54 protein-coding genes (2 of these 54 running past the window's edge) are annotated in these 57,671 nt (G+C 42.1%); 33 read left to right on the top strand and 21 right to left on the bottom strand.

Features of this window, described 5'->3' with window-relative positions; genetic code table 11:
• Both F955_RS09765 and F955_RS09770 read right to left on the bottom strand, forming a co-directional pair.
• Positions 1–676, bottom strand: the 5' portion of a protein-coding gene (locus F955_RS09765; protein WP_004893979.1) for a sensor domain-containing diguanylate cyclase. The gene continues 776 nt to the left of window position 1, outside the view; only the first 676 of its 1,452 coding nucleotides appear in the window; it begins with the start codon at positions 674–676; the stop codon falls past the left edge of the window.
• A gap of 186 nt (positions 677–862) precedes the next feature.
• Positions 863–1,651 carry an A1S_2505 family phage non-structural protein gene (locus F955_RS09770; protein ID WP_004893982.1) on the bottom strand — a complete coding sequence of 263 codons (789 nt, stop codon included), beginning with the start codon at positions 1,649–1,651 and terminating at the stop codon, positions 863–865.
• A gap of 384 nt (positions 1,652–2,035) precedes the next feature.
• On the opposite strand from F955_RS09770, the gene uvrB reads away from it, so the two are divergent.
• From uvrB to F955_RS09800, 7 genes are all read left to right on the top strand, one after another.
• Positions 2,036–4,057, top strand: coding sequence for an excinuclease ABC subunit UvrB (gene uvrB / locus F955_RS09775; RefSeq protein ID WP_004893985.1), 2,022 nt, complete (start codon positions 2,036–2,038; stop codon positions 4,055–4,057).
• Positions 4,058–4,209: 152 nt separating this feature from the next.
• Complete coding sequence (locus F955_RS09780; protein WP_004893989.1) at positions 4,210–4,797, top strand: lipocalin family protein; 588 nt, start codon at positions 4,210–4,212, stop codon at positions 4,795–4,797.
• Between the two features lie 157 nt (positions 4,798–4,954).
• Complete coding sequence (gene rarD, locus F955_RS09785) at positions 4,955–5,893, top strand: EamA family transporter RarD (protein WP_004893992.1); 939 nt, start codon at positions 4,955–4,957, stop codon at positions 5,891–5,893.
• 81 nt (positions 5,894–5,974) lie between these two features.
• Complete coding sequence (locus tag F955_RS16865; RefSeq protein WP_004893993.1) at positions 5,975–7,411, top strand: hypothetical protein; 1,437 nt, start codon at positions 5,975–5,977, stop codon at positions 7,409–7,411.
• Complete coding sequence (locus F955_RS16870) at positions 7,405–7,563, top strand: hypothetical protein (protein ID WP_004893995.1); 159 nt, start codon at positions 7,405–7,407, stop codon at positions 7,561–7,563. The genes F955_RS16865 and F955_RS16870 overlap by 7 nt, the downstream gene beginning before the upstream one ends.
• Before the next feature lie 444 nt (positions 7,564–8,007).
• On the top strand, positions 8,008–9,465 hold the full coding sequence (locus tag F955_RS09795) for a glyceraldehyde-3-phosphate dehydrogenase (protein WP_004893999.1): 1,458 nt from the start codon (positions 8,008–8,010) through the stop codon (positions 9,463–9,465).
• A gap of 185 nt (positions 9,466–9,650) precedes the next feature.
• A complete protein-coding gene (locus F955_RS09800; RefSeq protein ID WP_004894002.1) occupies positions 9,651–10,025 on the top strand; it encodes a winged helix-turn-helix transcriptional regulator in 375 nt (124 codons plus the stop codon).
• A 500-nt stretch (positions 10,026–10,525) separates the two neighbouring features.
• Here F955_RS09800 and F955_RS09805 read toward each other — a convergent pair whose 3' ends face one another.
• A complete protein-coding gene (locus tag F955_RS09805) occupies positions 10,526–11,728 on the bottom strand; it encodes an MFS transporter (RefSeq protein ID WP_004894007.1) in 1,203 nt (400 codons plus the stop codon).
• 273 nt (positions 11,729–12,001) lie between these two features.
• On the opposite strand from F955_RS09805, the gene cgtA reads away from it, so the two are divergent.
• Positions 12,002–13,207: an Obg family GTPase CgtA gene (gene cgtA, locus F955_RS09810; RefSeq protein WP_004894010.1), complete on the top strand. Its 1,206-nt coding sequence runs from the start codon at positions 12,002–12,004 to the stop codon at positions 13,205–13,207.
• Positions 13,208–13,234: 27 nt separating this feature from the next.
• Complete coding sequence (gene proB / locus F955_RS09815; protein WP_004894012.1) at positions 13,235–14,368, top strand: glutamate 5-kinase; 1,134 nt, start codon at positions 13,235–13,237, stop codon at positions 14,366–14,368.
• 61 nt (positions 14,369–14,429) lie between these two features.
• Here proB and F955_RS09820 read toward each other — a convergent pair whose 3' ends face one another.
• Positions 14,430–15,026: a phosphatase PAP2 family protein gene (locus F955_RS09820; protein WP_004894014.1), complete on the bottom strand. Its 597-nt coding sequence runs from the start codon at positions 15,024–15,026 to the stop codon at positions 14,430–14,432.
• A 164-nt stretch (positions 15,027–15,190) separates the two neighbouring features.
• Entirely contained in the window at positions 15,191–15,895 is a 705-nt protein-coding gene (locus F955_RS09825; protein ID WP_004894017.1) for an SIMPL domain-containing protein, read from the bottom strand.
• A 475-nt stretch (positions 15,896–16,370) separates the two neighbouring features.
• Here F955_RS09825 and F955_RS09830 point away from each other — a divergent pair, with 475 nt between their 5' ends.
• The 10 genes from F955_RS09830 to F955_RS09875 all read left to right on the top strand — a co-directional run bounded on the left by F955_RS09830 (position 16,371) and on the right by F955_RS09875 (position 27,138).
• Positions 16,371–17,744, top strand: coding sequence for a diaminobutyrate--2-oxoglutarate transaminase (locus F955_RS09830; RefSeq protein WP_004894020.1), 1,374 nt, complete (start codon positions 16,371–16,373; stop codon positions 17,742–17,744).
• A 3-nt stretch (positions 17,745–17,747) separates the two neighbouring features.
• On the top strand, positions 17,748–19,280 hold the full coding sequence (locus F955_RS09835; RefSeq protein WP_004894021.1) for a pyridoxal phosphate-dependent decarboxylase family protein: 1,533 nt from the start codon (positions 17,748–17,750) through the stop codon (positions 19,278–19,280).
• 382 nt (positions 19,281–19,662) lie between these two features.
• Positions 19,663–20,691, top strand: a complete 1,029-nt coding sequence (locus F955_RS09840; RefSeq protein ID WP_004894027.1) for a substrate-binding domain-containing protein — start codon at positions 19,663–19,665, stop codon at positions 20,689–20,691.
• A 99-nt stretch (positions 20,692–20,790) separates the two neighbouring features.
• Positions 20,791–22,170, top strand: a complete 1,380-nt coding sequence (gene pstC, locus F955_RS09845; RefSeq protein ID WP_004894029.1) for a phosphate ABC transporter permease subunit PstC — start codon at positions 20,791–20,793, stop codon at positions 22,168–22,170.
• Positions 22,170–23,561 (top strand): phosphate ABC transporter permease PstA, encoded by a 1,392-nt coding sequence (gene pstA, locus F955_RS09850; protein WP_004894031.1) that lies wholly within the window; start codon positions 22,170–22,172, stop codon positions 23,559–23,561. Before pstC ends, pstA begins: the two co-directional genes overlap by 1 nt.
• A gap of 10 nt (positions 23,562–23,571) precedes the next feature.
• Positions 23,572–24,486: a phosphate ABC transporter ATP-binding protein PstB gene (gene pstB, locus F955_RS09855; RefSeq protein WP_004810494.1), complete on the top strand. Its 915-nt coding sequence runs from the start codon at positions 23,572–23,574 to the stop codon at positions 24,484–24,486.
• Positions 24,487–24,580: 94 nt separating this feature from the next.
• Positions 24,581–25,294: a hypothetical protein gene (locus tag F955_RS09860; protein WP_004894033.1), complete on the top strand. Its 714-nt coding sequence runs from the start codon at positions 24,581–24,583 to the stop codon at positions 25,292–25,294.
• A gap of 47 nt (positions 25,295–25,341) precedes the next feature.
• The gene (gene sohB / locus F955_RS09865) at positions 25,342–26,304 is read left to right on the top strand and encodes a protease SohB (RefSeq protein WP_004894036.1); all 963 of its coding nucleotides are present in this window, start codon (positions 25,342–25,344) and stop codon (positions 26,302–26,304) included.
• A 108-nt stretch (positions 26,305–26,412) separates the two neighbouring features.
• The gene (locus tag F955_RS09870) at positions 26,413–26,874 is read left to right on the top strand and encodes a hypothetical protein (RefSeq protein ID WP_004894039.1); all 462 of its coding nucleotides are present in this window, start codon (positions 26,413–26,415) and stop codon (positions 26,872–26,874) included.
• Positions 26,875–26,901: 27 nt separating this feature from the next.
• Positions 26,902–27,138, top strand: coding sequence for a hypothetical protein (locus F955_RS09875; RefSeq protein WP_004894041.1), 237 nt, complete (start codon positions 26,902–26,904; stop codon positions 27,136–27,138).
• A 64-nt stretch (positions 27,139–27,202) separates the two neighbouring features.
• Here F955_RS09875 and F955_RS09880 read toward each other — a convergent pair whose 3' ends face one another.
• The 5 genes from F955_RS09880 to F955_RS09900 all read right to left on the bottom strand — a co-directional run bounded on the left by F955_RS09880 (position 27,203) and on the right by F955_RS09900 (position 31,748).
• Positions 27,203–27,844, bottom strand: coding sequence for a DUF2238 domain-containing protein (locus tag F955_RS09880; RefSeq protein WP_004894044.1), 642 nt, complete (start codon positions 27,842–27,844; stop codon positions 27,203–27,205).
• Between the two features lie 90 nt (positions 27,845–27,934).
• On the bottom strand, positions 27,935–29,323 hold the full coding sequence (gene purB, locus F955_RS09885; RefSeq protein ID WP_004894046.1) for an adenylosuccinate lyase: 1,389 nt from the start codon (positions 29,321–29,323) through the stop codon (positions 27,935–27,937).
• Between the two features lie 56 nt (positions 29,324–29,379).
• Positions 29,380–30,111 carry a high frequency lysogenization protein HflD gene (gene hflD / locus F955_RS09890; protein ID WP_004894049.1) on the bottom strand — a complete coding sequence of 244 codons (732 nt, stop codon included), beginning with the start codon at positions 30,109–30,111 and terminating at the stop codon, positions 29,380–29,382.
• A 13-nt stretch (positions 30,112–30,124) separates the two neighbouring features.
• Entirely contained in the window at positions 30,125–31,258 is a 1,134-nt protein-coding gene (gene mnmA / locus F955_RS09895) for a tRNA 2-thiouridine(34) synthase MnmA (RefSeq protein ID WP_004894053.1), read from the bottom strand.
• 4 nt (positions 31,259–31,262) lie between these two features.
• Positions 31,263–31,748, bottom strand: coding sequence for an NUDIX hydrolase (locus tag F955_RS09900; protein ID WP_004894054.1), 486 nt, complete (start codon positions 31,746–31,748; stop codon positions 31,263–31,265).
• Positions 31,749–31,936: 188 nt separating this feature from the next.
• Here F955_RS09900 and F955_RS09905 point away from each other — a divergent pair, with 188 nt between their 5' ends.
• Positions 31,937–32,683, top strand: a complete 747-nt coding sequence (locus F955_RS09905) for an IS5 family transposase (RefSeq protein ID WP_026056797.1) — start codon at positions 31,937–31,939, stop codon at positions 32,681–32,683.
• Positions 32,684–32,887: 204 nt separating this feature from the next.
• Here F955_RS09905 and F955_RS09910 read toward each other — a convergent pair whose 3' ends face one another.
• Positions 32,888–33,064, bottom strand: coding sequence for a hypothetical protein (locus F955_RS09910; RefSeq protein WP_017401386.1), 177 nt, complete (start codon positions 33,062–33,064; stop codon positions 32,888–32,890).
• A 121-nt stretch (positions 33,065–33,185) separates the two neighbouring features.
• On the opposite strand from F955_RS09910, the gene F955_RS09915 reads away from it, so the two are divergent.
• The 3 genes from F955_RS09915 to F955_RS09925 all read left to right on the top strand — a co-directional run bounded on the left by F955_RS09915 (position 33,186) and on the right by F955_RS09925 (position 34,941).
• Positions 33,186–33,662, top strand: coding sequence for a heme-binding protein (locus F955_RS09915; RefSeq protein ID WP_004894059.1), 477 nt, complete (start codon positions 33,186–33,188; stop codon positions 33,660–33,662).
• A 30-nt stretch (positions 33,663–33,692) separates the two neighbouring features.
• Positions 33,693–34,091: a hydroxyisourate hydrolase gene (uraH, locus tag F955_RS09920; protein WP_004894061.1), complete on the top strand. Its 399-nt coding sequence runs from the start codon at positions 33,693–33,695 to the stop codon at positions 34,089–34,091.
• Between the two features lie 334 nt (positions 34,092–34,425).
• A complete protein-coding gene (locus F955_RS09925; RefSeq protein WP_004894063.1) occupies positions 34,426–34,941 on the top strand; it encodes a DUF1543 domain-containing protein in 516 nt (171 codons plus the stop codon).
• 141 nt (positions 34,942–35,082) lie between these two features.
• Here the strand turns inward: F955_RS09925 and F955_RS09930 are convergent, their stop codons facing one another.
• The 5 genes from F955_RS09930 to F955_RS09950 all read right to left on the bottom strand — a co-directional run bounded on the left by F955_RS09930 (position 35,083) and on the right by F955_RS09950 (position 38,774).
• Complete coding sequence (locus F955_RS09930; protein WP_004894068.1) at positions 35,083–35,862, bottom strand: DUF4262 domain-containing protein; 780 nt, start codon at positions 35,860–35,862, stop codon at positions 35,083–35,085.
• Between the two features lie 77 nt (positions 35,863–35,939).
• Entirely contained in the window at positions 35,940–36,470 is a 531-nt protein-coding gene (locus F955_RS09935; RefSeq protein WP_004894070.1) for a gamma carbonic anhydrase family protein, read from the bottom strand.
• 111 nt (positions 36,471–36,581) lie between these two features.
• A complete protein-coding gene (gene dacC / locus F955_RS09940; RefSeq protein ID WP_004810469.1) occupies positions 36,582–37,730 on the bottom strand; it encodes a D-alanyl-D-alanine carboxypeptidase PBP5/6 in 1,149 nt (382 codons plus the stop codon).
• A 127-nt stretch (positions 37,731–37,857) separates the two neighbouring features.
• Positions 37,858–38,241, bottom strand: a complete 384-nt coding sequence (locus tag F955_RS09945; protein WP_004810468.1) for an MCR_0457 family protein — start codon at positions 38,239–38,241, stop codon at positions 37,858–37,860.
• Between the two features lie 158 nt (positions 38,242–38,399).
• Positions 38,400–38,774 (bottom strand): MCR_0457 family protein, encoded by a 375-nt coding sequence (locus F955_RS09950; protein ID WP_004894072.1) that lies wholly within the window; start codon positions 38,772–38,774, stop codon positions 38,400–38,402.
• 109 nt (positions 38,775–38,883) lie between these two features.
• Here F955_RS09950 and surE point away from each other — a divergent pair, with 109 nt between their 5' ends.
• The 3 genes from surE (at position 38,884) to F955_RS09965 (ending at position 41,621) form a co-directional block, all read left to right on the top strand.
• The gene (gene surE / locus F955_RS09955; protein ID WP_008306600.1) at positions 38,884–39,660 is read left to right on the top strand and encodes a 5'/3'-nucleotidase SurE; all 777 of its coding nucleotides are present in this window, start codon (positions 38,884–38,886) and stop codon (positions 39,658–39,660) included.
• Between the two features lie 108 nt (positions 39,661–39,768).
• Entirely contained in the window at positions 39,769–40,599 is an 831-nt protein-coding gene (locus F955_RS09960; RefSeq protein ID WP_004894076.1) for a peptidoglycan DD-metalloendopeptidase family protein, read from the top strand.
• Positions 40,600–40,691: 92 nt separating this feature from the next.
• On the top strand, positions 40,692–41,621 hold the full coding sequence (locus F955_RS09965) for a LysR family transcriptional regulator (protein ID WP_004894078.1): 930 nt from the start codon (positions 40,692–40,694) through the stop codon (positions 41,619–41,621).
• A 60-nt stretch (positions 41,622–41,681) separates the two neighbouring features.
• Here the strand turns inward: F955_RS09965 and F955_RS09970 are convergent, their stop codons facing one another.
• Positions 41,682–42,893, bottom strand: a complete 1,212-nt coding sequence (locus tag F955_RS09970) for an aspartate aminotransferase family protein (protein ID WP_004894080.1) — start codon at positions 42,891–42,893, stop codon at positions 41,682–41,684.
• 198 nt (positions 42,894–43,091) lie between these two features.
• Here F955_RS09970 and grxD point away from each other — a divergent pair, with 198 nt between their 5' ends.
• Positions 43,092–43,433, top strand: coding sequence for a Grx4 family monothiol glutaredoxin (grxD, locus tag F955_RS09975; protein WP_004810457.1), 342 nt, complete (start codon positions 43,092–43,094; stop codon positions 43,431–43,433).
• Between the two features lie 93 nt (positions 43,434–43,526).
• On the opposite strand, the gene F955_RS09980 is transcribed toward grxD, so the two are convergent.
• Positions 43,527–46,199 (bottom strand): Lon protease family protein, encoded by a 2,673-nt coding sequence (locus F955_RS09980; protein WP_004894082.1) that lies wholly within the window; start codon positions 46,197–46,199, stop codon positions 43,527–43,529.
• A gap of 195 nt (positions 46,200–46,394) precedes the next feature.
• Between F955_RS09980 and F955_RS09985 the strand changes: the two genes are divergently transcribed.
• The 4 genes from F955_RS09985 to rpmE all read left to right on the top strand — a co-directional run bounded on the left by F955_RS09985 (position 46,395) and on the right by rpmE (position 50,513).
• Positions 46,395–48,557: an AmpG family muropeptide MFS transporter gene (locus F955_RS09985; protein WP_026056718.1), complete on the top strand. Its 2,163-nt coding sequence runs from the start codon at positions 46,395–46,397 to the stop codon at positions 48,555–48,557.
• Between the two features lies 1 nt (position 48,558).
• On the top strand, positions 48,559–48,960 hold the full coding sequence (gene gloA, locus F955_RS09990) for a lactoylglutathione lyase (RefSeq protein ID WP_004894086.1): 402 nt from the start codon (positions 48,559–48,561) through the stop codon (positions 48,958–48,960).
• A gap of 147 nt (positions 48,961–49,107) precedes the next feature.
• Positions 49,108–50,088 carry a bile acid:sodium symporter family protein gene (locus tag F955_RS09995; protein ID WP_004894088.1) on the top strand — a complete coding sequence of 327 codons (981 nt, stop codon included), beginning with the start codon at positions 49,108–49,110 and terminating at the stop codon, positions 50,086–50,088.
• A 200-nt stretch (positions 50,089–50,288) separates the two neighbouring features.
• Positions 50,289–50,513: a 50S ribosomal protein L31 gene (rpmE, locus tag F955_RS10000; RefSeq protein ID WP_004782616.1), complete on the top strand. Its 225-nt coding sequence runs from the start codon at positions 50,289–50,291 to the stop codon at positions 50,511–50,513.
• Between the two features lie 86 nt (positions 50,514–50,599).
• Here the strand turns inward: rpmE and F955_RS10005 are convergent, their stop codons facing one another.
• Genes F955_RS10005 through epmB form a run of 3 tightly spaced genes read right to left on the bottom strand, consistent with a single transcriptional unit; the run spans position 50,600 to position 55,545 of the window.
• Positions 50,600–52,789, bottom strand: a complete 2,190-nt coding sequence (locus tag F955_RS10005) for an EAL domain-containing protein (RefSeq protein WP_004894091.1) — start codon at positions 52,787–52,789, stop codon at positions 50,600–50,602.
• The gene (locus F955_RS10010; protein ID WP_004894094.1) at positions 52,771–54,516 is read right to left on the bottom strand and encodes a hypothetical protein; all 1,746 of its coding nucleotides are present in this window, start codon (positions 54,514–54,516) and stop codon (positions 52,771–52,773) included. Before F955_RS10010 ends, F955_RS10005 begins: the two co-directional genes overlap by 19 nt.
• Positions 54,517–54,528: 12 nt before the next feature.
• Positions 54,529–55,545 carry an EF-P beta-lysylation protein EpmB gene (gene epmB / locus F955_RS10015; RefSeq protein WP_004894097.1) on the bottom strand — a complete coding sequence of 339 codons (1,017 nt, stop codon included), beginning with the start codon at positions 55,543–55,545 and terminating at the stop codon, positions 54,529–54,531.
• A 378-nt stretch (positions 55,546–55,923) separates the two neighbouring features.
• On the opposite strand from epmB, the gene efp reads away from it, so the two are divergent.
• On the top strand, positions 55,924–56,493 hold the full coding sequence (gene efp / locus F955_RS10020) for an elongation factor P (RefSeq protein WP_004810438.1): 570 nt from the start codon (positions 55,924–55,926) through the stop codon (positions 56,491–56,493).
• A 170-nt stretch (positions 56,494–56,663) separates the two neighbouring features.
• Positions 56,664–57,671 carry the beginning of a carbon starvation CstA family protein gene (locus F955_RS10025; protein WP_004894100.1) on the top strand. 1,092 nt of this gene lie beyond the right edge of the window, so only the first 1,008 of its 2,100 coding nucleotides appear in the window; it begins with the start codon at positions 56,664–56,666; its stop codon lies off the right edge, out of view.

A 57,671-nucleotide genomic window follows, 5' to 3' on the forward strand; every position in this document is an offset into this window, starting at 1 on the left:
TGGCCTGATTGACATCAATGATTCTAATCTCTCTAATGCATTCATAAATAAAATCATGATGTACATCCAGAAAAGTCTGAAAATCTTCAATTCCTAAATCACGTAAATGATCTAGTTTAATTTTAATATGGCTAAAATCCTCGATCCATAATGAAGCCGGTGAATAAATAAAACGAGCTTCAGCCAGATGGCGATTTTGTTCTTCTAAACGACGAGCTTGTGTATAAGCAGTGATGTCTTCAGTAGTAATCAAGAGTAGGGAGAGATCATGCTCATGTTGTGGCAGGACAATTCCTTTCAGCTGAATATCCAGACGCTGACCAGTCAAGGTATAGTTTACTGCTAAATGGGAAAATTGGGTGTCTCCATTCCATAGAGCGACGAGTTCCTGGATGTGGGATTTGCTCATATCCTCTTTGAACACAAGATCCAAATTTTGACTTAGATGGTTAAAGTCATCTGCCTGATAAAGCTCTAGTGTTTTAGGATTGACCTTAAGCAGTTTAATTTTTTTCGCACATTTTAAAATACGTGATTCGTCTTCTTGCAAAAAAGTGAGTAAATCCTGCACCCCTTGAGCACGCCAGAGATCAAATTGTTTTTTTACTTCACTAAAATCTTCAAGCCACATGGCAATAGGAGATAATTCAAAAATTGGAGAATCCAGCATGTTCATTCAAGCAGCTCAATTTTATTATTTAATTTAATGAGGCAAGTATAAGACCAAAAAAATGATTTTAGAATAATGTGATAATTAAATATTTATCTTGAAATTGAATGCTATTTTTATTAGATCACCTTTTATATTTCACAATAAAAAAGCCAATTCAGGAATTGGCTTTGATTGATACTAAGTCTGAAATTAGAGAAGGCTTCTACGTGCTTTATTTTCAGGCTTTGGTGGCGCAATTTCACGCTTACCATGCCAGACATCTGAAAAATCCTGTTCATTAATATTATACAGTTCAAGCAGTGCCAGAATCACACCACCAAAGACCATAGGACCTTCAGAATTGTTCTGGAAATCGAAAACCTTGCCATTCAAATTATGCAAAATGTCCTGAATCTCAAAAACACGATCACGGCCATTACTATCTGTTGGATACATCTGGGTATTCAGTAAAATTTTAGCCAGGCTTTTTTCACTATCGGTCACTGCAAGCACTTCGATCAGTTCATCGGTGGGGTCAGCAAAAATGATAGAGTCACGGAAAATGGTTTTAAGGAATTTTTCATTCAATTTCGGAAGCGGTTTTTCTACAAACGGGCGAAAAGATTGCGGGAAAATCACATTATGTGAAATCCCCTTAAACATAGGCGCAATTTCTTCTACTTTATAACCTGCAATGCCGCAGCCGACCGAGGTCAGGAAATACTTATTTTTCGGATGATTCTTGGTATAAATTTTAAAGTCATCGATATAATGCTGAATCTGTGACAACGGCATTTGTTGCAAATGCTCATTCATTGTAGGAATAGCATAGCTTTGACCAGACCAGCCACGACCAACCCCTTCTACAGCACCAAAGTGCTCAAGCGCTGTTCTTGCGGCACCGCCTGCATGCAGCCCTGCCATATTGCTGCCAAATACAAATACAGTATTTTCTGGCAAGGATTTGACGATACTTTCATCATGGTATTGGTAAGTCATGGCTTTTGATTCGATATCCTTATTGGTTTCATGTTGCCTTTGAAATCGCTAGGGGTCAAGGCAAATTGTGTCTATAAGAAAGCAAAAGTCTCAAGAGAAATTAGAACTTTATGTAACTGAATTTTGGCTATCTTCATAGAGATGTTTAAAGTGCCACTTGTTTGAGTTCTTAAAGATTATTATCTAATTTTTAAATAAATATTCTTGAAATTTAATAAAATATTCAAGGCGGATAAGATGAGATGGAACTGTTTTGTAATCATTCTATTAAGTTACTTATAGACTTCAATTTTTACCAAATAGACACCTGTTTAGGCATTGAGTAATTCAGATTTAACCCCATAATTAGAGCAACAAAATATTGCCAGTGAATTGCCGCAAATTATGTCTGATAAAACCCCTTTCGATTTAGTGACCAGCTATCAACCTGCTGGCGATCAGCCACAAGCCATTGAAAAACTGGTTCAGGGAATTGAACGGGGCTATAAGAATCAGCTATTGCTAGGCGTGACAGGGTCCGGTAAGACCTACACTATGGCCAATGTAATTGCGCGGACGCAACGCCCGACCATTGTCATGGCACATAACAAAACCTTGGCAGCACAGCTCTATGGCGAATTTAAGGCATTCTTCCCGAATAATGCGGTGGAATATTTCGTTAGTTACTATGATTATTATCAGCCTGAAGCCTATGTGCCATCTTCCGATACTTTTATCGAGAAAGATTCAGCAATTAATGATCATATTGACCAGATGCGGTTATCCGCAACACGTGCTTTATTAGAACGCCGTGATGCCATTATTGTTGCTTCAGTTTCTGCAATCTACGGTTTGGGTGATCCGAATGCCTACATGAGCATGTTGCTGCATGTGGTGGAAGGGGATCGTATTGGTCGGGATGACATTATTCGCCGTCTGGTCGAGATGCAATATACTCGTAATGAACTGGAGTTTCTGCGTGGTACCTATCGTATTCGCGGTGAAATTATTGATATTTTCCCTGCGGAATCGGACCAGAATGCAATCCGTATCGAGCTGTTTGATGATGAGGTAGATTCGATCCGCTGGTTTGATCCATTGACTGGCAAAATGATCCGCAAAGTACCGCGTGTGACAATTTATCCAAAAAGCCATTATGTCACACCAAAGGATAATCTGACCCGTGCCATTGAGACCATCCGGGAAGAGCTGAAAGAGCGCCTGGTGTTTTTCCGTGAAAATGACAAGTTATTGGAAGCGCAACGTATTGAACAGCGTACCCGTTATGATCTGGAAATGATGCAGCAACTGGGCTATACCAATGGCATCGAAAACTATTCACGTCATTTATCTGGCCGTCCCTCAGGTGAAGCACCGCCAACACTGTTTGATTATGTACCTGATGATGCCTTGCTGATTATTGATGAATCACATGTAACAGTTCCACAGATTGGTGCGATGTATAAGGGTGACCGTTCACGTAAGGAAAATCTGGTGAATTATGGTTTCCGTTTGCCGAGCGCACTGGATAACCGTCCAATGAAATTTGAGGAATGGGAACGTATTATTCCAACCACGGTTTATGTCAGTGCAACGCCAGCACGATATGAACTGGAAAAGTCAGAACAGATTGTAGAGCAGGTGGTGCGTCCCACAGGATTGGTCGATCCTGAAATTGAAATCCGTCCAGTGCTGACCCAAGTCGATGATGTATTGTCCGAAATTAATATCCGCAAAGATCTGAATGAACGTGTACTGGTGACGACATTAACCAAACGTATGGCAGAAGACCTGACTTCATATTTGAAAGAATATGGCGTAAAGGTAGCCTACTTGCATTCAGATATCGATACTGTAGAGCGGGTAAAAATTATTCATGAATTGCGTACCGGTATTTACGATGTGCTAGTCGGGATTAACTTGCTGCGTGAAGGTCTGGATATGCCAGAAGTGTCCTTGGTTGCGATTCTGGATGCAGATAAAGAAGGTTTCCTACGTTCCGAACGTTCGCTGATTCAGACCATTGGTCGTGCTGCGCGTAACTTGAAAGGTAAAGCAATTCTTTATGCGGACCGGATCACGGACTCCATGCAAAAAGCAATTGATGAAACGGATCGTCGTCGTACCAAACAGATTCAGTTTAATGAAGAGCATGGCATTGTCCCACGCAGTGCCGTACGTCAGGTGATCAAGGAAATCGATAATGGTGAGGTGCTCGATGATGATCAGATTGATGAACGTATTTCAAATCAGGCTAAAGCTTTAAGTGCTGATGAGCGGCATCTGCTGGCAGATCCGAAACTGTTTGCAAAGCATATGACTAAGCTTGAAAAAGAGATGCTGAAAGCTTCTAAAGAACTGCAGTTTGAACAGGCAGCGCGTTTGCGTGATGAAATTCTGCGCTTGAAGGCTCAGATGCTGAGTTAAGCATCTGATCTGCCTATGATTAGTTGTGCAAAACTAATCATAAATCTTACATATCGATACACAATCATTCACACGATGACGTTATTGTTGTTACAGATAAAATTTTACAAAAACATGTGGTTCACTCATCTGTGTGAATGAAAGGATACTTTATGACAACTAAGAATTTTTCTCAGGCAAGTCTAAAAATTGCCAAAATTGCGGTTGGTAGTGCTGTTCTTCTGGGTTTGGGCGCTACGACCATGGCATATGCGCAAAAAGAGTCATTACCGACCGTGGAAAAAGTTGAACTGGACCGTTATTTGGGTACATGGTACGAAGTGGCGCGTAAGCCTTTATATTTTCAGAATAAGTGTGACCGTGATGTCACAGCAACGTATACTTTGAATGAAAATGGCAATATCGTGGTTGATAACCGCTGTATTAAAAAAGATGGTGAACAAACCCAGTCAGTGGGTGAGGCATTTGTGCAAAATCCACCCCAAAATACCAAATTAAAAGTCAGTTTCTTGCCAGACTTTATCCGCTGGATTCCTGTCGGGCGTGGTGATTATTGGGTTTTGAAACTGGATGAAAACTATCAAACCGTTCTGGTTGGTGAGCCTAAACGTAAATATATGTGGATACTCTCACGTGATCCGCAGTTGGATAAAAATGTAGTGAATGAATATTTACAATATGCTCAGTCAGTCGGTTATGACCTGAGTGATGTGATTCATACCAAACAAACTGCACGCTAAACTCAGTTTATCCTCAAACCATGCTTCGGCATGGTTTTTTTATATTTATACAATCAGAAGCTACACCTTGAAAATTTATCATTCGATCAAAGAATAGAGACAAGTATTCTTGAAGACATCCCGATATAATGCGCGCAAAGAGATTTTGGGGTAGTGAATGTATAAAGGGATCGCGCTGTCAGTGCTGGCGTCACTGGTTTTTGGTGTGCTTTATATTTTCACGCCTTTTTTGCAGCCACTAGACAGTGAGCAAACCTTTGCATGGCGTATGTTGGCGACCCTCCCGTTTCTGACGGCGTTTATGTGGTGGTCAGGTGATCTCAATCATATCAGCAGTATTTTTAAGCGAATTCTACAGCAGCCGACGTTTCTGATCTGGTTAATTATCAGCTCTTTACTTTGTACAACCCAACTCTGGTTATTTTTATGGGGGCCGATTAATGGTCGCGGCCTGCAAGTGTCGCTGGGTTATTTCCTGTTGCCTTTGGTGATGGTCCTGGTTGGCTGTGTGCTCTATAAAGAAAAACTGTCTGCCTGGCAGATGGCGGCGGTGGTTTGTGCGGTAATAGGCGTGGGACATGAAATCTGGCGGATTGGTTTTATTGCCTGGGAAACGGTCTATGTAGCTTTGGCTTATCCACTGTATTTTTTCCTGCGCCGTCGCTTTGGTACGGATCACTTGGGTGGATTCTGGTGGGACTTATGTCTGATTCTGCCAGTGGCTTTTTATCTGGGCTTTGTACATAGCGATTCTCTCAAGCTGATGGTCAGTTTCCCTCATCTCATCTTGGCAGTGTTGGGTTTGGGTTTCTTAAGTGCTTTAGGCTTAGGTAGTTATATTCTGGCAAGCCGTTATCTGCCTTTCGTAATTTTTGGTCTGCTGAGCTATCTGGAGCCAGTGTTACTGGCTTTTGCCTCGATGGCACTTGGGGAACGGGTAGAATCTGGAGAATGGCTGACCTATATCCCGATTTGGCTAGCGGTGATGGTGCTGATTGTGGAAGGAATATTGCATTTAAAACAACAGCAGTTGAAAAAAGATGAACTTGAAAAAAAAGCTGAAAAAATGGAAAAACTCAAAAAAAATAATGAATAATGCTATTTGCATAAGTGTGATATTCGTCAGATAATTTTGACGTAAATGTTATCTAATTCATGTACCATTTTGTTTAAAAGAATGTTCGTTATATTTAAAGGGGATAGACATGTCACAGATTGCGATTCCATATCAGTTACGTGCACGTTTATCCCAACGGAGCCGAGCCTCGATTTAGAATGGGAGCGGGAGCTTAAAGCTGTTCTGGCAGATATCTCGCCTGAGCTCAAGGAAAGTATCGATTTTCAGATTTTAAAGCCAAAAAGAATTCTCTGGGATCAGGAAACCAATCGATACCGTTATCAGGCTTATCATTCGGTAGAAGCTTTAAGCCAAAAATTTCTGAATGACCGGATGCGTTATTATGCCAGCACGTTCGGTCTCTCTTTGAAAAGCCTGCTCGGGTTAAATGACAGCTTGCAAGTTGCCGACTACCTGGAAAACGTGCTCGAGCAGATTGATAAAATCGAAGTCAATGAAAACTTCCAGATGCAGCGTGAAAAGCTGGAACTACGTCGTACTTTCTTGTCGAATGCTGCTGAAATTATTCGTGGTCTTCAATTACAGCCGGTCGAGGGCGTACGTAAGCTCACTGAACAGCAGGTTAAATGCTTCATTATTGAAGTGTTTATCAAGCAACAGTTGTTGGGCTACTGGTATAAACCTTTATTAAAAAAACAGACTGCGGAAATGCAACATCCGCTATTCCGTTATTTTCTGATTAAAGAACAGCAAATCCGTCATTTTGATATTGTCCGCACTTCACAGTTTTTATTTATCGTTGCGCCTGTGATGGATGTACAACAAAACCCGTATTCTATTCGTCGCTTCCTCATAGAAGAAAAAGGTGCATTAGAAGGTCAAGTCTATCTGAATATTCTGGTTCTGGATCTGAAAGAGGATATGAATGAAGAGGTAGTGGAGACCCTGAAATCCCAGCTGCAGCGAATGGTAACCTTGCAAAGCCAGATCCATTTGGACGTCAGGGACATTGTGCATAATCTGGAGCAGGTCTCTGAACTAAAGTTATTGCCTCTGCTGGTCGAACCGGTTCAGGTGGTTGAAAAGAATGCCGATGTTGTGGCGCAACGCCATTTGAAGCAGTTGGAGGAAATTCTGACGCGGGAATTGCTGCTGCCAATGCGGGATGCGATTCGTGATCATTTATCGCATATTGAAGAGTTTGCTTATCTCTATTTGCATGTACATAAAATCTTTACTGAAATTTTAGCCTATTACTGGGACTTCAAAGCTCAGCCAGGATTTATGTTTAATTCCTATATCCAGAATTTCGAATATAAGTTATTGGCATTTATCCGTTTGCTGGAAAAGCGTAAGGGTGAAACCTTTATTCCGATGAACCGGAATGAATGGCAGGTAATGCATCAGCGTTCCCAGCAGCCGATTAAAGATATTCAAACCACAATTGCCGATAATGTGCAGCAATATCGGGATCTGAAAAAATATATCAATACGTTGAACCGTCAGAAAGCCGAATATGAAAAAAATCCATGCTGAAAAAGCTTTGGCGTAAAGATAATTCAGATGAGGCAATAGAAATAGCACTGAATAAATTGCAGCAGTTAAAACGTAGTATGTTCCTGGAAATTATTCAGGTGCCAAGAACCCATGAAAACAGCAGTGTATTTCTAGAATTTGAAAGTTTGTAAAGTTTCCAGAAAGTTGAGCGTCACTATGCCTTTCCTTGTGGGGATAATGGTCTCACCCGTTTACCTGTACTGATTCATTTGCCAGAAACTTATGATGATTTTGATGTAGAAAACTTTAATGCTTCTATGAGTCTGGATATGAATTTTTCAGCAGGCAGCAGGCTGCAACTGGATCATGAAAATGCAGTCAACTTCGAGATTTAGATTTGTGTGAATAAACAACATTTAACAAAAATCTGGTTTAGAGCTTGAAAAATGTTATTTTTCGATTTTTAAATGCAAAATCATCTGACTAATTACAACTATTTTTAAAATTTATAGTGAATATAGGCCTTTTTCCTCAGGACTTTGGCAGCTTTTGATTCAAACTTGCTGCCAATTCCATTACAATTATGGGGTTTTGAAATTTATGCTTAGATTTACAATTAATTAGAGGACGTATCTGTGAGCAAAGACACTATCGTTGCCCTCCATGCAGAGCACCAAGGTCGCTGGAAAAACCGTGAAGAACTCGCGGAGCGTATGATTGCCCTAGTAGGTCAGTTATATCGTGAAAAAAATATCGTAGCTACAGTTTACGGTCGCTCTTTAATTAACCGTTCTGTAATCCAGATCCTTAAAGCGCATCGTCGTACTCGCGTATTGGACGTTGAGCTTTCTGTTGTAGACACTTTCCCAATCCTTGAAGCATTGGCGAACATTGACAACATCGGTACTGCTGAAATTGATCTAGGCAAACTTGCTGTTGAATTCAAAGCAAAAGGTGGTGATGTTAACGCATTCGTTGCTGACGCTGTGAAATCTCTTGAAGGCAATGCAACTTCAGTTGAAGGTAAGGACGTTGTACTTTACGGTTTTGGTCGTATCGGCCGTATTCTTGCACGTTTGATGATCAGCCAGTCAGGTCTAGGCCGTGGCTTGAACCTGAAAGCAATCGTGGTTCGTAAATCATCTGACGGTGACCTGGAAAAACGTGCATCATTATTACGTCGTGACTCCATCCATGGTCCATTCGCTGGCACGATCTCTGTAGATGAAGAAAACGAAGCAATTATTGCAAACGGTCAGTTCATCAAAGTGATCTATGCATCTAATCCATCTGAAGTGGATTACACTGCATACGGTATCGAAAATGCACTAGTAATCGACAACACGGGTAAATGGCGTGATGCTGAAGGTCTTGCTCAACACCTGAAATGCCCGGGCGCTGCGCGTGTCATTCTGACTGCACCTGGTAAAGGTGACATGAAGAACGTGGTTTATGGCGTAAACCAGGCTGACATCCTTGATGAAGACAAAATCATCTCTGCAGCAAGCTGTACAACGAACGCGATCACTCCAACACTGAAAGTGTTAAACGACAAGTACACAGTGATCAATGGTCATGTTGAAACAGTTCACTCGTTCACGAACGACCAGAACCTGATCGACAATTACCACAAAGCTGATCGTCGTGGCCGTGCTGCTACACTGAACATGGTAATTACTGAAACTGGTGCTGCTAAGGCCGTTGCAAAAGCGCTTCCAGTACTTCAAGGTAAACTGACAGGTAACTCTGTACGTGTACCTACACCAAACGTATCTCTTGCGATTCTTAACCTGACTTTGGGTCAAGAAGTTGATCGTGATGAAGTGAATGAATATATTCGCCAAATCTCTATCAATTCTAACCTTCAAGGTCAAATTGGTTATACCAACTCGACTGAAGTGGTATCTTCTGACTTTATCGGTTCACGTACTGCAGGTGTATTCGACGCGCAAGCGACTATCACTTCAGGCAACCGCTTAACTGCTTATGTTTGGTACGATAACGAAGTAGGTTATAGCTGCCAGGTATTACGTATTGCTGAACAAATGGGCGGCGTAAGCTATCCAAAAGTTCCTGCTGAAACTAATGCATAATTAGTATTGAGCTGAAAAAAGGGCCTCATTTGAGGCTCTTTTTTATTGCATATTTTTTAGGTTTAATTTTTGGATTGAAATGGAATATTAATTTGAATATTACCTTGCTGATGAATTCTTGATCTGATAACTTTCTAAATGAAAGTACATGCTGAAAAGTAAGTTTATAAATTAAGAGAAATATTATGTCAGCTTATGAAATCAGTAAATTGCTGGGTCAGGTTTTATCAACGGAATGTCCTTCACGTGAAATACTGGAACACTTAGCCAATAAATGGTCGATTCTGGTGTTACGTTGCTTAAGTGATGGCGTACATCGTTTCAGTGAGCTGAAACAGCGCATTGAAGGGGTGAGTGAAAAGATGCTGGCCCAGACTTTAAAAATGCTGGAGCAGGACGGGTTCATTTTAAGAACAGTCTATCCTGTTGTACCACCAAAAGTGGAATATCAGTTGACCATTACCGGTTCACAGGCCGCAGAAAAAATAAATTATCTGATTGGCTGGTTAGAGCGTAGTCTGCCGGAGATTTTAGAAAATAAAGAACGTGTTGCAAAATAGAAGCTAAATTGCTTTTGGGGAAGCAATAAATGAAAAAGCTATAAAATTTGGTTGCTACTTTAATTGGCGATCTATGGGATTTTATGTGCGATCAGTATTGCTCTTTATGAGCTGATACAAATTTTTGTAGAAGATAAGTCTACCGCAACAAATCTTTTGATTTGGTCGGCGACAATGTTTGCACCTATAGAGGTGTTTGTAATTTATACAAGTTGAAAAAACAAAAAAGTACAGAGCTTATATTTCAACAATATAAGTATATTGATGCAATTAATTAAGGTGGAGAATAAATATAATATATTGAAAAATATAGTTTTAGTTGGTGATAATAATTATGATCATTTAAAAAAGACAACTCATCTATTTGACGATGATTGTATTTTTCTAAAAAAGAGTGTTTGGTTTTAAAAGAGCTGATAAGTGACGAAAGCGGTAAAAAGGAATTAAAAAAAATTAATAAATTTCCCTCTCCTTAAAGGAGAGGGTTAAGGAGAGGTCAATTAAGATGAAATTTTTGTCTCAAACATCTTCCTAAAATCCCACCGATCAATCAGCAAAATCCCAATCGAGAAAACAAGGCTAATTACCACACAACCAACCCATTCAAAGTGCTCCCAGGCATACACTGCACCTAATGAGCCTAAAGCTGCACCACTGAAGTAAATCGTCATATACACCGCATTAATACGAGAACGTGATTTCAGATCAATCCGATATACCAAATTCTGATTGAGCACGTGAAATGCCGTCAAACCAAAATATGCCATCAATACACCAACTGCATACACCAAGATATTTTGCTGAGCAAAATATAACGGAATACAAGAAAGCAGCATCAGGCTAATACAAAGCATAGCGACCAGATTTTCCCTACCTGCACCGACAGTTCGACCTGACCAGCTCGATGAGTAAATCCCAATAACACCGAGTAAGCCGAACAATCCAATTTCAAAGTCAGTAAAGTAATATGGGGCATTGCCTAAGACGAAAGTCATAGAAGTAAAGATCATGGATAAAATGCCAAAAGCCAAGGCACCGGCACAAGCTCGACGAATCAGATGTGGATTCTGTTTAGCGATAATGAATAGAGAGCGGTAAATGTCGCCAATGGTTAAACCTGCTTGCGGTTGAGTATTGGGTAGTTTTTTCCACATTAAGATTGCAAACAGCAGGGTAATAATGCCACTTGATAGATACACACCTTCCCAAGACCAGTAAGTCGAAACAAATCCGGCAAAAGTACGTGACAGGATAATTCCCATCACCAAGCCACTCATCAGTTTGCCGACAATGGCGGCACTGGATTCAGGTGGACTAATCGTAGAAGCAAAAGGAATTAAAACCTGAGCCGAGATTGCGCCAAATGTCGCACATAAGGTAAATACATAAAGCGTTGATAAAGTCGTGCTGAATGAAAGCAGAATCTGCGAAATGGCTGCAAAGACCATCAGACTGAGAATCAGCTTGCGTTTATTCAGGAAATCTCCCAATGGTACTAACAGCATTAAGCCCAGTACGTATCCAATCTGGGCGATCACTACCGTTAAGCCAGCCTGACTGGTTGTAATTCCTAAACTTTCCTCGATTGAATAGATCAAGGGCTGATTAAAATAAGCCGATCCGGCACAGAGACCACATGCCATTGCCATAAGTAATACAAATTGTGATGACAATGGGCTGACAGAATTCTTTTCTGTGGTCATAGCTATACCATGGGCTTTTTTTCGACGTTGAGCACTATAGGCAGCTCGATGCCAAATCAGAAATAATAAAAAACGATCAATTAAGCTTTAAAAACTATATTTTGAATTTTTATAGGTCTGAATATTTTTCAGACTGTTTTGTATTTTGAGACAAGCTGAATGAAATTACCCTTGAAATGAGCGATCTTCATGGAATAGTGCATAAATGTAGTCGAGAAATGCTTTAAAATATGGCAGAATAGGCGGTTTTAAAGTTTTTAGAGGATTGGCAATATGCGCTTTGTTGATGAAGCAGTCATTACCGTAGAGGCTGGCGACGGTGGCAATGGCGTAGCCAGTTTTCGCCGTGAAAAGTTCGTACCATTTGGTGGTCCAGATGGTGGTGATGGTGGTCGTGGCGGCAGCATTTATGTTCAGGCTGACGACGACACGAGTACCCTTGTAGATTATCGTTATACCCGTAGATTTCGCGCTGAACGTGGTAAAAACGGTGCTGGCGCAAACTGTGCTGGTCGTGGTGGCGAATCAGTTATTTTAAAAGTTCCTGTAGGAACAACTATTGTAGATAGTGAATCTGGCGACATTATTGGTGACCTGATCGAAGACGGTCAAAAGGTATTGGTTGCTCAAGGTGGTGATGGTGGCTTGGGTAATACCCACTTCAAATCGTCGACTAACCGTTCTCCACGTAAGTGTACCCATGGTGTTAAAGGTGAATTCCGTGAAATCCGTCTGGAGCTAAAAGTGCTTGCAGATGTTGGTTTACTGGGTATGCCTAATGCAGGTAAATCAACCTTTATCCGTGCAGTATCTGCTGCAAAACCGAAAGTGGCAGATTATCCATTTACCACAATGATGCCAAATCTGGGCGTTGTGGATGCGGATCGTTACCGTTCATTTGTGATGGCTGATATTCCAGGTCTGATCGAAGGTGCTGCTGAAGGTGCGGGTCTGGGTATTCGCTTCCTGAAACACCTGGCACGTACACGCATTTTGCTACACATTGTCGATGTACAACCGATTGATGGTTCAGATCCTGCTTACAATGCCAAAGCAATTATTGCAGAGCTCGAGAAATTCTCGCCAACGCTTTCTAAATTGCCTGTGGTATTGGTTCTGAACAAGGTTGACCAGTTAGCAGAAGAAACACGTGACGAATGGTGTAACCATATTCTTGAAGAATTACAGTGGGAAGGCCCTGTCTTTAAAACTTCTGGCTTAACGGCAGAAGGGACAAAAGACGTTGTGTACTACCTGATGGATCAAATCGAACAGCAACGCGAACGTGAAGTTGAAGATCCAGAATATGCAGCAGAAATGAAAGCATTCCGTGATCAGCTGGAAGCTGAAACACGTGAACAAACGATTGCTGCGAAAGAAGCTTATCGTGAAATGCGTCGCGCTCAACGTCTGGGTGGCGATGACTTTGATGATGAAGATGATGACGACAGCGACGTAGAAGTATATTACGTACGTTAATCTTTTAAAGATAAGTCTGAGGACAAGATGATAGAAGTGGTAGATGGGCAACGTCAGCTCAAGGGTTGTAAACGAATCGTTGTTAAAATCGGATCATCTTTACTCACAGCAAACGGGCAAGGTTTAGATTTAGATGCCATCTCGCACTGGGCGGGACAAATCGCAGATCTACACAATGCAGGACACGAGATTATTCTGGTGTCATCAGGTGCTGTGGCTGAAGGTATGGTTCGAATGAAACTAGAGAATCGACCCACCGATCTACCCAGTCTTCAGGCTTGCGCTGCCATTGGTCAGATGGGGCTTATTCATACCTGGTCAAGCGTGCTGGATAAACACCAGATCCAGACTGCTCAGGTACTATTAACCCATGATGACCTGGCAGATCGTCGCCGCTATCTCAATTCATGTGATGCCTTGCAGCACCTGATTGAATGGCGTGTGATTCCGGTGATTAATGAAAATGACACTGTTTCTACCGATGAAATCCGCTTTGGTGATAATGATACCTTGGCTGCCATGGTGGCAGGTCAGGTGCATGCGGATCTGCTGATTATCCTGACCGATCAGGAAGGCATGTTTGATTCGGACCCACGTTCTAATCCGAATGCCAAACTGTTCCATACCGTACGTGCGATGGATGAGAGTCTGTTTGATATGGCTGGCGGTGGTGGAAAATTTGGTCGTGGCGGCATGCTAACCAAAGTCCGCGCTGCACGTCTGGCTGCGAAGTCGGGTTGTCCAACGCTGATTGCCAGTGGTGACAGTGACTGCGTTTTATCGCGTCTTATGACGGGTGAAATGTTGGGCACTTTATTCATCACTGATGATGATCGTGTTACTGCACATCAGCAATGGCTGGCAGCGCATTTGCAAACGGCAGGTCGTCTGGTGATTGATGATGGTGCTGTTAAGGCCATTAAAGAAAATCACCGCAGTCTGTTACCGGTAGGCGTTAAAGCAGTTGAAGGTCATTTCGAGCGTGGTGATGTGGTGGAATGTGTCGATACACAAGGTCACCGTATTGCGGTCGGACGTGTGAACTTTAGTTCACGTTCAGCTGAGATCGTCAAAGGTCTAGCATCAGACAAAGTGCATCAAGTCCTTGGTGAAGCCCGTTCACTGGAAATGATTCACCGCAATCATATGTCGATCTATTAAGTTAAAGAAATGTAAAAAATCCCGCTTTCGAGCGGGATTTTTTATGGCATTTTCATTAGATTTATTTAATCCAACCCATCCTGATTAAAGGTGCAAACAGGAACTGATAAATACTCAGGATAAAATCCATCAGTTTTTCCTGATATTTCCACCAGAGTGATAAGCCAGCCAGATTTACAACAAGTGCAATTAGGAAAGCTCCCGCCATATCGATTGGAAAATGTACACCGACATAGATCCGCGACCAAGCTACCAGCCAGGCAGTCCAGAGTAGGATTCGACCCAAATCACGTTGTGCTGAGAAATAATAGGCAAAGGCAATCCCGCTAAAAATACTCATATGGTTGCTGGGAAAAGAACCTGTGGCTTCATGCTCAATTAAGGTATGACCAATTTCCATGACAAATGGACGAGGCGTATTCAACACAGCAGATAAAACTTCACTTATGGATAAGGTAATCGCAGTGAAGATAAAGGCTTTGATAATCACGGTTTTCACTTCACGATTGCCACGTAGCCAAGCTATGGCAAAGATCAGCAGGAATAAATACACCAAATCATGTGCAATTAGACAGGCATAGTTGATCATCCATATTGAAGCGTGATCAGGTGCATTAAAAAGATGAAACAGATATAAGTTGGGTTGATCAAGGGACATAAGGTAAGAGGATTGATACAAATGTCGGTTACTCTAAACCGATTAAAGTGGTATTTATACCGAAGTATGTATGAATTTGTAGCGTTGATTTTTTAAAGTAACCTCAGGTGATAAAAAACCACCCAAAAGGGTGGTTTTTAAAATCAGAATACTTTTACTAACACTTATTTAAACTGAATCGAACCATTGGCACTCACAGTCATTTTAGACTCACCCGCTGCCATTTCCTGATCTGGAATAGCTGCTTCTGCATAAGCCGCTTTGGCCATTGCCATACGTGGAACCGGTGGGTAGCTTGAATTATTGGTGTTAATATTCATATTTACCAGTTGATATCCAGCTTTGTTCCAAGCCTGAGCCAGGCTTTGTGCACGTTGCTGGAAGTTTTTGGATGCTTCCAGCATCAGCTCATTTTCAACTTTCTTACGTTTTGCTTCAGATACTGTAAAGTTAATTGATTCAGTCTGGAAGTTTTGCTGCAATTCGGCAATTAGCTGTGAAGCCGCTTTGAAGTCAGTCGATTCAATACGCACCTGAGCACGAGCTCTCCACTCTCTGAGTTTACGGTTGTCATTGTCATAGACTGGATAAGTGTGTTGTGAACCGGTTTCAATTTTCACACTCGGATATTTCTTTGCGGCATTGATGGCCTGGTTCATGAGTTGATTAATTTGCGCTGCAAGCTCAGCAGGCTGTTTATTGGATTTTTCTACATATAAATTGGCATGCATCAGGTCATTGGAAATATCGCGGCTGGCCTCTGCTGAAATATTAATAATATTATAATTCAGTGGCTCATTTTGGTCTGCAAATGCAGTACTCGCCAAGGTGCCTGCAAGTATAAGGCTGGACAATGCTAGGAGGCGCATATTTTCTTCCTGTTTTTCTTAAAATTAGCCATCTTGGCTGATCCTCAGATATTAAATCTCAATTGTGCTCTTTTTGCGAAATATTTGTGGTAAGAGTGTTAAGTTTTTGATTATTTTTTCTGTAGTTTTAAAGTTTAATTATTTTAAAAATTATATATTTATTAATGCATTATTAAAATAATTGCAAACTTTTCTGAAAGGCTACAAAAAAGTATAAAAGAAGCTGCTTTTCTTTCCTTTGTCACACGTTAAGATGATAATTTAGAGCTTAGACAGGCATGATATTTTTTTTCGATAAATTTTCAGGTAAATTGAGTTGAAAGTTATTTATTTTCCTGAAAAATTCGGTATCATCCGCCTCCTAAGTTAGTTAACTAAGATTATGGCTAACTAAAATCTTATAAAGCACCGAGTCAAAGGACCAAACGTCACCAGACTTATTTCTTTCAACCCATATCAGAGATGGTAATTCGATATGAGCGTTACTTCTGTAAACCCTGCCACCAATTCCACAAACGAATACTACTTGACTCGCCAAAGTCAGATGGAATCGAATGTGCGTAGTTATCCACGTAAATTACCGTTAGCGATAGCGAAAGCACAAGGTTGCTGGGTTACCGATGTTGAAGGTACTGAGTACCTTGATTGTTTAGCTGGGGCAGGGACATTGGCTTTGGGCCATAATCATCCTGCGGTGATTCAAAGTATCCAGGATACGCTTGCAAGCGGTCTCCCACTGCATACCCTGGATTTAACCACTCCTTTAAAAGATGCTTTCACTGAAGCTCTTCTTTCCTACCTTCCAGGTGGTAAAGAAGAATATTGCTTACAGTTCTGTGGCCCATCTGGTGCAGATGCAACAGAAGCAGCGATTAAACTTGCCAAAACCTTTACCGGTCGTAGTTCAGTGATCAGCTTCTCTGGTGGCTATCACGGTATGACGCATGGTGCATTGGCCATGACAGGTAACCTGTCTGCGAAGAATGCCGTGAATGGTTTAATGCCAGGCGTTCAGTTCATGCCTTATCCGCATGAATACCGTTGCCCATTGGGTCTAGGTGGTGAAGCGGGTGTTGACGCTTTAACTTACTTCTTTGAAAACTTCATTGAAGATGTTGAAAGCGGTGTAACGAAGCCAGCAGCTGTGATTCTTGAAGCGATTCAAGGTGAAGGCGGTGTGGTAACAGCACCAGTAAAATGGTTACAGAAAATCCGTGAAGTGACTGAAAAACACAACATCGTATTGATTCTTGATGAAGTTCAAGCGGGCTTTGCACGTTCAGGCAAAATGTTTGCATTTGAACACGCGGGTATCGAACCTGATGTGGTGGTGATGTCTAAAGCCGTGGGTGGTAGCCTGCCACTTGCGGTACTGGGTATTAAACGTAAGTTCGACGCATGGCAACCTGCTGGCCATACCGGTACATTCCGTGGTAACCAGCTGGCAATGGGTACAGGTCTTGCAACCATCAATACCATTAAAGAGCAAAATCTGGCGCAAAACGCACAAGAACGTGGTGATTTCCTGCAAGCTGAACTGAAAAAGCTAGCTGCTGAATTCCCATGTATCGGTAACGTGCGTGGCCGTGGCTTAATGATCGGTGTTGAAATTGTAGACGAACGTAAACCTGCCGACCATATGGGTTCTTTACCTGCTGATGGTCAATTGGCTGCAGCGATCCAGACTGCTTGTTTCAACAACAAACTGTTGCTTGAGAAAGGTGGTCGTAACGGTACAGTGATCCGTTTGCTTTGCCCATTGATTATTACTCAGGCAGAGTGTGAAGAAGTTCTGGTTCGCTTCAAGAAAGCGGTTGCTGAAGCTTTAGTCGCAGTTCGAGGCGCGTAATTTATGGTAGATTTTGCAGAACATCGTAAAGCGTTACTCTGCAATGATGCTGCATCTATCGCTGACTATGAGTCAGCGATGGACCAGGCGACCGAAGCGGTTGCAGCATGGTTGCAAAATGACAAAATGTACACGGGTGGCAGCATCAAGGAATTGCGTAGCGCAATTGCTTTCAACCCTTCTAAAGATGGTTTGGGTCTTCAAAAGTCTTTAGAGCGTATGGTTGAGCTATTCCTTAACAAAAGCTTGAAAGTACATCACCCTCATTCTCTAGCGCATTTGCACTGTCCAACCATGGTGGCAAGCCAGGTTGCGGAAGTGCTGATCAATGCGACTAACCAGTCAATGGACTCTTGGGATCAAAGCCCAGCGGGTTCTTTGATGGAAGTGCAGTTAATCGACTGGCTACGTCAAAAGGTTGGTTATGGTTCAGGTCAGGCGGGTGTATTTACTTCAGGTGGTACACAGTCGAACCTGATGGGTGTATTGCTGGCGCGTGATGCCTGCATCGCGAAAAACTGGAAAGACGAAAACGGCAATCCGTGGTCGGTTCAGCGTGATGGTATCCCTGCGGACGCGATGCGTAACGTCAAAGTCATCTGTTCTGAAAATGCGCACTTCTCTGTGCAAAAGAACATGGCGATGATGGGTATGGGCTTCCAGTCAGTAGTTACTGTTCCTGTAAATGAAAATGCACAGATGGATGTTGATGCTCTGGAAAAAACCATGGCGCATCTTCAGTCTGAAGGCAAAATCGTCGCATGTGTGGTAGCAACCGCAGGTACAACCGATGCGGGCGCGATTGATCCATTGAAAGCAATTCGTGAAATCACCAATAAATATGGCGCGTGGATGCATATCGATGCGGCATGGGGTGGCGCACTGATTCTATCCAATGACTATCGTTCTATGCTGGATGGGATTGAGTTATCTGATTCGATCACATTGGATTTCCACAAGCATTATTTCCAAACGATTTCATGTGGTGCGTTCTTGCTGAAAGATGAAGCGAACTATCGTTTCATGCATTATGAAGCGGAGTATTTAAACTCTGCTTATGATGAAGAGCACGGCGTTCCGAACTTGGTATCGAAGTCACTGCAAACCACGCGTCGTTTCGATGCGTTGAAGTTGTGGATGACGGTTGAAGCCTTGGGTGAAGAGCTTTACGGTTCAATGATTGATCATGGCGTGAAATTGACACGTGAAGTGGCAGACTACATCAAGGCAACGGATGGTCTGGAACTTCTGGTTGAGCCGCAGTTTGCATCAGTATTGTTCCGTGTGGTTCCAGCAGGTTATCCAGCTGAGTTTGTGGATGCCCTGAACCAGAACGTGGCAGATGAACTGTTTGCGCGTGGTGAAGCGAACATTGGTGTAACTAAAGTCGGTCAGGTTCAATCTCTGAAAATGACGACTTTAAGTCCGGTGGCAACACTTGAAAACGTGAAGAACCTGCTGGCACTGGTGCTTGCAGAAGCGGATCGAATCAAGGATTCCATCGCTGACGGTACTTATACACCACCAATTGCATAAGTGATTGTGGTGTGAAAAAGGAGGCCTGTTGGTCTCCTTTTTTTATATTTCAACAAAGATTATTTGTTTCTAGATCAAATTTAAATAGTGGTTATTCATGCATCAAAATTGTGGTAAAAAAAGAAATTCTTTGTAAGAAACACAAAATTTTTTACATATTTAGTTGCTATAAAAATGTCGAAAAAATTCTTAAATAATTTATAATACATTGAAAATAATAAATATTTTTAGTTTATTTGGTGCTGTAAGACTTATCATAAAATCTTCATAAATCTGTAACCCGCCTGTCATATTTAAAAATCAAAATACTTGTATCGAAACAAGTACAACACGACAAAAAAAGTGGCGTACTCCAAATTTAAATGATTGTGAGAGATACAGAATGCGCTTTACAAAAATTACACTTGCACTTGCAGTGATGGGGCTAGGCATGACTGCTGCGAATGCAGCACGCGACACAATTCAAATCGCAGGTTCTTCAACTGTACTTCCATATGCAAGTATTGTAGCTGAAGAATTTGGCAACACTTTCCCGCAGTTTAAAACTCCAGTTGTCGGCTCAGGCGGTTCGTCAGGTGGTTTGAAACAATTCTGTAATGGTGTGGGTGATAATACCATCGATATCGCAAACGCATCTCGCCAGATCAAAAGTTCCGAATTGGCAGAATGTAAAAAGAATGGCGTTAACCAAGTACTAGAAATCAAAATCGGTTATGACGGTATTGTCTTTGCATCGAATGCCAAAAAAGCAGCTTATAAACTTCGTCCACAACATGTTTTTGCAGCCTTGGCAGCACAGTTACCAGCCAACGGCAAAATGGTAGCTAACCCGTATACACGCTGGAACCAGATTGACAAGTCACTTCCTAATGAGCCGATCACCCTGGTAATTCCTGCTTCGAATCATGGAACACGCGAAGTCTTCCAGGAGAAGATGGTGGATGCAGGTTGTGAAACATATGCTGCAATTAAGTCTTTAGGTAAAGATGCCAAAAAGAAAGCCTGTACCACTTTCCGTAAAGATGGTCGTGTTATTGAAATTTCTGGTGACTATACCGAAACACTGGCACGTCTGAAAACCTCTCCAAGTGCAGTTGGTGTATTTGGTCTAGGTTTCTATGACCAGAACCGTGACAAGCTGCGTGTTGCAACAGTTAACAATGTTGCACCATCTGAGCAGACCATCCTGAATGGTTCTTATCCGGTATCTCGTCCATTGTTCTTCTATGTGAAAGGCGAACACCTGAAATCAATCAAAGGTTTGCCACAGTTCACTGAATATTTCCTGAGCAAGAAAGTATCTGGTAAAGGATCAAAACTGGAAAAAGCAGGTTTGATTTCAATGTCTGATAAGGAACGTGCAGCAGTACTTGCTAACTTTAAGGCAGCTAAAGTAGTTGTAGTGAAGTAAGTAAATAATGAAATAGCTGGTGGCTGGAAACGGTCACCGGCTTTTAGTCATAGATAGGTTTTTTAAAAATATGAAGATTGAAAAAACAGTGGAGCATACATGAATCTGCTACTCCTGGGTGTGTTACTGGCGATTATCGCCGTTGCCTATCAGATCGGATTAAGTCGAAGCCAGAAATTGGCAGGCCAAGGCAAAAACACAGCAATGCTGAATTCGCGTCCCGGCTACTATGGCGCCATGGTGGCTTTATGGTGTGGTATTCCTGCATTTTTAATCTTCATGATCTGGAATCTGGTTGAACCTGTGCTCCTGGAACAGCTGGTGCTGAAACACCTGCCGCAACAGATGGTCGCAGGCATGGATTCTGCAGCTCTAAGTGTGATCGTGGATCGGGTGCAGGCACTGGCTTCCGGTTTTGGCGTTAGTGATACACCACAGGCTTATGAACTGGCTGCAGCAGAGCAGGTGGCACGTATCATGAGCATCAGCAGTTATGCCAAGCTGGTGGTGGTGATCTCTGTTGCTGTTGCTGGACTGGTTTGGGCCAAAAAACGTATCAGTAATCAGTTACGTGCACGTTATCAGGTTGAAAAAGTTATCAATATCAGCTTGGCACTCTGTTCTGGTGTTGCCATCCTGACCACACTCGGCATTGTTATGTCGATGTTTGGTGAAGCAATGCGCTTCTTTAGCTTCGTCAGCCCAATTGATTTTTTCTTTGGCACACAATGGAACCCTGGTTTTAGCACTTCAGGCAATGCTGAAGGAAGTTATGGCCTGTTGCCTTTATTGTGGGGCACCTTGATGGTCAGTGGAATCGCCCTGTTGGTAGCAGTTCCATTGGGTCTGATGATTGCGATCTATCTGTCCGAATATGCCTCACCAAAATTCCGTTCATGGGCAAAACCGACTATTGAGGTTCTGGCTGGTATTCCAACCATCGTTTACGGTGTGTTTGCCTTGATGATTCTGGGCCCATTTATTAAAACGCTTGGTGCTATGGTCGGTGTTGATATTAATGCGACCAGTGCCTTAACTGCTGGTTTTGTCATGGGCATCATGATCATTCCGTTTGTATCTTCCTTATCAGATGACATTATTACCCAGGTACCACGTGCCTTACGAGACGGTTCACTGGGTCTAGGCGCAACCAAATCTGAAACGATCCGCCAGGTGGTACTGCCAGCCGCTTTGCCGGGCATTATCGGTGCCTTCTTGCTGGCAGCATCCCGTGCGATTGGTGAGACCATGATTGTGGTACTGGCAGCAGGTAATAGCCCGCTGTTACATGCCAATCCACTGGAAGCGGTATCAACTGTAACCATTACCATTGTGAACCAGTTAACTGGCGATACTGACTTTGCCAGTCCACAAGCACTGGTTGCGTTTGCATTGGGTCTGACTCTTTTTGTTATTACCTTAGGTTTGAACATTGTCGCACTGTACATCGTGCGTAAATATCGTGAGCAATACGACTAATGAGTACTTCAAATACCACACCTTTAGATCAGCGTATTGATCCATCTGTTAATGCTGAGCTGCGTGAAGAGCGTAAAAAGACCATTCAAAGCTCTCTTGCACGACGCCATTGCAAAGAAAAAACCTTTCGTATGCTTGGTTTTTCTGCAGTATTGGCGGGTCTGTTCTTTGTCGTATTGCTGTTCGGTAGTATCTTGGCCAAAGGCTTGCCGGCATTCTGGCAAAGCAGTATGAGCCTGTCTATCCATTTCGATCCGGCAATTGTCAATATTGGTCCACAACCCAAACAGACTGCCGGCGAGTCTCCTGCACAGTTTGAACAGCGTATGGTGGATTGGCAGATGCAGGCTGGCATGGTCGACTGGGATGCCCTGATCATTAACGGCATGATTGCCAAAGACGGCAAGCTGGAAAACCATCGTGATGAACTGGGTTATTTATATACTAGTTCAGAAGCCTATCGTCTGCGTGACATGGTACTGAACAATCCAAGTCTGGTAGGAAAAACTCAGGAAGTTAAAATTTTGGCCGACGCCAATGTTGATGTATGGCTTGCAGGTAATATTGACCGTGACCTGCCAGATGAGCAGCAACAGCTAAGTCCTGAAGTCCGCCAGATTGCTGATGACATGAAAGCTTCAGGTGTGATCGAAAACAGCTTCAATACCAATATCTTTACCAATCCGGACTCCCGTAGTTCGCCTGCAACCTCTGGTTTGGCAGGTGCATTCATGGGCTCACTGTTCATGATGTTGATCGTGATCTTTATCTCGATTCCAATCGGTGTAGCTTCAGCCATCTATCTGGAAGAGTTTGCACCAAAAAACTGGATCACCGATGTCATTGAAGTCAACATCAATAACTTGGCAGCCGTTCCGTCTATTGTTTTCGGTCTACTTGGTGCAGCGATCTTCATCGGCTGGATGCATTTACCACTTTCAGCGCCATTAGTCGGTGGTCTGGTACTTAGTCTGATGACTTTGCCAACCGTGATTATTACCACACGAGCTTCTCTAAAAGCTGTGCCACCATCAATTCGTCAGGCAGCCTTAGGCTTGGGTGCCTCACGTTTACAGACTGTATTCCATCATATTTTACCACTCGCACTACCAGGTATTTTGACCGGAGCGATTATTGGTGTCGCACAGGCACTTGGCGAAACCGCACCACTGTTATTGATCGGGATGAGCGCCTTTGTTGCTAGCGTACCGGCAACGCCACTAGATCAATCGACTGCTTTGCCTGTACAGATTTTCCTGTGGCAGGGTAATGAATTGCGTAACTTCTTCGAAGGTCGTACTGCTGCCGCCATTATTGTTCTCCTTGTCATGATGATTGGCTTAAACAGCTTAGCCATCTGGTTACGTAAGAAGTTTGAAGTCCGTTGGTAAGGAGAAAATAATGAAAACAATGAATATTTCAAACTATTTAAAAAAGGATCTATCCATGAACCTCCAGCAAAATAAATTTATTGCAGATGCCGCTGCAACCAAGCCCCTGATTTCATATAATTCTCAGTTCGAGACCCAAGCTGAAAATAAGAAAAAAGACAAGACGGGTAATGTCAAGCTGAGCGCGCAGGATGTACATGTTTACTATGGTGAACTCGAAGCGATCAAAGGTATTGACCTGAACATTTATGAAAATGAAGTGATCGCCTTTATTGGTCCATCGGGTTGCGGTAAATCGACTTTCCTGCGCGCTCTTAACCGGATGAACGACACCATTGATGGTTGCCGTATGACAGGTAAAGTTTTGCTGGATCATCAGGATATTTATGATCCTAATCTGGATGTAGTATTGCTACGTGCGCAGGTTGGCATGGTATTTCAGAAACCAAACCCATTTCCAAAATCTATTTTTGACAATGTGGCCTATGGTCCAAAACTGCATGGTCTGGCTCGCGATAGATATGATCTGGAAGAAATTGTCGAGAATAGTTTACGTAAGGCCGGATTGTGGAATGAAGTAAAGGACCGACTGAATCAGCCGGGAACAACTTTATCTGGTGGTCAGCAGCAACGTCTCTGCATCGCGCGAACCATTGCGGTAAGCCCGGATGTCATCCTGATGGATGAACCATGTTCAGCGCTGGATCCGATTGCGACAGCAAAAGTGGAAGAGCTGATCTCCGAACTTTCTACCCAATATACGATTGCTATTGTGACTCACTCAATGCAGCAGGCGGCACGCGTGTCAGATCGAACAGCATACTTCCATTTAGGCGATCTAATTGAAGTGAATTCGACAGAAAAAGTCTTTAGCCAGCCGGATCATCAGTTGACAGAAGCATACATTACTGGTCGTTTTGGTTAATACACATTTAAAAAATATTTTAAAACAGAATCTTAGGATTCTGTTTTTTTGTTATGCTGTATGTAATTTTTTAAAATTATAAAATTAAATTGAGATGCGTAATTATAATTTGACCAAAAAAGAAGGCAAGGTCGTTGCTGAAACACAGCAAGCGCTCTATCGAGCATTATTCGGTTCAGTGAATTTTCCAAGAAATCTAAGCATCTTTCTGGTTGGTATTAGTCTTTTTATGGCGACTTTGGTTCTGCATGAAGGGTGGTTTCCCACTTCACAAAGCCAAGGTATGAGCAATTATCATCGTTGGTTATATGATGTTTATGTGACGGTTTCCATATTCATTGTACCTTTAATCTACCTGCGTTTTAAGCAGCTCGAAGGCTCTGTCGCTTTCCGAAGAAAATGGAACGCATACATTCGAGCTTATGCGCAGTATCAGTTTAAATTAAAACAAGTGGTAGAAAGTGTAGATGATGACAGGTCTGGTCAGCAAAAGTTAAGCGACTCAATGACTCGGCATTTTTTGAAATATCCATGGTTTCAATATTTACTGATTGGTGTGGTGATTTATGGTTGTATTGCAATGTATATTTGGGTCACACCATTCACGAGTAGCCGAGGATCGAGCTTCTGGATTCTCGCGTGGTGGCCGATTAATGCTGTTATTATCGGGATGCTTTACTATATACAATTTCCGTTAATGCTACGGTGGTTATCAATTGCAAAAATACAAGAACAATATGGAATTTTGCAACTAAGAGCAGTGCGAGAGAATTCAGTCAATAATATGGTTGAAAAAATACCAAATTGACCTAATCTAAGGTTTATAGCCCGAATTAAACTGAGAATAGATTTTATATGTTATTTCATACTCCGAAACTACCGGCTGAAATCCGTATCAGTCACCTGAATGCGCGTATTAATGAACAACGAAAAAAAATTGCGCAAACCACTGCCTCTAAACTGGAGCTGTTGCAGTTAAGTCAGCAACTGGCAAAAGAAGCACGTGCCCGTAAAAAAACTAATGAAAAAATCTACGTGCTCGATTTTAAAGGAGATACTGCTGCTTCTGCAGTTGAACAGCTACGTGAAGAAATTACCCTGATTCTGGCAACAGCAAAAGCTGGACGCGACCGTGTAATCGTACGCTTGGAAAGTCCCGGTGGTATGGTACATGGCTATGGTCTGGCAGCTGCCCAACTGGTGCGATTACGTGAAGCAGGATTCCATTTGACGATTTGCGTCGATAAAGTTGCTGCTAGCGGTGGTTATATGATGGCATGTATTGCCAGCGAAATTATTTCTGCCCCGTTTGCGATTGTGGGTTCAATTGGTGTAGTTGCTCAAGTGCCGAACTTTAACCGTCTGTTGAAAGACAACAAGATTGACTTTGAACTGTTTACGGCAGGTGAGTACAAACGTACTGTAACCATGTTCGGTGAAAATACTGAAGAAGGTAAAGCCAAGTTTGAAGAAGAAATTCAGCAGACTCATGCGCTATTTAAGCACTTTGTAGAAAAGTATCGTCCGCAACTCAATGTTGAAAAAGTGGCAACAGGTGAGCACTGGTATGGTCAGGATGCGCTGGATCTGAATCTGGTGGATAAGCTGCAAACATCGGATGAGTATGTGTTGGGTTTATTGCCTCAGCATGATGTGTATACGATCAATACACGTAAGAAACCAACTTTAGGTGAAAAACTGGGGTTGCAGGCAGCACAAATTGCTGATTCTCTAATTCCTGCTGTAATGAACAAAGTAGTCGATACGCTGACGAAAGCCAATTCGAATTTGGTTCAGATGCGTGATCCGAAACTTTAATTTATTGCTCTGAAAATGATATGGAAAGCTCACTTCGGTGGGCTTTTTTATTTTTGAAATCAAATAATTATGATATAAGTGAAGTACTTTAATTGAGTCTAGGCTCATATGCTCACGTTCATTTTATTATTGGGATTCTTTAGCATCGTGTTTATTCCGATGTTATGTATGCTCTATGCTGAAGCCAAACTCATAAATAATGATTCGAAGAAGATTCTGTTTTGGCTGAGCTTTCTACCTGGTGCATGTATTTTTCTATTATATGGTGTTTTAAAGCCAAATAATCCACCCGTTACTCCATCGAAAGAATGTGGTGTGGTGCAGTCTTATCAGATATATAAAACTCGAGGTGGAACTCAGCATGAAAGCGTAATCATTCGCTTCAATGGTGCCAAGTATAGTCGTTATTTATATTTCGATAAGGATTCTGAGAAAATGCCGAAAGGGCAAAGGGTCTGTTTTGAGTATTTAGATAAGTTTAAATACCCACACTTGTCAAAATCTAAGTTGGTTAAATGGATTGACCCCACTGAAATGCCGACCATCACTGAAGCTCATCAGATAAAATAAAGCATATTTTACTGTTAGAGCAGAAACATGGCTGTCGCTGAAGCATATCTTGCAACGCAAAACTGTTATTTTAATTACGAGTTTGAAGAATTGAATTTAGAGGATTTTCCTGAGGAGTTATCTGTGTCACTGCGTGGCATAATGTTCCGCCATGAAATTCAATATCCTGATGCAATCTATTTCATTTATTACAGCGAGATATTGACGGGGAGTGAATTGCAAAAAATGAAAGATGATTGGAAGCGATATTGCCCACTTCCATAATTGAAAAATAGGAAGGTAATTAAATCCATGATTCAAAACTTTAATTCATGATGATCTAAAAAGCTCACTTTAATGAGCTTTTTTTATTTTGTGAAATCAGCATCAGTGCACCCGTAAACATCGACCCAACTGTTGCTAAAAACATATCTTTATGTGCATCCCACATGTCGCCTTGCTGACCATTATAACTTTCTGCCTGTTCAGGGGATAAGCCAATCGCAATCAGCCATTCGATCCATTCATAAATCAGGCTGGTTGCCATGACAAATTGAATGACTAACAAGAAAACTGTGAATGGTTTTTGCTGCGGCAGCCAGACCTGAAACAGCCGGTAAAATACCGGGTAGAGTAGAAGGCCAAAAGCCAGGTGTACAAAACGGTCAAACATGTTGCGTGACCAGCCTATGGCAGCATTCAGGTCAAAGCCAAAGAGTGTCTGAGTCCATTCATTATAAGGTACATAAGAATACAGATAATGTGCAGCAACCACATGAATCAGCAGAAAAGCCAGATAGAGGTTGAAACTGAAGAAGCTCAATCCGATTTTATACAGGCACAAGATCAACATAACGATCATAAAAACCGTACCTGTTTGATGGAGCAGATAAGATTCCATTTCTAAAGGATGAATACTGGCAAAGATAATCGCAATTGCCAAAATCCCTAAACTAACAAAATGTTTGCTGCTTAATCGATGATCCATCATCTATTTCTATATCATTTTTCTTAAAGTTAGACATGATTATAAATAAAAAAAGCGAAGCCGGAGCTTCGCTTTTGGTCTTAATTGTCTAAATTAGATTTTAGCGATTAAGTCTTTAATTTGTTTTGCTTGTTCAGATGCATTACCTGTATATGTTGCAGGTGTCATTTCAGCCAAACGAGCACGATCCGCTGCAGGAACAGCTTCTAATTCGTTACCGTTTACGAAATCAACCATCATGTCACGAGTCATTGCTTGACCACGAGTCAATGCTTTTAATTTTTCATATGGTTTTTCAACATTATAACGACGCATAACCGTTTGAATTGGTTCAGCCAAGACTTCTTGAGCATTGTCTAAGTCTTCATCAATACGTGCAGCATTCAATTCAAGTTTACCCACGCCTTTTAAGCAAGCTTCAAACGCGATCAAGCTTTGCGCAAAACCTACACCCATGTTACGAAGAACAGTTGAGTCAGTCAGGTCACGCTGCCAGCGAGAAATAGGCAGTTTTTCGCCAAGATGTGCAAGAACTGCATTGGCAATACCCAAGTTACCTTCTGAGTTTTCGAAATCAATCGGGTTAACTTTATGCGGCATAGTTGAAGAACCCACTTCGCCTTCTTTTAGTTTTTGCTTGAAGAAACCAAGCGAGATATAACCCCAAACGTCACGATTAAAATCGATCAAGATGGTATTGAAACGACGAAGCGCATCAAACAGTTCCGCCATGTAGTCATGTGGCTCGATCTGAGTGGTGTACGGATTAAAAGTCAAACCTAAAGATTCAACAAATGCTTGTGAATGCGCAGGCCAGTTGATGTCTGGGTAAGCTGAAAGATGCGCATTGTAGTTACCCACTGCACCATTAATTTTGCCCAGTAGCTCAACTTGTTTGAACTGTTTGATTTGACGGGCAAGACGGTAAGCCACGTTCGCCATTTCTTTACCCAAAGTTGTTGGGCTCGCTGTTTGACCATGTGTACGAGACAACATTGGTTGGTCAGCATGTTTCTCAGCCAATGCAACAATTGAATCAATGATTTGTTGCATAGACTCAACCAGTACATCACGACCGCTTTTCAGCATTAATGCATGAGACAGGTTATTGATGTCTTCAGAAGTACATGCAAAGTGAATGAATTCGCCTGCATTTTTCAGTTCTTCAATGCCTGCAATTTTTTCTTTCAGGAAATACTCAACCGCTTTTACGTCATGGTTAGTCGTACGCTCAATCTCTTTAATGCGGTTTGCATCTTCTTCAGAGAAATCTGCAACGATTGCATCAAGTGCTGCATTGGTTTCAAATGAGAAAGCTGGCACTTCAGTGATTTCAGGACGGTTGGCAAGCGCTTGTAACCAACGCACTTCAACAGTCACACGAGCATGGATCAGACCAAACTCAGAAAGAAAAGGGCGCAGCGCATCACATTTGCTAGCGTAGCGTCCATCTAATGGAGAAAGTGCAGTTAAAGCGTTCATATCGATTCCCTAAATTTTGGAATTAAACGAAAAACGAGATACGCGTACAGCATCAGTTAAACTGCCTGAAACTGTAAGCGCGCGAGATTTTGGATATCCTGTAGCAGCTTGCGCTTGCCAAAAACCATACCCCAGGAACTGCCGCCGAGTTGACGCCATAGGTGTGCCATTTGCAGGCCAGTAAACAATGAAGCACGAATACGGTTGGTGTGACCGGCATCTTTAAAGGCTTCAGCATTACCACGCACCATAATGCGCGGATTAATCTGTCCGGCAGTATCCACATAGGTTTGTGCGAGATTGGCAATGATGCTGGGGTGCATATAGTTATTGTCGAAAAAGGAGAGCTGTCTTAGAATTTTTTGCTGGGATTGTTCAATAATTTCAACAAATTTAGGATTGCTGTAGACCTTCTTTTCTAACTGAAGAAGTGCCATCGCATAGGACATTGGCAGCTTGGTAGAGGAGAGTTTTGGAAGTCTGGATTTTGGGCTGGTATCGAAGGGTTGAGTAATGGAACTTTCTAAGGTCTTTAATCCGAGAGAAATATCAGCCAGCTGATTAAAGAGATCCAGGGTCTGAACATTAAGTGAGCCGCTTGGTCGGATATTTAAACTGGCTTTAATCAGCTGTTCAAAATAGAAATTACCACTTTCACCAATGCTTTGCTGACCGGTTAAAGCAGTCATATGGGTCAGCTGGGTGGCCTGAAACACACCCGCTAACGCCAAAGCACGGTTTTGACGAACATTCAACGCTGTGGCCTGTTGAAAAGGTAATTTCGTCATGCCGACCTCATCCTTATATAAAATCAGGTTTAGGTGCATTGGTATGATGAATCACACCGCCACCCAAACATACTTCACCTGAGTAGAACACCACGCTTTGACCTGGGGTCACAGCTCGTTGTGGCTCATCAAATTCTACCCGAACACCTTGGGGTGTTTCTGGATCCTTATAAATGGTACACGCTTGATCAGGCTGACGATAGCGGGTTTTTGCCGTACAGCGGAAACCTGATTCAGAGATCTCCTGCTCACCAGCTACCCAGTCAATCGCTTCACTCCAAAGCATGGTGCTTTGCATCAGTGGATGTTCATGGCCCTGACCAACCACGAGACGGTTACCCTCGATATCTTTGTGCAGTACAAACCAGGCACCTTCTTCAGCGCCTTTCATACCGCCAATGCCGATCCCGCCGCGTTGACCGAGCGTATAGTACATTAAGCCGTGATGTTCACCAACCTCTTTACCGTCTTCTAGCACGATTTTTCCGGGTTGAGCCGGTAAATATTGCTTCAAGAAGTCATTAAAGCGGCGTTCACCAATAAAACAGATGCCTGTCGAGTCTTTCTTCTTTGCTGTGGCAAGACCTAATTCTTCTGCAATTTTACGTACTTGCGGCTTTTCAATTTCACCCACCGGAAACAGAGTCTTATTAATTTCACGACCATGAACGGCATGCAGGAAGTAAGTCTGGTCTTTATTGTTGTCTACGCCACGCAATAAAGGTGCATATTGATCACCTTTAGAATTGGTCATGGTTTCACCACGACGACAATAGTGACCCGTCGCAATAAAGTCTGCACCCAGGTTGATCGCATGATCCAGGAAGGCACGGAATTTAATTTCTTTATTGCATAAGATATCCGGGTTTGGGGTACGGCCGGCCGCATATTCAGCCAGGAAATGCTCGAATACGCGATCCCAATATTCCATCGCAAAGTTGGCAGTATGCAGTTTAATCCCGATCTTGTCACAAACGGCCTGAGCATCGGCAAGGTCATCCATTGCCGTGCAGTATTCTGTGCCGTCATCTTCTTCCCAGTTTTTCATGAAAAGACCTTCAACCTGATAACCTTGTTGAAGTAGGAGTGCTGCAGACACAGATGAATCTACACCACCAGACATTCCGACGATGACACGTTGTTGCATGGGATTAGGCATCCAAATTTGAAATTAAGGGAGAGTTTTGGTGCTCGTAAATGAGCGATAAAGGGTATTTTTGACCAGAAAGCGCATCCCGTACGGCTTTAATCACCAGCGGACTACGCGCACGAGCTGACTCTTGCAGTTCATCTAAAGTCATCCAGACTGCACCGACAATGTCCGTATCTAAAGTTGCATGTGGGTCATAATCAACCGATTTGGCTAAAAAACAGAAGCGAAAATAAGTACGGTCTGGGAACATCGGCGGGGTATAGGTATACATGCCTAAAAGATGGGTCACTTCAACCGTATGTCCGGTTTCTTCCATGGTTTCACGAATTGCGGCCTCGACAATGGTTTCACCGCATTCTACATGACCTGCTGGCTGATTAAATACTGTGTGTGTCACACCTTCTGTATGTTCTTCTACAAAAAGGAATTTTCCGTCTTTTTCGACAACGGTTGCGACAGTGACGTGAGCAGTCCAAGCAGTCATAGAAACAGCACCATGGAAAATGATGCACTATTGTATAAAATTTTGTGGTGTGTGGCTATGTTGAGAGGGGATTTCTTTAGCTACTAAAAAATTATTAGTTTTAAATAAATAGGGTCTGTTGACATTTGTTGATTAAAAAAATAGCGAGATAGTAAAATTAAATCGCCAAACCCAATTTTACACTCGCTATGCCTCGAACAATGCTAAATGATCAACACTGGTCCAAGTTACTTGCTATTTTCCGTCACTTTAATATTTATCTCAAATTAAATTTACGGAATTTTATTGAAGCGATTTTATTTCGAATTAGAACAGGCTGTCCTTGGCGTGATTTACCTCAAGAGTTTGGTAAATCAAATTCTATTTTTAAGAAATATAATCGATGGTCTAAAAATAGTAAGTTTATGAATATTTTTAAATTATTCAGCCAGCATGCTGATAAAGAGTGGATTTTTATCGATGGGAGCCATGTACGAGCGCATCAACATTCAGCTGGTATTAAGAATCAAAGTATTTCCAAAAGTATTGGTGGTAATAGTTCAAAAATACATTTAGCAATCGATTCAAATGGTAATCCTATTGAATTTATTATTTCAGATGGAACTTCACATGATATTAAGGTTGCACCTGATCTTGTATCAAAATTAGATTTAACAGAGTCAGAAATGCTATGTGCAGATAAAGGCTATGATTCAGAAAGTTTCAGAAAGAAAATTAGAGAAAGTAATACGAAAGCAAACATTCCTCGAAGATCAAATGCCAAATCTAGCAATGATGATATGGACTGGTATATGTATAAAATCAGACATTTAGTTGAAAATGCATTTTGTAGATTAAAACAATTTAGAGGAATTGCCACAAGATACGATAAGCTAAAACGTAACTATCAAAGCGCTGTTGCTTTAGCTTGTATATTTATATGGTTGCCTCTTTAGCTCAATTTATCGGCTGTAAATGTCAACACACCCTAAGCAATTTTATGAAATATTGCCTCTATTTTAAGCGTAAAATACTGAAAATCACTAAAAAAGCTCAATTCAACAGCATTAAGCTTTTATGTGTATAACAAAACTATGAATTATAAAAAATAATTTCTTATAACGTGTATCATGTTAATTGAGAAATATTAAGCATAAACTTTAAACAATATTCAGGTCTAAGCTTAAACCAAATACAATGCCTTGCTGGCTGTTATACGCATATGCTTCCCCATCATGTAACATCATAATAGATTTCACGATTGATAGCCCCAAACCGCCCGTTTTTGCTAAAAATTCAGCAATTTTAGTCTCGTCTTCAACAATAAGTATATGCATTTCAAAAATATTATATGAATTTCTCTGCCTCAACATTACAAATCTGTAATTTCATTGTCATGCAGTAGTGGCTTTATTTTGACTAAGCTAAGTCATCTCTTCATTTAGCTTAATTGAACTCATGAAAAAACTTCTATGTGTTCCGGCCCTTCTATGTAGCTCACTCGCATATGCTGCTCCATCAACCAGCTATGTGATGGACTTAAAAATTGCGAATCAACTCGCGACAAACATTATGCAGGCTTGTACCGATATGGCAAAACCTGCGGCGGTGGTCATCCTTGACCAAGGTGGCAATGTTTTGGCAAGTCAGCGTCATGAAACAGTGGGTATTCATAATCTCATCGCAGCAGAAAGGAAAGCTTTTACCGCATACTCAACCAAGGTTACGACCTTAGAATTTATGCGTAATGCTCAGAAGAATAGCGATTCACAGAATTTAACCAGCTTACCCGAATTGTTGCTTTTAGGCGGAGGCGTGCCAGTCTTTTATAAAAAGCAGTTGCTGGGTTCAGTTGGTGTGGCAGGTGCAGGAGGATCATTACAAGATGACCAATGCGCGCAGCAAGGGATAGATAACACCCTTAAATTATTTTAAGACAATATCATTTTATAGAGGAAAACTGTTATGAAAAAATTATGCTTATTTGCAGGCTCAGTATTATTTTCAACATGGAGCATGGCACAAAACCCTTTAAGCGTGCATGTGCTTAACCTGGAAAATGGTTTACCATCACCTGAGGTGAATGTAACCTTAGAAGAGCAAAAAAATGGAAAATGGGTGCAAATTTCACAAGCTAAAACCAATGAACAAGGACGTATAACCGCATTATTTCCAGAGAATCAGAAATTTAAAAATACCACCTATAAAGTGACTTTCAAAACGGGTGAATGGTTTAATAAACATAATAAGAAAACCTTCTTTCCCGAAGTTCCTGTGATTTTCCAAACAGATGGTTCGGTAAATCACTACCATATTCCTTTATTACTCAGTCCGTATGGTTATTCGACATATCGAGGTAACTGAGTCCATTAAAGGATTTATCAAGTTAACTGATGTTATACAATAACGTCTTATACTATGTTTGGATCTAAACTAATACTAAAACATGTATAGTACTTATTTTCAAATCTAGGTAATTGTATAACATCAAAAGTGAATCCATTTAATATAATCGCTGTTATACGAAATAGAACTCTATTGATATCTCCTAAAAATATTTACCTAAAACTTTATAAAATAAGGAAAAATATCATTTTATTCGTAAGTCGGAGTAGAGAATACTTCTTAACTAATGAAATCGAATTAATTTAAACTATGGATCTTTACTTTATTATTCTACTATTTAAAGGAATCTCCTATGTCTGAACTGCACTTCTACATCACCTTACTGGGCGGTAAACATGAAAAAGCCAATGTAGAAGTACATGATGTAATTCCTGTGATTAGTTCAGATATTGAATCTGCGTATCCTTATTTAAAACAACAATGGTTTGGTTTGCAAAAGGGGCTACATGTCGATGGCTGGATGAAAATCAATGGAGTGAGTTATCAAGGAGTAAATTATCAGGTCCAGATTAGTGATCTGCCTGTAAATACCCGTTTAAAACTGTTCCTGATTAATCTGGGTGCATATCTTCCGGACCAGTTTGGGGAAATACATAAATATTTGGTAGTGGCTGCCAAAAACAAGACAGAAGCCAAGGCACAGGGCAAAATGGCAATTGAAAAAGGCTGGTATAAACCACATACCGATGCAGTGATTGATATTGATGACTGTTTAGAATTGAACCAGATTGATCAGAAATTTATACATTTGATCGAAGGGGAATTTGAAGCGAACAGCTTTAAGAACGATTATCTGATTATTCCGTAATTTAAAAAATGGCTAATCGAAATGAAGTGGCTATTCTGATATTCATGAAGTGATATTGCTATAAAACTCCCGGTATTTAATTTTTTTAAATGAAATATTAGGTGTTTAAAGAGAGTTGAATATCATCTTAAACTCACTACTTTAACCAGCGAGTTGATCATTATCCTCTAGTTCTGTAATCATCCATTCATCCCCGATAAATTTCCGGTCAGCTGCCTGTCCATATTGCAGGTCGAATACCTCATTTAAGGTTGGATCGCGTTGGAGGATGTGCTCTAATCCAACCAGTATATAATCCTCCTCAGCCAAGGGTTCTGCTGTCAAAAATTGCCAGTCACCATCGCGTTCATGCAATACGGTAACAATTGGCTGCTCCAGTTCCAGCCATTGCTTAGTCGTATAAATGCCTAAATTCCGTGGTTCGCGGAATTTAAACTCGGCATTGCGATCCAGCAGGGGCTGATCAAATTCAAAAACTTCCTCGAAGCCATCTTCCCAAGGAAATTTATCATTCCGATCTGTCCAGACTAATTGTAAGGCTGGAAACGCTTCATCTTGGTAATAACTTTGCGCAATCCCAAAATAGTCACCGATATTTCGACGATCAACTTTTAGAAACTTACAGCGGCTTTCTTTAAAAAATACATTCGGATACGTGTTACTGAGCTGGATGCGTTGACCTTTTTGAACGACCTCAGTCACATGATTCAGAATAGTCTGACTAAGTTTAGCAGTGAGTCCAAAACAGATAATTTCTGGATGCTGGAACCTTTCATATAAGCCAATGCTATAGCTAAAAGGCGGGGAATAGTCAGTATGAGTGATCGAAATGATTTGTACGCCGTACTGTCGAATATTAATTCTGGTCTGATTTAATAGTTCATTGCGATCCGGGCAATAATGATCTTCTGTATGTTTCATGATTTTTATTTTTTGAATTATTTTTTAAATAAACATACAGAAGATTTAAGCTTTCGACAAATGAAATTGTCTAAAGTTTATTTATAGTTGTCTGAAACCTTCACATAATTCTGTGCTGAATACGGCAAAAAAGCTTTTTCTTTGTCGGTAAGTGGACGCACTTTTTTCACAGGGCTTCCTACATACAAGTAACCACTTTCCAAAACTTTATTTGGCGGAACAAGTGAACCCGCACCAATCATCACATCATCTTCAACAATCACATCATCTAAAATAATCGTGCCAATACCGACCAAAACGCGATTGCCAATGGTGCAGCCATGTAATTTTACATGATGACCAATCGTGACATCTTCACCAATGATCAGTGGCGAACCTTCTGGCTTATCGGCTTTCTTATGACTGACATGCAACATGGCATGATCCTGCACATTGGAATTCTTGCCAATCTGGATATGATTGACATCACCACGAATTACGGCAAAAGGCCAAACCGAGACATTCTCAGCCAAAACCACATCGCCAACCACAATCCCCATAGGATCGATATAACAAGATTCATCAATCTGTGGGATCATGTCTAAATAAGAACGTATGTTTTGGCTCATAGTGGTCTATTCATTAAAAGTTTAAACGTCATGTATAGAGTATAAAATAAAAAGCACCCATCTGAATGAGTGCTTTGGTCTTAGTCTAAGGCTAAAACAGTCTGTTTAAACTTAAAATAAGTTACTGAAGAACTGTTTGATATGATCCAGCATACGCGCAAAGAAACCAGCTTCTTCTACAGCTTTTAGTGCAACAAGCGGTTTTTCAGCAATCACTTTACCATCAAGAGAAGCAACGTATTTACCTACCACTTGACCTTGTTTTAAAGGTGCAGTCAATTTAGGTTGAACTACGATTTGCGTTTTAATCTCATTCGCTTTGCCTTTTGGCATGGTCACATTGAAGTTTTCAGCAAGGCCGATTTGAACTTCATTTTCCTTACCAAACCACACCTTAGACTTGGCTAAGACTTGTCTGCCGGCCTGAACATTTTTAGTTTCGTAGTTTGCAAAACCCCATGCCAAAAGTTCACGTGTATGTGTTGCACGATCCTGCATAGATGGCGCACCGAAGATCACAGAGATCAAACGCATTGGACCACGTTTTGCAGAAGTCGTTAAGCAGTAACCCGCTTCATTGGTATGACCGGTTTTCAAACCATCCACACTTGGATCTGTATACAGCAGGGCATTACGGTTGCCTTGCTTGATTCCGTTAAAAGTAAATTCTTTTTCAGAATAAATCGGGTAGTACTTTGAACTGTCTTTAATGATGTGCTGTGCCAGCATGGCCATATCTTTGGCAGTCGAATAGTGACCTTCCGCAGGCATACCGGTTGAGTTTACAAAGCTGGTATTGGTCATGCCGATACGTTTTGCTTCCTGGTTCATCATATGTGCGAAGGTACCCTCGTTACCTGCAATATGTTCTGCCATTGCTTTGGAAGCATCGTTACCTGACTGGATGATGATACCGCGCAGCATCTCAAGTGCTGTTGCCGTGCCGTTTAGCGGAACATACATACATGATTCAGAACTACTACCGCGACACCATGCCGATTCGTTCATACGAACCTGTTCATCTTCAGTCAGTTCACCGCTTAATAACTTTTGTTCAATGATGTAGCTGGTCATCATTTTAGTCATTGAAGCAGGGGCTAGTTTTTCATTTTCATTTTTAGATGCGAGAATTTGCCCTGTTTCGTAGTCCATTAGCACATAAGATTTATTATTCAATTCTGGTGGTGCAGATAGGACAGTTGCTGCAAAGCTAAAACTAGGAATTAATAATAATGCAGCAAGAGCAGTTTTTTGGGTCATTTCTAGTAGGTTCCAATATCTTGATGTAAGCACGAAGAGCCTAGCATTTTAGGACAAAGCTAGGCGGACTTCTACGGTTTGCAGCGGCTTATTTCAAAAGTATTGTAAGCATGGCGGCAGAAAAAAATCAGGATTTGCTATAAGTGGTGAGTTCTGTACAAATCGCTTGATTTTTCTGCTGACCTGCTTTCTGCGCATCCTGTTGTGCTTCTTTCAGGATCGGCTGGAATTTTGTGTTTTTGCTAAGCTGATTCAAGGCTTCTACCGGGTTCTTTTGACCAGGCATATATTCACTGACCAGCTGGCTATAACCCGCTTTAAATTTATTCTGGTCTTTCACCATACCTGGACAGATTTCTGAAAGTACATAAATGGCCGCAAGCTCATGCTGAGTCACTTCTTGAATCGGAGTGACTTCAATATTGGTATCGGCTGCAAAACTTTGTGTAGTCAAAATGCTGAAAGTTGAAAGAGTAAAAATGCCAAAGGCTTTAATGAATAAATTTTTCATTGAAAATCAAAAGCTCAAATTAGAAATTAAGATGGGCTTAGATTAACTAATTTTGAAGGAATGAAAAGATTAAAAATGTAAGGAAGCCGTAAAATAATGGAGAAAATCGTTATATAAACAGGATGATGGCGCTGCATCATCCTGTCAGAAAGTCTGAATTAGATTTGTTGAGTGATCAGGTCATTACACACTGCCTGATGTTCATCTTTAGCGGTTTGCTTGGCTTCCTGGCGTGCTTCTTGAAGTGCTGACTGATATTCCTTGTCCTGTTGGATCTTGTCATAAGTCATCGATTTATCAGAATAATCGGATAAGTATTGTTTAATCAGCTGTTGAGTGTTCTGCTCAAATTTGGCATTTTTACCCACAATCCCCGGACAAACTTCAGTGAGCACTTGAACTGAAGCCAGGTCTTCCTTAATGGTCAAATCAACCTCAGCAGATAAATTTTCAGCTGAAAAAGCAGGAGAGCTCAGGCCAGCAGTCAGAGCAAAAGCCAGTGCGGCTACAGCAACCGTATTTTTAATCATCATGAACCACATATATTAAAGATGGATGTTGAACGATAAATATATATAATTCCGTGGCTAATACAAACAAATGTCCCAACCAGTCATTTTTTGGGACGAACGGGATTTTGCTGTGAATATATTGATATCAAATGATGATGGCGTATTTGCTCCGGGCATACAGGCACTAGCGCAGAGCTTAAAAGCCTTAGGCCGTGTAGTGGTTGTTGCACCTGAAAGCGAACGTAGCGGATTTTCCAGTGCATTGACCCTTGATCGTCCACTGCGACCGATTCAGATTGCTCCAGATGTTTGGGCAGTAAATGGTACTCCGGCAGACTGTGTCTATCTGGCCATGAATGGTTTGTTTGATGTCGAATTCGATCTTGTGGTGAGTGGCATTAATAGCGGTGCCAATCTGGGGGATGATGTATTGTATTCAGGCACAGTGGGGGCAGCATTTGAAGGTCGTCTAGCAAAACATCCTGCACTGGCTATTTCTTTGTGTGGGCAAAACGTGCGTGCTTATACCTCACCAGAAGATTATCGTGTTGCAGCGCAATGGGTTCATGACTTTATTGCAGCAGGTTTGCCAGCATTGCCTGAGCGTCAGATCTTTAATGTCAATATTCCGGATATCGCTGAGCTAAAAGGAACCAAAGTGACCTTCCAAGGTCGCCGTAGCCAGTCTAAACCCATTAGCAGTCATGTGGATCCACGTGGCCGTCAGGTTTACTGGATTGGTCTATCTGGTGAAGCAGTTGCAATGCCAAAGCATCAAGGAACTGAAATTGAGTCAGACTTTTTTGCCATCGCCAATGGTTATGTCAGTGTGACGCCAATCCAGATGGATGCTACAAACTATGACGTACTTCACGAATTACAGGGTCAGATTTTAAATAAAATCTAACTAATGTTATAACTTTGTGAATAGATGGACATTGCAACCTTATTTGCTGTGTTTTTTTGCTAATCTAATCGAGTTTTTTAAACCGTATAGATGTTAGAGAGGAAGATAATGTTCCTGGTGTCACCGAAACGCTTTATTGCTTTGCCTACAGGCCTGATTAAAACGTTAGTACTCACAACAGCAGTGGTTTCAGCAGTTATCGTAACTGGGTGTGCAACCAAACCTTATATTAATAATTCCGCCCGTTATGCTGCAGCACCTGATTTTTATACGGTTCGTTCGGGTGACACTCTAAGTGGCATTGCAGCACGCTATGGTCTGAGTTATATCAGTGTCGCGGAAATGAATGACATTCCGGAGCCATATCGTATTTATGTCGGTCAATCGATCCGTTTGAAAAATACCAAACGCAGTACGACTACTCAAGTCGTTGATACTTCAGCACCTATCCAGCGTAAAACTGTCGTGGCTCCAACGCCGGTAACTCCAGCGCAGACCACTGTTAAAACGGCACCATCAGTAACACCAAAAGTCACTACACCTGCTCCTGTGACAACTGTACCGTCATCCGGATTACGTTGGGTAAAACCATCGAATGGAGCAGTATTGCAGCAATACAATCTGGCTTCAAATATTAAGGGTATACGTTACGCAGGTAATGTTGGTGATCCGGTATTTGCTGCTGCTGATGGTCAAGTGGTATATGCCGCTGACGGTCTAAAAGAATACGGCAATCTGGTGCTGGTCAAACATATTAATGGCTACATCACTGCGTATGCACATAACAGTAAACTTAACGTGAAAAGTGGTCAAAATGTAACCGCAGGCCAGAAGATTGCAGAAATGGGTTCAAGTGGTACAACCCGTACCATGCTTGAATTCCAAGTACGTCTGGATGGAAAACCGGTGAATCCTGCATCCGTTTTACCGAATAGTTGAATAAAAAGGTGCAAATGCTAAATTTCACCGTATAATATAATGAGTTGCTTTTATCAAAGGATGAAGCACCTCATAAGTTTAGAGGGGAATTTATGTTAGATCAACTTCGAGCAATGGGCGTATTTGCTTGTGTTGTAGAGAAAAACTCGTTTAGCGGTGCTGCACGTGAACTGGGTATTACCACCAGTGCCGTAAGCCAGCAGATTCGATCGCTGGAGCAGGACATGGAAGTGATTCTCCTGAACCGTTCTACACGAAAATTGAGTTTGACTGAAGCAGGCCAGGCTTTTTTCTATAGCTGTCAGGAAATGTTATCCGCTGCTGAACGTGGCAAAGTCCGTATCAATGAGCTACGTGATGATCTGGTTGGTGACCTGCGTATCGTCGCAACTGCAGAACTGTGTTCAATGCATGTGATTCCGGCATTGTCGCACTGGATGGCTGCGCACCGTGGTTTGACAGTGCAGTTTGAAACACAAGATCAACCGCTTGACCTGAAGGATAGTCGTGTTGATATTGAACTGCGCCTTGATCAAGTCATCGACGATAGCAATGTTGAAGTCGTTCCACTTATTCAGATTGAACAGATTTTGGTAACAGCTCCGAGTTACATCAATCAATCTGTTTTAATTACACAGCCGGATGATCTGAAGCAACATGACATTTTGTCACTCAGTCATTTGAACAATCATCAACAATTTTATTTCCAGCATGTCAATACAGCCCAAAAAGTTGAACTTGAACTGAGCTCACGACTAAACACCAATAACAGTATTGTGGCGAAGTCGATGTGTCTGCATGGCAATACCATTGCCCGCATGTCATATCTGGATGTACAAAAAGATTTAATAAACGGCTCTTTGATTGAAGTCCTGCCTGAGTGGAAATTACAACCATTTACGCTATATGCAGTCATGCCAAAACGTGAACAACAACCTATAAAAATTCTCCGTTGTCTTGATACCTTGAAACAATATTTTGGCCAGTTGTCTGGCGGACGTTTGTTGCAAATCGCATCATAAACTGCAAAGAATTAAAAAAGCCGCTTGATGCGGCTTTTTATGTTTCTGGCTTTTAAGAAATTAAGCCAGATATGCTTTAATCATTTTAACCAGACGTTCAATCAGTTGATCAGCCTGTTCCTGAGTAATGTTCAGGGTAGGCAGTAGACGTACCACATTGCCTGCAGTTACGTTGATAATGGTTTTATATTCATCACGCGCGATATCTACCAGTTCGCCACATGCTTTTGGCAATTCAATACCAATCATCAGACCAAAACCACGAACAGTGACATTCTGATCACCAAGCTGGCTACGAAGTTGCTCAACGATATAAGCACCTTTTTCTGCTGCATTCGTCACGATATTTTCTTTTTGCATAATATCAAGGATGGTATAAACAATACGTGAACCTAGTGCTGTACCGCTGTAGGTTGAACCATGGTTCCCGGCAGTTAAAACACCAACACCACGTCCTTGGGTCATCACCGCACCAATCGGAAAACCATTACCCAGACCTTTTGCAGTGGTCAGTACATCTGGAACAATGTTGGTATGTTGATATGCAAAATATTTACCGGTACGGCCATTACCTGTCTGAACTTCATCCAACATCATCAGCCAGTTATGCTGGTTGCACAGTTGACGGATTTCTTCCAGGTAGCTGAAGCCTTGTGGTGCAGTATTGACACCGCCTTCACCTTGAATCGGTTCAACGAAAACAGCTACGATGTCAGGGTGATTAATTGCTGCTTCCTGAATCGCTTCGATATCACCAAATGGTACGCGGATAAAGCCTTCAACCAGCGGTCCGAAACCTTCCTGAACTTTTTTGTTACCTGTCGCTGAGAGGGTAGCCAAAGTACGACCGTGGAAAGAGTGGTCAGCCACAATGATTTTTGGTGTAGCGATGCCTTGCATATGGCCAAATTTACGTGCAATCTTGATTGCACCTTCATTGGATTCTGCACCGCTATTCGAGAAGAAAATTTCTTCCATGCCTGAAACTTCAGCCAGTTTTTGTGCAGCAGCAGTCTGCCATGGTACTTCAAACAGGTTGCTGGTGTGAATCAGGGTGGTGGCCTGTTCAGCAATTGCTTCAGCAAGTACCGGGTGGGCATGACCCAGCCCACATACTGCAATTCCGGTCAGAGCATCTAGATACTCAGTACCATCTTCAGTATAAAGATAAGCACCTTGTCCTCGGACAAAACTGATCGGCTGACGGCCAAATACCGGCATCAAGTGTGAAGGTTGATCAGTTTGCACAGGAGCAAGGGTAATATTCTTCATGACTAACTCTTATCTGTTAGGTGGATTGAAAATTAAAGTCATAGATGCCATATATAGACATAACGACAGGACCTATATAAGCAAAATCTCAAACAGAATAAAAGCTGAATTGTAAATAAAACATGAAATATTGTTTTAGACATACTGTTTTAGTTCATTTTGAGTATAATGCGAAGCAGATTTATTGAGGATATATCAATGACTGAACAAGCACGCGATACAGAAGCGTTAATTCGTGACCAAATTGCCAAACACGCAGTACTTCTTTATATGAAAGGCACACCACAATTCCCACAATGTGGTTTCTCTGCTCGTGCGGTTGAAGCACTCAGTCAAATTGGTCGTCCATTTGCTTATGTGAATATTCTGGAAAACCCAGACATTCGCGCAACTCTTCCAGTTATTGCGAACTGGCCAACTTTCCCACAATTGTGGATCAATGGTGAATTGATCGGTGGTAGCGATATCATGCTCGATATGTTCCAGAAAGGTGAATTGAAGTCTTTAGTTGAACAATACAGCCCGGCACCTGAAGCTTAATAGATTTATTAGACTTGCAGATGTTAAAAAGCGCTTCCAGAGAAGCGCTTTTTTATGACTGAAATTTAACACTTAAAATGGAAAGGAGCAGGATTAGTTTTCTGCCTTATTCTCAGAGGTTTCAGATTGTTCCAGTTCTTTTGATTCAGCCGCAAGTGCTGCTGCAAGCGCATCTGGATCTGCCTGAATATCCTTTACTGGTGCTTTGTCTTTTTTCTTTTTCTTCTTTTTTTTCTTTTTCTTTGGCTCTTCTTCCTCAAGCTCGGCACCATCTTCAATAGCTTGCCAGTAATCCAGTTGCTCCATCACCGCAGCATAAATCGAATGCTTGCTGTAACGGCCTTTCTTGTCCAGGGTGCCAACCGGACGTGCCATTAGAATTTCCAGTGCTTGATCGATGGTATCAATCGCATGGATATGGAACTGACCTGCTTCAACTGCTGCAATTACATCTTTACGCAGCATCAGATGCTGCATGTTTTGACGTGGAATAATCACACCTTGCTTGCCAGTCAAGCCTTGCAATTTGCAGGCATCGAAGAAACCTTCAATCTTGGCATTTACCCCACCAATTGGCTGTACCTGACCGAGCTGGTTCATTGAACCGGTAATCGCCCAAGACTGGTCAATTGGCAACTGGCTAATGGCTGAGATCAATGCAGAAAGTTCAGCCACAGTAGCACTGTCACCATCTACCTGACCGTAACTTTGTTCAAACGCCAGAGCTGCAGAGAAGTGCAGGGTTTGTTCACGACCGAAATGTGCTTTCAGGAAAGACGCCATCAGTAATACGCCTTTGGCATGTAGTGAACCACCAAGTTCCACGCTGCGCTCGATATCCAGAATGTCACCACCACCTTGATAGACCGATGCAGTTAAACGTGAAGGTAAACCGAATTCAACATCCGCATAGTGAATAACGGACAAGGCATTGATTTGACCAAGACGGTGACCACGTGTCTCAATCAGCTGGGTACCACGAGACAGATCTTGCCAATATAGCTCACGTAAATAGCCTAAGCGATATTTGCGATGATCTAGGGCAGTATTGATGTGTTTTTCTGAAACCATTTTGTCATCAGCTTTAAAGGCATGATGATGCGCTTCACGAATCAAATCACCCAAAGTCAGCGCATGTAATGACAAGGAGCTTTGGTCTTCAGCCTGACGGCTTGAATCAGTCAATAAGGCAGCCAAGGCAGAACGGTCAAAAGGCAACAGTTTGTCTGCCTGAACGTAATCAGCAATGAGCTGCATATAGGCCTGCTCATTTTTGTCATTACGTTGTAATGTATCTGTAAAGTCAGCACGGATTTTAAAGATACTGCCCAGCTCAGGTTCGAGCTCCAGAATTTCATAATAGATTTCTGGTTCAGCTAACAATACGATCTTGATATCAAGTGGAATTGCCGCTGGCTCAATTGAAATACTGCCAGTTAACGTTAGCATATGTTCTAAAGAAGACAGTTTCAGCTGACCAGATTTCAAAGCACGTTTTAGGCCTTGCCATGCATACGGTTGTTCTAAGAGTTGCTCGGCTTCAATCATCAGGAAGCCACCATTGGCACGATGCATTGAGCCCGGACGGATCAAGGTGAAGTCAGTGGTAATCGTACCGTTCTGGGTTAACTGTTCTACATGACCGAGCAGGTTGTAATGGGTTGGAAAATCTTCAAAGATCACCGGTGCACCGCTGTTTGGCTTATATGTCACAATGACATTGGCCTGATAACGGGACGGCACACGACTGAACAGGCCAGGAGTAAAGTCATCTTCTTCCTGTTCCAGCACAATCTCGACATTATTAATGATGTCTTCCGCATAGAACTTCAGATATTTATCCAGGCCTTCCACATCTTTAAATTTAGCCAGCATCTGTTCAACACGCGGTACAACCACCTGTTTGGCAATCTCACGGTTGAGTACCTGTACACGGTCACGGGCATCATCTTCCAGATCACCGAGGAGCAGGCCCAGGCGTTCTAGTTTTTTATCCATGTAACGCATGTTGGATGCAATTTCAGCACGATCTTTATTGCTCAGTGCATTCAGATCATCTTGTGTCATTTCCTGTAACTTGTCATCTTTGAGATGAACCGGTACAAAACAGTGCTCATCATTGCGAGAGATCAGCTTTAAATCGAATTCTTCACCTTCACGGGTCAGTTCAATCAGCGCTTGCTGCTGTTCATCACCGGTTTGCTGACGGATCATCTCAATACGGTTGTAATAGGTTTCCGCAGTAAAACGACGTTCCAGCTGTTTAAGAATGGTTTGCCAGCTTTGATGCAGCATCGCCTGGAATTTAGGACCTTGACCTGCAGGAAACTGCAATGCAATCGGCTGGCGGGAATTCTGGAAATTATTAACATACACCCAGTCATTTGGTGTTGCTACTGTTTTGGCATGTTGCTGTAGCAGACGTTTGACCATGGTACGCTTGCCAAGACCTGCGGTTCCGACAGCAAAAATGTTATAGCCTGAATATGGCAGGGCAATCCCGGCTTCAACTGAGGCACGTGCACGATCCTGACCAAGAAAATTATTGAGTGGTTTAATACGCTTGGTCGACGCCGGAATTTTATCCAGTTTTGGAATATGTGTCAGTTGCGTGGGCTGCAAGCGAGTTTTTTCAAGAGTAGGTTGTATTTCGCTTTGTTCAAATGCTGTCTTTAATAGTTCAGCATGGTTTTGTTGTGCAGTTAGGGTAGTGTTAATCGTATTGGCGGTTATTGAAGAATGAATTTGATCGAGTCTCTGGGTCACTGTTGATGTCCAAAACGAAATAGTGCATTAATGATTTAAGGTATACAGAATTAGCCGGAAAATTCAAGCCAACATGTCGCTTTTGACGTAAAAAATAAAATGATCTATGCAGAGAAAATGGTAAATCTTGTTGAAAGATCCTGTATTAAAGGATTGAATAGCAGCTACTGTTTTTTTGCGGAAAATAATAAAGCAATGACAACACAAACGACGGGTTGGAAATCCGCCTTTACAGCTTTCTTGGATCGGCGTGCGCTGATCATGCTGTTTCTGGGTTTTTCAGCGGGTGTCCCGATTCTTCTGATCTTTTCAAGTCTGTCTCTCTGGCTCGGTGAAGCGGGTATTAGTAAAAGTGCAGTAACTTTCTTTAGCTGGGCTGCCTTGGGTTATTCCTTTAAGTTTGTCTGGGCACCACTGATTGATGAACTACCAGTGCCATTCCTGACTAAGGCTTTAGGTCGACGTCGTGCCTGGTTGCTGATCGCCCAAATTCTGATTGTTTGCGCGATCTGTATTATGGCTTTTTCAGATCCGGCTTTAGGACAACTACATCTTCAGCAGATGGCGCTTGGTGCAGTCTTGCTTGGCTTTTCCGCAGCAACTCAGGATATTGTGATTGATGCCTACCGTATTGAACTGGCAGAAACCCAGATGCAGACCGTGCTGGCTGCAACTTATAACGCAGGCTACCGTATTGGTATGATTGTCGCTGGTGCGGGCGCATTGTTCCTTGCCGCTTACTTAGGTACCGCAAAAGGTAACTATATTTATGATGCCTGGAAGTGGACCTATCTGGCGATGGCTGCGGTGATGTTGGTGGGGATTATCACGACGTTGTCAATCCGCGAACCACAGGTCGATCGTGTGCGTAAACACTATGTGCGCAGTGATTATTTCCGCCTGGTGGGGGTGTTTTTTGTCGCGGTCATCAGCTTTGTAGTGAGCTATGTATATTCAGGTAACCTAGTGAGCATGTTGACTGAACAGTTTGCCATTCAGGATACCTTTGCATTATTTACTTTTGAATCTTTGCGTTTTATCGGATCTGGTGCAGTCGTATTTGGTGTGGGTGCCGCCTTGGTGAAACTGGGTGCGGTGAATCGGGAAATGGCCTATGAAACCTGGGTCAATCCGGTTGCGGATTTCTTCAAGCGCTATGGTCTAAAACTGGCTTTGGTCCTGTTATTGCTGATTGGTTTTTATCGTGTTTCAGACATTATTGCTGGTGTGATTTCCAATGTGTTCTATCAGGACATGAACTTTAGCAAGGAGCAGATTGCTGAAGCAGTGAAGGTCTATGGGGTGATCTTTTCCCTCTTGGGTGGTTTCCTGGGAGGATTATTGGCCCAGAAGATGAATATCATGAAGCTGATGTTTGTCGGTGCCATTCTGGCCTGTTCTACCAATCTGATCTTTATTGGTTTGGTGAAATCCGGACAACAGCTAAATCCGGTAGATATTCAGGTTGGACAGCAACGCTATCAGGCAGACACGGATGAAGTTGGTTACTGGAAAGTGAAAGTACCAGTACAGGTACTCGCTGATGCCAAGCAGATTCAGGTTCAGGCGGCTTATGCCAATGCTAATACGACTGATAGTACAGTTAGCCTGTCCATGCCATATTTGCTGCAGACTTCAGGTAATGCACAGCTGCAGATTCTACCAATTACCAGCGACAATACGCTTCATGCTAATGAAGAAGGGAGTATTGTGGTTCGTGGTCAATATGTCGGTGAAGCTTTACAAGATAATCAGAAGATCATTTATGAACTGAATGATGAGCGTTTTGAAGCCAAGCTGGAAGAACAGGGGGTGTTTAGTACAGCTATTCCAGCAGAAAAACTGAAATCTGCGCCAGCGCATTTAATCAGTGCGGTACTGATGGAGGATGAGCGAGCTGTTCAGCAAGTGACACATGTCTATCAGACGAGCACTGATGCTAAAAATACCAAGATGCTTGATGTCGATATCCAGCCACTGGTTCCTGTGGATGTGAATCGTAATACTGATATTGAAGTGACAGGCAAGGTGATCAAGCCATATAGCGATGCCTGGCTGTATTTTGCGATTATCGTCGATAACCTGGCTGCCGGTCTGGCAGGTGCAGCATTTATTGCCTTCTTATCCAGCTTGACCAGCGTATCTTTCACTGCAGTCCAATATGCGATTTTTAGCTCACTTATGACACTAACCCCTAAGATTTTAGGGGGATATTCAGGTACTATAGTCACCAATATCGGTTATCCGAACTTCTTCCTGATGACCACATTGATCGGGATTCCGATTCTCATTTTAGTGGTCTGGGTTGGAAAATTACTCGGTGAACACCAACAACAATCTGGCAATAAGGATGAATAATATGCGCATGCTGCATACCATGTTACGTGTAGGCAATCTGGAACAGTCATTAAATTTCTATACTGAAGTGCTTGGTATGACTTTACTTCGTAAGCGTGATTATGAAGAAGGTCGTTTCACTCTGGCATTTGTAGGTTATGGTGATGAAAAGAACCATACCGTGCTCGAGCTGACACATAACTGGGATACAGACAGTTATGAACTTGGCAATGCTTATGGCCATATTGCGATTGCAGTCGATGATGCTTATAAAGCCTGTGAAGAAATCAAGGCTCGTGGCGGCAAGGTGGTTCGTGAAGCAGGTCCAATGAAAGGCGGTGTAACCGTTATTGCATTTGTCGAAGATCCAGATGGTTATAAAATTGAACTGATTCAGCAGGACCACAACGCACGTAACAACTAAGTGTTAATTAGATAGCATGATATATGAAATATATTCATGTGTAGATGAAAAGATTACATCAATCTGAGTGCATAGCCTGGGCCCGGTATCTGTTAAGATAGCCGGGCATTTTTATATCAAACAATAAAATTTAAGGGATGAAGGGATATGCTTAAGTTATTGGCATTGGACCGTTTTACTATACTGCTTTTTATAATGGTGATACTTGCCAGTTTTGTTCCGGTATCAGGACAGGCGGCTGAAGTCTTTTCATCTATTACCACGATTGCTATTGCTATCTTATTCTTTCTGCATGGTGCCAAGTTATCACGTGAGGCCGTAGTTGAAGGATTGATGCACTGGAAGCTACATACCTTGGTGTTCGCATTTACTTTTGCGCTGTTTCCTATAATTGGTCTGTTGGCCAAGCCGGTCCTGGTTCCGTTATTGGGTCAGGAGCTGTACTGGGGCTTCCTGTTTATGTGCTTCCTGCCATCAACAGTACAGTCTTCGATTGCCTTTACTTCAGTGGCACAGGGTAATGTCGCCGGTGCAGTGTGTAGTGCCTCATTTTCCAATATTGTCGGTATGTTTATTACCCCGGTATTAGTAGCCTTTTTTATTTTGGGTCAGTCACAACATGGTTTTGATCCCACCTCATCCATTATGCAGATCACTTTACTGCTTCTGGTGCCGTTTATCCTTGGACAAATTCTGCGTCCTTGGGTATTTCCACAAATGAAGAAAATGCCAGAAATTGTTAAGGTTTTTGATCAGGGTTCGATTCTCATGGTGGTGTATGGCGCGTTCAGTAGTGCTGTTGTGGCAGGGCTGTGGCATCAGGTAAGCTTATCGACCTTATTACTGCTCATTATTGCCTGCTCAGTCTTACTGACTTTGGTGATGCTGCTGGCCCTGTTTGTGCCACGCTGGATTGGTTTTGATAAAGCGGATCAGAAAACTATTTTTTTCTGTGGTTCCAAGAAAACTTTAGCCAGCGGCGTGCCGATGGCACAAATTCTGTTTATTGGTCAGCCAATTGGCATGATTGTATTGCCGATCATGATTTTCCATCAGATTCAGCTGATGGTTTGCGGCATTGTTGCCAATATGTGGTCCAAACAGGTTGCAGTTAAAACTGAAGAATAATTCGCTTATTAAATTTGTTTCACGTATAATATTGCCCAACTTGTTGTGCTTAGCTCTGACGGTATCCGTCTCGGTGGGCCAAAAGAATGGTCTGTTGTGGTGTTGATCTGCCTGAATTTGATTCTGGCCTTTCCTCAGTTTTTGAGAGTGATCAATTGCGATGACAGCAAAACCTTCTTGATCTTTATGGAGAATCGACCATGCGCGCCGATATTCACCCAAAATATGAAAAACTAGTTGCTACTTGTTCATGTGGTAACGTAATCGAAACTCGTTCAGCTGTTGGTAAAGAAACGCTTTATCTAGACGTATGTTCAGCTTGCCACCCATTCTACACTGGTAAGCAAAAGAACGTTGATACTGGCGGTCGTATCGACAAGTTCAAACAACGTTTTGCTGGTATGTCACGTTCTGTTAAACGTTAATACCCAAAATGAAAAAACGGGCAATTTGCCCGTTTTTTTGTGCCTGAATATTGTGAATTCACAGTATTCAGGTGTGGTACAGGCGCTTAGCGCTCCTGTACATCAATCAGATGATCCAGTTTTTTCTGGAAGTAATCACCTTGAATGAAGCGTGCATCGACATTCCAAGCATTAGCAAAAGAAGTCATATCATTCAGTTCACGTAACAGGAGATAAACCGGTTTGATTTCCAGATATCCAGCGATTTTTTCCTGAAGTTCCTCGGTATTGGAATTCAATTGCGCAGTGAGCTGTGGATGGATCGTTAAGGCATTTACATCCATTTCACGGAGCAAGGTTTCACTATACATCGAATTGCCGAATTCACGAATCGCAATCTCTGCGCCATGGTCACGCAGAATACGGATATATTTCTGCGCATCCTCGCGGTTCAGGATCAGATCCTCTTCGGCAAATTGTAAAGTGAGAGGATGCTTTAATTTACTGCGAATAATCGTAATCAGCTTGGAGATAAACTCAGGAAAACTACGGTCTTTGAAGAGCACGGCACGATTCAGGTTTACGATCAAGCGGGCTTCAGGATATTGGGTGATAAAGTTATGCAGTTGCTTGCAAGACTCAACCAGAATCCAGCGATCTAGCTTGATTGAAAGTTCATCATCTTCACGCAGTTCCAGCAGCTTGGAAATATCCTGCCATTTATTTTCAAAAATAAAACCGCTGGTAACCTCATAGGTATACAGATTGCTATCTTCCTTGTCATACAGCTGCTGATATTTCAGATGGATTTCGCCACGCTCCAAGCATTGACGCAGTGCATGCAGGATTGAACCTGGCATCGCTACAGGTGCTGCGGCTGTAGCTGGTGTTACAGGCGTTGGAACTGGTGCAGATACTGGACTAGAGGCTGACTGGGCTGCAGCTGATTCGGCAATACTGAACTCCAGACTTGGAACAGCTTCTGCAGGTGCAAGCATATCCGATGGAATATCCAGCACAAATTCGGAAGACTGTTGTGCTTGAGGTAATGGTGTAGAGAAGGCACGAGCAATATGCTGATCCAGCTGTGCCTCATCATGTAGTTCACCGTCGAGTTTGGTATAACCGATGCGTAAGTTCAGAGAGCAGGTCTGCTGATTGACTGTAATCAACTGCGGTTTGGTTAATGCAGCTAACCCAATCAGTTTAGATTCCAGAATTTCCTGAGAATCGGCCTGAATGACACCGACCAGGACATCATGTTCCAGTTTAAACAGCGATACACGAACCTGTTCTTTCAGGAAGTTCTTAACTTCATGGAAGTAGCCTGTGTAGATCGCCCAATCTGCATTGAGAATTTGAGACTCATAAGCAGCAAAAGAGAAGGTGATCAATGCATTGGCATTGGCAGGCTCGCGGTTCAGCTCGCGTTTTAGTAATTGTAACGTACTTGGCTTGACTGCTGCTTTTTCAGTTGTTGTAGCAGATTGAGTTTTCGCAGTATCAATCGTTAGCTGTAAAGCATCTTCTTCACTGGTAGAAGCCAGGAACTCAAGCTTGAGGGGGTTGACTGCAGCAATCTTTGGATTGGTTGAATGAATTTCAAAACCACCCAGCTCGAACTGACCTTGGGAAATTTTCTTAAAACGGGTCTTAAATTCGTTTAGATCTTGTGGCTGTAACAGATCGAGTAAAGGCAAACCGATAATGTCATCTTCAGAATTCAGGCCAAACAGTTTCAGGTAATCTTCATTGGCCTGAATGTGAATGCCTTCCTGAATGGTGGCTACCGCTTTGTTACTGTCCTCAACCAGTAATTGTGCCTGAGTTTGTACTGTTTCCAGCTCTTCTATTAAATGTTGCTGCGACTGGGTCAGACGGCTGAAAGACAGGGCACGTACCAGACCGAGGTAAAAGCGTTCTGGATATTCCAGATTCAAAATGTCATACACACCTTTCTGGATATAACCGGTATATTGATTAGCCTGATAGTCATCAGGTTTAAGCAGCAGAATCGGCAAGTTTGGCTGTTTCGATAGGCGTACCAGACTGAGTGCCTGTTCATATTTCAGGTCATACGCACGGCCAAAGATGATCAGGTCCCAGTTGAAATTCAACTGCTTTTCAAAGTTCTGCAGGTCATCCAGTAGAACTGCATCCACCTGATATTCATTGGCGGTCAACAGATCACGAATCTGGTTAAATCTAATTTGATTATCATCAATAATCAGTAAACGTGTTTCCGTACGTTTTAACTTTTTAGACAATAATGGATTTCTCACTTCAATGCTTCCCATAAGTCGTGATTATTGATTTCATTCATTTGCTTGTGAATAAAGCCTTTAATGATCTGTTCTTCCTGATCATTCAATAATTCATAGTCAAATCGAATAAAGCTTTGTGTGATCAGCTGTGCTTTGGTCAGATAGATTTTTAGTTCACGACCATCAACACGCAGGTGAATCGTCTGTTTTTCCCTAAACATCTGTACACCTGACACAATAACACTATTCGAAATCTGATCTAGTTGGGTTATCTGTACCAGTAAAGCTGGCTGATAATTTTTCAGATGACGGTCGGTCCGTGCATAAACTGCACATGGGAACAGGTCTTGCGCCAGAATTTCCAAGCCTAGTTCCAGACTTTTTTCTGTTGACTGTTTGATCCAGCGGATCACACCACCACGCCATTGGCTTTGGGCATTTTCCTGAACCAGAATAAATTCGCCGGTTTTCAGATTCGATGGAGTAAAGCCGGTCCACTTAATCCGGTAACCATTGACGCTGATGTCCAGCACTTCGGCATGGTGAATCTGCTTGGCTTCACGATCTAAGGCTTTGATATGACTAAATGAACCTGGTACGGCATTTTCTGATGCACTGATAAAGCTACTTTCACTCTGGAAGTTATAGCCGCCTTCAACATCTAGGGTTTCATGGAAGTTTTTGCCCTGAGACAGATAGAAATGTGCAGCAGACAAACCAAAACAGATATTGATATGCGCTGAGTATTCATAACGCTCATGACGACGTTCCATGGTTGTGGTCAACAGGTTATAAATATGAAAATGCAGCGCTGGGGTGAGGAACAATTTCTCATTACGCGACAGATACTGGGCATTTTTGGTTTGTGTACCCGCCAGATGTTCCATCAGGTTCTGAGTGGCAATAAATATGCTCGGCTTGAAATGATCATTCAGACGCGAGTTATATACTGGTGGCAAGTCTTTGCTGCTGTCGACTGCATAGCGGGACAGGGTAGTTTCTTTAGGTAAAACCTGAACCAGTTTGGCCCAGTCAAAACTGCAAAGATACAATCCCTGAATTTCTGCCGGTCGGATTTGATGAGTATTAAAGATTTCCAGCAGGATCAGCTGTGCATACGCATTCGAAATATTCTGTAGCTCATGCTGAGTACCCAGGACCTGATTGATATTGCTCTGATGGAAATTATTTTGCATTGCAATTTCAAGTAGCTGATGAGCTGCAAGCCATTGGCCCATCACTGGCTTGCCATACAGCATATGCTGTTGATACAGCAGCAGGCTGAGCTGTTGTAAGGCATAGTAAATCGAAACCATACGTGCCGTGGTCAGACTTTTCTTTTTTCCCAGTTTAAATAAAGAAAAACTGCTGTGATTCAGCTCATGATTACAGCGCTTGGCAATATCAATATAGGCCTTGGCAAAATGACTACGCAGCAGCATTGCCAGTTCAATAATCTGGTCATTACGGTCAGTAGTAATCAGGCCTTGATTGACGAAGTGTTTTTCCAGGCTGGTCAGTACATTTTCAAGAGTCGGATGCAGTACCTGAATCAGGTCAAAACGCAGGGTTTCAGAGCACTTCAGTTCAGAGATTTCCAGTAGGGCACTGAACAGTGACTTGGAGGATGTCCCCAGTTGCAGGATCGAAATTCCTGCAACCCATTCCTGCAAGGCTTTTACATTGGCTGGACAAAAGCTCAGTTGATCCAGTTTAAGTTCCGTCGGCGTTTGAAAAATATCTGAATTATGTTTACTCATTTATTATTTAACTCAAAATGTTGAAACCCCAAAAAGCGGTGTCTTATTTTTTTCGCCCGCAATTTCCCGAACAAGTTTAGGTACCAAATACCCGGGTAAGTTCGCTAAAACTTCTGTATAAATCTCGTTTATATGCTTAGGTGACAAATCAAAATGATGCGCCCCTTTTACTTTATCAAGTACATGTAAATAATACGGCATCACTCCGGCTTCAAACAAGCGATAACTTAAATCGACCAAAACTGGTGCAGTATCATTTACTCCTTTGAGTAACACTGCCTGATTAAGTACGGTAATCTGTTGCTGAACCAACTGATTCAGTTTGCTACAGGTGTAATCATCCAGCTCAGATGCATGATTTGAGTGTACCACCAGAATAATACGTAGCCTACTGTTTTTTAACATGCTTGTCAGCTCGTCATCGATTCGGCTTGGGATTACAATCGGAACTCGTGAATGTATTCTTAAGAATTTAAGTTGAGTTAAAGTTTCCAGACGTTCAATCCAGAGTTTTAATTTCCGGTTAGAAAGAGTGAGTGGATCACCACCGCTCAGGATCACTTCATTAATATCTGGCTGGCTTAGCAGATAGCTTTTAATATTTTCCCAGTCTTCATTTTTAGGTAAATTTTCTTGATAAGGAAAGTGACGTCTAAAGCAATATCGGCAATGTACGGCACAGGCTCCGGTCAGGGTCAGCAGAAAACGTGACTTATATTTATGTAGGACGCCTGGCTGCTGGTTAGCCTGTTCTTCACCCAAAGGATCAGTAACAAAACCCGGATGCTCTTCCAGTTCCAGATGATGTGGCAGGACTTGCAGTAACAGGGGGTCAAGTGGATTGCCAATCTGCATTTTGCCAACAAAAGCACGTGGTACCCGTAACTTGAATTGTTCTGATGCCAGAATTGCGCCAGAAAGTAGCTGCTCAGGTGAGAGTTTCAGTTGTTGCAATAATTCCTGCGGATTTGTGATCAAGTCACTCAGTTGTGACTGCCAGTTTTGTTCCTGATAGAAAAAGTCTGTCATGTGGGAAGAATAAAGTAAAAGTGGAAGCGATGAAGCTGAAGCGATTAGTTTAACAGTTTATATATAGTATGAATGTGCCTGTATTGGATAAAGTTTGACGTATTAGTTGAGCAGATTATATAAAGCTTTGTCTTAATGATCAGCAGATGGTAGGGACTGAATAATTTGTTCATTGATATGTCTGACTGTAACTTAGTCAGTGAAGGTCTGTTAAATAGGAATTTTTCGTTGCGGCATGGTGTATTGGTCATTTAGAATACGCAACATTAAATGAATGTGCATGTGGCAACTACATGTTCGTGTCAGACTTGCTAAATGACATTGCAACAGCCCATAGCATCAATAGATTAAAGTTAGTAAGTTTGGAGTGCGCCAGTCATGGCCTATTATTCTACGAATGATTTCAAGTCAGGCCTTAAGGTTATGCTTGATGGTAACCCATGTTCAATCATGGAAAACGAATACGTAAAACCAGGTAAAGGCCAAGCCTTCAACCGTGTAAAATTACGTAACCTTAAATCAGGTAAAGTGTTAGAAAAAACATTTAAGTCTGGTGACTCACTAGAAGCTGCTGACATCGTAGAAGTAGAAATGGAATACTTGTACAACGATGGCGAAATGTGGAACTTCATGGATCCAGTATCTTTTGAACAGATTGCAGCAGACAAAATCGCGATGGGCGATGCAGCAAAATGGTTAAAAGACGACTCCAATGAAAAATGTACCATCATGCTTTGGAATGGCGTTCCTTTAACAGTGAATGCACCAAACTTTGTGGTATTGCAAATCGTTGAGACTGATCCAGGTGTACGTGGTGATACTTCTGGCGGTGGCGGTAAGCCAGCGAAACTGGAAACAGGTGCGGTAGTACGTGTTCCATTATTTGTTCAGCAAGAAGATAAAGTTCGTGTTGATACACGTACAGGTGAATACCTAGAACGTGCATAATGGTCTGAAAATAGACTATTATCAAAGGGGATGATGAAAATCATCCCCTTTTTTATGCCAAAGTCTTAGAGGCAACAAAAAAGAACAGGCGTAAAGTCGCAAGGGAAAACAGCAGTACCTCGAACAAAAAAAATCACGCTGATTTAAATGCAACAGATATGAGGGATTGAATGGAAACTTTACAACAGAAGTCGAGCATGACTTCGAAAATTATGTGGCTCCTTGTAGCCATTGTCGGGGCAGTATCCTTTGGGATTCTTGCACTTAGCCGTGGAGAGCATGTCAATGCAGTCTGGCTGGTGCTGGCAGCTGCCTGTGTATATAGCATCGCTTACCGTTTTTACAGTTTATTTATTGCCAATAAAGTTTTTGAACTGAATGAGCGCCGTTTAACGCCTGCCCATCGTCTGGCTGATGGTCTGGACTATGTACCCACCAATAAAGGGGTGCTTTTCGGTCACCACTTTGCCGCGATTGCCGGTGCAGGTCCACTGGTGGGGCCAATTCTGGCAGCACAAATGGGTTATTTGCCGGGCACGATCTGGCTATTAGTCGGTGTGGTACTTGCCGGTGCAGTTCAGGATTTTCTGGTACTGTTTATTTCAACTCGTCGCGATGGTCGTTCACTTGGTGAAATGGCCAAACAGGAACTAGGTACTTTTGCCGGTATTATTGTCATGCTCGGTGCCTTAGGCGTGATGATTATCATCTTGGCGGTATTGGCGCTAGTCGTTGTCAAAGCTTTAACCAACAGCCCATGGGGTGTATTCAGTATTGCTGCGACGATTCCGATTGCAATATTCATGGGTATTTACATGCGCTTTATCCGACCAGGACGAATCGCAGAAGTCTCCATTATTGGTTTCGTGTTGATGATGCTCGGCATTATCTACGGTGAAACTATTGCTCAACATCCATACTGGGGTCCATTCTTTACTTTGTCAGGTACTGAACTGACTTGGGCATTGATTATCTACGGTTTCATTGCTTCTGTATTGCCGGTATGGTTGCTACTTGCACCGCGTGATTACTTATCTACCTTCCTGAAAATTGGCGTGATTGCGGGTCTGGCGATTGGTATTCTGTTCGCGATGCCAGAAATGAAACTGCCAGCAATTACCAAATTTATTGATGGTACTGGTCCTGTATTTGCAGGTTCCATGTTCCCATTCCTGTTT

The organism is Acinetobacter schindleri CIP 107287 (genome assembly GCF_000368625.1).
Taxonomy (GTDB): Bacteria; Pseudomonadota; Gammaproteobacteria; order Pseudomonadales; family Moraxellaceae; genus Acinetobacter; species Acinetobacter schindleri.

Excerpts from the sequence above, each read along its gene's own strand:
- F955_RS09770 (WP_004893982.1), bottom strand. The coding sequence starts at position 1,651 with ATGACTTACCAATACCATGATGAAAGTATCGTCAAATCCTTGCCAGAA.
- uvrB (WP_004893985.1), top strand. The coding sequence starts at position 2,036 with ATGTCTGATAAAACCCCTTTCGATTTAGTGACCAGCTATCAACCTGCT.
- F955_RS09780 (WP_004893989.1), top strand. The coding sequence starts at position 4,210 with ATGACAACTAAGAATTTTTCTCAGGCAAGTCTAAAAATTGCCAAAATT.
- rarD (WP_004893992.1), top strand. The coding sequence starts at position 4,955 with ATGTATAAAGGGATCGCGCTGTCAGTGCTGGCGTCACTGGTTTTTGGT.
- F955_RS16865 (WP_004893993.1), top strand. The coding sequence starts at position 5,975 with ATGTTCGTTATATTTAAAGGGGATAGACATGTCACAGATTGCGATTCC.
- F955_RS16870 (WP_004893995.1), top strand. The coding sequence starts at position 7,405 with ATGCTGAAAAAGCTTTGGCGTAAAGATAATTCAGATGAGGCAATAGAA.
- F955_RS09800 (WP_004894002.1), top strand. The coding sequence starts at position 9,651 with ATGTCAGCTTATGAAATCAGTAAATTGCTGGGTCAGGTTTTATCAACG.
- F955_RS09805 (WP_004894007.1), bottom strand. The coding sequence starts at position 11,728 with ATGACCACAGAAAAGAATTCTGTCAGCCCATTGTCATCACAATTTGTA.
- cgtA (WP_004894010.1), top strand. The coding sequence starts at position 12,002 with ATGCGCTTTGTTGATGAAGCAGTCATTACCGTAGAGGCTGGCGACGGT.
- proB (WP_004894012.1), top strand. The coding sequence starts at position 13,235 with ATGATAGAAGTGGTAGATGGGCAACGTCAGCTCAAGGGTTGTAAACGA.
- F955_RS09820 (WP_004894014.1), bottom strand. The coding sequence starts at position 15,026 with ATGTCCCTTGATCAACCCAACTTATATCTGTTTCATCTTTTTAATGCA.
- F955_RS09825 (WP_004894017.1), bottom strand. The coding sequence starts at position 15,895 with ATGCGCCTCCTAGCATTGTCCAGCCTTATACTTGCAGGCACCTTGGCG.
- F955_RS09830 (WP_004894020.1), top strand. The coding sequence starts at position 16,371 with ATGAGCGTTACTTCTGTAAACCCTGCCACCAATTCCACAAACGAATAC.
- F955_RS09835 (WP_004894021.1), top strand. The coding sequence starts at position 17,748 with ATGGTAGATTTTGCAGAACATCGTAAAGCGTTACTCTGCAATGATGCT.
- F955_RS09840 (WP_004894027.1), top strand. The coding sequence starts at position 19,663 with ATGCGCTTTACAAAAATTACACTTGCACTTGCAGTGATGGGGCTAGGC.
- pstC (WP_004894029.1), top strand. The coding sequence starts at position 20,791 with ATGAATCTGCTACTCCTGGGTGTGTTACTGGCGATTATCGCCGTTGCC.
- pstA (WP_004894031.1), top strand. The coding sequence starts at position 22,170 with ATGAGTACTTCAAATACCACACCTTTAGATCAGCGTATTGATCCATCT.
- pstB (WP_004810494.1), top strand. The coding sequence starts at position 23,572 with ATGAAAACAATGAATATTTCAAACTATTTAAAAAAGGATCTATCCATG.
- F955_RS09860 (WP_004894033.1), top strand. The coding sequence starts at position 24,581 with ATGCGTAATTATAATTTGACCAAAAAAGAAGGCAAGGTCGTTGCTGAA.
- sohB (WP_004894036.1), top strand. The coding sequence starts at position 25,342 with ATGTTATTTCATACTCCGAAACTACCGGCTGAAATCCGTATCAGTCAC.
- F955_RS09870 (WP_004894039.1), top strand. The coding sequence starts at position 26,413 with ATGCTCACGTTCATTTTATTATTGGGATTCTTTAGCATCGTGTTTATT.
- F955_RS09875 (WP_004894041.1), top strand. The coding sequence starts at position 26,902 with ATGGCTGTCGCTGAAGCATATCTTGCAACGCAAAACTGTTATTTTAAT.
- F955_RS09880 (WP_004894044.1), bottom strand. The coding sequence starts at position 27,844 with ATGATGGATCATCGATTAAGCAGCAAACATTTTGTTAGTTTAGGGATT.
- purB (WP_004894046.1), bottom strand. The coding sequence starts at position 29,323 with ATGAACGCTTTAACTGCACTTTCTCCATTAGATGGACGCTACGCTAGC.
- hflD (WP_004894049.1), bottom strand. The coding sequence starts at position 30,111 with ATGACGAAATTACCTTTTCAACAGGCCACAGCGTTGAATGTTCGTCAA.
- mnmA (WP_004894053.1), bottom strand. The coding sequence starts at position 31,258 with ATGCAACAACGTGTCATCGTCGGAATGTCTGGTGGTGTAGATTCATCT.
- F955_RS09900 (WP_004894054.1), bottom strand. The coding sequence starts at position 31,748 with ATGACTGCTTGGACTGCTCACGTCACTGTCGCAACCGTTGTCGAAAAA.
- F955_RS09905 (WP_026056797.1), top strand. The coding sequence starts at position 31,937 with ATGCCTCGAACAATGCTAAATGATCAACACTGGTCCAAGTTACTTGCT.
- F955_RS09910 (WP_017401386.1), bottom strand. The coding sequence starts at position 33,064 with ATGCATATACTTATTGTTGAAGACGAGACTAAAATTGCTGAATTTTTA.
- F955_RS09915 (WP_004894059.1), top strand. The coding sequence starts at position 33,186 with ATGAAAAAACTTCTATGTGTTCCGGCCCTTCTATGTAGCTCACTCGCA.
- uraH (WP_004894061.1), top strand. The coding sequence starts at position 33,693 with ATGAAAAAATTATGCTTATTTGCAGGCTCAGTATTATTTTCAACATGG.
- F955_RS09925 (WP_004894063.1), top strand. The coding sequence starts at position 34,426 with ATGTCTGAACTGCACTTCTACATCACCTTACTGGGCGGTAAACATGAA.
- F955_RS09930 (WP_004894068.1), bottom strand. The coding sequence starts at position 35,862 with ATGAAACATACAGAAGATCATTATTGCCCGGATCGCAATGAACTATTA.
- F955_RS09935 (WP_004894070.1), bottom strand. The coding sequence starts at position 36,470 with ATGAGCCAAAACATACGTTCTTATTTAGACATGATCCCACAGATTGAT.
- dacC (WP_004810469.1), bottom strand. The coding sequence starts at position 37,730 with ATGACCCAAAAAACTGCTCTTGCTGCATTATTATTAATTCCTAGTTTT.
- F955_RS09945 (WP_004810468.1), bottom strand. The coding sequence starts at position 38,241 with ATGAAAAATTTATTCATTAAAGCCTTTGGCATTTTTACTCTTTCAACT.
- F955_RS09950 (WP_004894072.1), bottom strand. The coding sequence starts at position 38,774 with ATGATGATTAAAAATACGGTTGCTGTAGCCGCACTGGCTTTTGCTCTG.
- F955_RS09960 (WP_004894076.1), top strand. The coding sequence starts at position 39,769 with ATGTTCCTGGTGTCACCGAAACGCTTTATTGCTTTGCCTACAGGCCTG.
- F955_RS09965 (WP_004894078.1), top strand. The coding sequence starts at position 40,692 with ATGTTAGATCAACTTCGAGCAATGGGCGTATTTGCTTGTGTTGTAGAG.
- F955_RS09970 (WP_004894080.1), bottom strand. The coding sequence starts at position 42,893 with ATGAAGAATATTACCCTTGCTCCTGTGCAAACTGATCAACCTTCACAC.
- grxD (WP_004810457.1), top strand. The coding sequence starts at position 43,092 with ATGACTGAACAAGCACGCGATACAGAAGCGTTAATTCGTGACCAAATT.
- F955_RS09985 (WP_026056718.1), top strand. The coding sequence starts at position 46,395 with ATGACAACACAAACGACGGGTTGGAAATCCGCCTTTACAGCTTTCTTG.
- gloA (WP_004894086.1), top strand. The coding sequence starts at position 48,559 with ATGCGCATGCTGCATACCATGTTACGTGTAGGCAATCTGGAACAGTCA.
- F955_RS09995 (WP_004894088.1), top strand. The coding sequence starts at position 49,108 with ATGCTTAAGTTATTGGCATTGGACCGTTTTACTATACTGCTTTTTATA.
- rpmE (WP_004782616.1), top strand. The coding sequence starts at position 50,289 with ATGCGCGCCGATATTCACCCAAAATATGAAAAACTAGTTGCTACTTGT.
- F955_RS10005 (WP_004894091.1), bottom strand. The coding sequence starts at position 52,789 with ATGGGAAGCATTGAAGTGAGAAATCCATTATTGTCTAAAAAGTTAAAA.
- F955_RS10010 (WP_004894094.1), bottom strand. The coding sequence starts at position 54,516 with ATGAGTAAACATAATTCAGATATTTTTCAAACGCCGACGGAACTTAAA.
- epmB (WP_004894097.1), bottom strand. The coding sequence starts at position 55,545 with ATGACAGACTTTTTCTATCAGGAACAAAACTGGCAGTCACAACTGAGT.
- efp (WP_004810438.1), top strand. The coding sequence starts at position 55,924 with ATGGCCTATTATTCTACGAATGATTTCAAGTCAGGCCTTAAGGTTATG.